Origin of the sequence: Kitasatospora sp. NPDC051705 (assembly GCF_044453265.1) — a bacterium.
Taxonomy (GTDB): domain Bacteria; phylum Actinomycetota; class Actinomycetes; order Streptomycetales; family Streptomycetaceae; genus Kitasatospora.
Window position 1 is genome coordinate 55,758 of the sequence record NZ_JBITCO010000002.1, and the last position, 57,671, is coordinate 113,428.

40 protein-coding genes, 2 pseudogenes and 1 riboswitch (2 of these 43 cut by a window edge) are annotated in these 57,671 nt (G+C 75.8%); of the genes and pseudogenes, 20 read left to right on the forward strand and 22 right to left on the reverse strand.

The annotated features are described in order from the left end of the window. The 3 genes in view from ACIA8Q_RS02940 to ACIA8Q_RS02950 are tightly spaced (each overlapping or abutting the next) and all read left to right on the forward strand, a layout consistent with a single transcriptional unit that may run on beyond the window. Positions 1–3,747, forward strand: the 3' portion of a protein-coding gene (locus ACIA8Q_RS02940) for an amino acid adenylation domain-containing protein (RefSeq protein WP_396316676.1). The gene continues 3,492 nt to the left of window position 1, outside the view; only the last 3,747 of its 7,239 coding nucleotides appear in the window; its start codon lies beyond the left edge, outside the window; its stop codon occupies positions 3,745–3,747. Then, positions 3,740–3,925 carry an MbtH family protein gene (locus tag ACIA8Q_RS02945; protein ID WP_360205147.1) on the forward strand — a complete coding sequence of 62 codons (186 nt, stop codon included), beginning with the start codon at positions 3,740–3,742 and terminating at the stop codon, positions 3,923–3,925. The genes ACIA8Q_RS02940 and ACIA8Q_RS02945 overlap by 8 nt, the downstream gene beginning before the upstream one ends. Next, complete coding sequence (locus tag ACIA8Q_RS02950) at positions 3,922–5,322, forward strand: DHA2 family efflux MFS transporter permease subunit (RefSeq protein WP_396316677.1); 1,401 nt, start codon at positions 3,922–3,924, stop codon at positions 5,320–5,322. The genes ACIA8Q_RS02945 and ACIA8Q_RS02950 overlap by 4 nt, the downstream gene beginning before the upstream one ends. Positions 5,323–5,386: 64 nt before the next feature. Here the strand turns inward: ACIA8Q_RS02950 and ACIA8Q_RS02955 are convergent, their stop codons facing one another. From ACIA8Q_RS02955 to fhuB, 3 genes are all read right to left on the reverse strand, one after another. Beyond that, positions 5,387–6,238 (reverse strand): MBL fold metallo-hydrolase, encoded by an 852-nt coding sequence (locus ACIA8Q_RS02955; protein ID WP_360205152.1) that lies wholly within the window; start codon positions 6,236–6,238, stop codon positions 5,387–5,389. Positions 6,239–6,250: 12 nt separating this feature from the next. Next, positions 6,251–6,318, reverse strand: a riboswitch (guanidine-III (ykkC-III) riboswitch). A 155-nt stretch (positions 6,319–6,473) separates the two neighbouring features. Then, positions 6,474–7,592 carry an enterochelin esterase gene (gene fes / locus ACIA8Q_RS02960; protein WP_396316678.1) on the reverse strand — a complete coding sequence of 373 codons (1,119 nt, stop codon included), beginning with the start codon at positions 7,590–7,592 and terminating at the stop codon, positions 6,474–6,476. Positions 7,593–7,687: 95 nt separating this feature from the next. After that, a complete protein-coding gene (gene fhuB, locus ACIA8Q_RS02965; protein WP_396316679.1) occupies positions 7,688–9,886 on the reverse strand; it encodes a Fe(3+)-hydroxamate ABC transporter permease FhuB in 2,199 nt (732 codons plus the stop codon). 117 nt (positions 9,887–10,003) lie between these two features. On the opposite strand from fhuB, the gene ACIA8Q_RS02970 reads away from it, so the two are divergent. The 9 genes from ACIA8Q_RS02970 (at position 10,004) to ACIA8Q_RS03010 (ending at position 27,067) form a co-directional block, all read left to right on the forward strand. After that, on the forward strand, positions 10,004–11,020 hold the full coding sequence (locus ACIA8Q_RS02970; RefSeq protein WP_396316680.1) for an ABC transporter substrate-binding protein: 1,017 nt from the start codon (positions 10,004–10,006) through the stop codon (positions 11,018–11,020). Positions 11,021–11,182: 162 nt separating this feature from the next. After that, positions 11,183–11,986, forward strand: a complete 804-nt coding sequence (locus ACIA8Q_RS02975) for an ABC transporter ATP-binding protein (protein ID WP_396316681.1) — start codon at positions 11,183–11,185, stop codon at positions 11,984–11,986. A gap of 155 nt (positions 11,987–12,141) precedes the next feature. Then, entirely contained in the window at positions 12,142–13,236 is a 1,095-nt protein-coding gene (locus ACIA8Q_RS02980; protein ID WP_396316682.1) for a PQQ-dependent sugar dehydrogenase, read from the forward strand. A 277-nt stretch (positions 13,237–13,513) separates the two neighbouring features. Next, positions 13,514–14,371 carry a DUF4132 domain-containing protein gene (locus ACIA8Q_RS02985; protein ID WP_396316683.1) on the forward strand — a complete coding sequence of 286 codons (858 nt, stop codon included), beginning with the start codon at positions 13,514–13,516 and terminating at the stop codon, positions 14,369–14,371. Beyond that, entirely contained in the window at positions 14,368–19,461 is a 5,094-nt protein-coding gene (locus ACIA8Q_RS02990) for a hypothetical protein (RefSeq protein WP_396316684.1), read from the forward strand. The genes ACIA8Q_RS02985 and ACIA8Q_RS02990 overlap by 4 nt, the downstream gene beginning before the upstream one ends. Continuing rightward, positions 19,458–20,627, forward strand: a complete 1,170-nt coding sequence (locus ACIA8Q_RS02995) for an AAA family ATPase (protein WP_396316685.1) — start codon at positions 19,458–19,460, stop codon at positions 20,625–20,627. Before ACIA8Q_RS02990 ends, ACIA8Q_RS02995 begins: the two co-directional genes overlap by 4 nt. 4 nt (positions 20,628–20,631) lie before the next feature. Beyond that, on the forward strand, positions 20,632–24,405 hold the full coding sequence (locus ACIA8Q_RS03000) for a DUF5682 family protein (RefSeq protein ID WP_396316686.1): 3,774 nt from the start codon (positions 20,632–20,634) through the stop codon (positions 24,403–24,405). Next, on the forward strand, positions 24,402–26,480 hold the full coding sequence (locus ACIA8Q_RS03005; RefSeq protein WP_396316687.1) for a hypothetical protein: 2,079 nt from the start codon (positions 24,402–24,404) through the stop codon (positions 26,478–26,480). The genes ACIA8Q_RS03000 and ACIA8Q_RS03005 overlap by 4 nt, the downstream gene beginning before the upstream one ends. 98 nt (positions 26,481–26,578) lie before the next feature. Further along, positions 26,579–27,067, forward strand: a complete 489-nt coding sequence (locus ACIA8Q_RS03010; protein WP_360205177.1) for a MarR family transcriptional regulator — start codon at positions 26,579–26,581, stop codon at positions 27,065–27,067. 91 nt (positions 27,068–27,158) lie between these two features. On the opposite strand, the gene ACIA8Q_RS03015 is transcribed toward ACIA8Q_RS03010, so the two are convergent. The 5 genes from ACIA8Q_RS03015 to ACIA8Q_RS03035 form a co-directional block, all read right to left on the reverse strand. Further along, a complete protein-coding gene (locus tag ACIA8Q_RS03015; protein WP_360205180.1) occupies positions 27,159–27,734 on the reverse strand; it encodes an ATP/GTP-binding protein in 576 nt (191 codons plus the stop codon). A 96-nt stretch (positions 27,735–27,830) separates the two neighbouring features. After that, on the reverse strand, positions 27,831–28,211 hold the full coding sequence (locus tag ACIA8Q_RS03020; RefSeq protein WP_396316688.1) for a DUF742 domain-containing protein: 381 nt from the start codon (positions 28,209–28,211) through the stop codon (positions 27,831–27,833). Further along, positions 28,208–28,639, reverse strand: coding sequence for a roadblock/LC7 domain-containing protein (locus ACIA8Q_RS03025; protein WP_360205186.1), 432 nt, complete (start codon positions 28,637–28,639; stop codon positions 28,208–28,210). Before ACIA8Q_RS03025 ends, ACIA8Q_RS03020 begins: the two co-directional genes overlap by 4 nt. Beyond that, complete coding sequence (locus ACIA8Q_RS03030) at positions 28,639–30,855, reverse strand: ATP-binding protein (RefSeq protein WP_396316689.1); 2,217 nt, start codon at positions 30,853–30,855, stop codon at positions 28,639–28,641. The genes ACIA8Q_RS03025 and ACIA8Q_RS03030 overlap by 1 nt, the downstream gene beginning before the upstream one ends. A 451-nt stretch (positions 30,856–31,306) precedes the next feature. Beyond that, positions 31,307–32,575, reverse strand: a complete 1,269-nt coding sequence (locus ACIA8Q_RS03035) for an acyl-CoA dehydrogenase family protein (protein WP_360205457.1) — start codon at positions 32,573–32,575, stop codon at positions 31,307–31,309. Positions 32,576–33,000: 425 nt separating this feature from the next. Here ACIA8Q_RS03035 and ACIA8Q_RS03040 point away from each other — a divergent pair, with 425 nt between their 5' ends. The 3 genes from ACIA8Q_RS03040 to ACIA8Q_RS03050 all read left to right on the forward strand — a co-directional run bounded on the left by ACIA8Q_RS03040 (position 33,001) and on the right by ACIA8Q_RS03050 (position 38,566). Further along, entirely contained in the window at positions 33,001–34,074 is a 1,074-nt protein-coding gene (locus tag ACIA8Q_RS03040; RefSeq protein WP_363362880.1) for a GAF domain-containing protein, read from the forward strand. 420 nt (positions 34,075–34,494) lie between these two features. Beyond that, positions 34,495–36,084 carry a lipase maturation factor family protein gene (locus ACIA8Q_RS03045; protein ID WP_360205460.1) on the forward strand — a complete coding sequence of 530 codons (1,590 nt, stop codon included), beginning with the start codon at positions 34,495–34,497 and terminating at the stop codon, positions 36,082–36,084. 205 nt (positions 36,085–36,289) lie between these two features. Continuing rightward, a complete protein-coding gene (locus ACIA8Q_RS03050; protein WP_360205195.1) occupies positions 36,290–38,566 on the forward strand; it encodes a hypothetical protein in 2,277 nt (758 codons plus the stop codon). 79 nt (positions 38,567–38,645) lie between these two features. On the opposite strand, the gene ACIA8Q_RS03055 is transcribed toward ACIA8Q_RS03050, so the two are convergent. The 3 genes from ACIA8Q_RS03055 to ACIA8Q_RS03065 form a co-directional block, all read right to left on the reverse strand. Next, complete coding sequence (locus ACIA8Q_RS03055) at positions 38,646–39,689, reverse strand: lytic transglycosylase domain-containing protein (protein WP_360205198.1); 1,044 nt, start codon at positions 39,687–39,689, stop codon at positions 38,646–38,648. 49 nt (positions 39,690–39,738) lie between these two features. After that, complete coding sequence (locus ACIA8Q_RS03060; protein ID WP_360205201.1) at positions 39,739–40,548, reverse strand: helical backbone metal receptor; 810 nt, start codon at positions 40,546–40,548, stop codon at positions 39,739–39,741. Positions 40,549–40,718: 170 nt separating this feature from the next. Continuing rightward, positions 40,719–41,282, reverse strand: a complete 564-nt coding sequence (locus tag ACIA8Q_RS03065; RefSeq protein WP_360205203.1) for a sigma-70 family RNA polymerase sigma factor — start codon at positions 41,280–41,282, stop codon at positions 40,719–40,721. Between the two features lie 55 nt (positions 41,283–41,337). Here ACIA8Q_RS03065 and ACIA8Q_RS03070 point away from each other — a divergent pair, with 55 nt between their 5' ends. Next, the gene (locus tag ACIA8Q_RS03070) at positions 41,338–41,607 is read left to right on the forward strand and encodes a zf-HC2 domain-containing protein (RefSeq protein ID WP_360205205.1); all 270 of its coding nucleotides are present in this window, start codon (positions 41,338–41,340) and stop codon (positions 41,605–41,607) included. 264 nt (positions 41,608–41,871) lie between these two features. Here the strand turns inward: ACIA8Q_RS03070 and ACIA8Q_RS03075 are convergent, their stop codons facing one another. After that, entirely contained in the window at positions 41,872–42,744 is an 873-nt protein-coding gene (locus ACIA8Q_RS03075) for a hypothetical protein (protein ID WP_360205208.1), read from the reverse strand. A 354-nt stretch (positions 42,745–43,098) separates the two neighbouring features. Between ACIA8Q_RS03075 and ACIA8Q_RS03080 the strand changes: the two genes are divergently transcribed. Further along, positions 43,099–44,358 carry a cytochrome P450 gene (locus ACIA8Q_RS03080; protein ID WP_360205211.1) on the forward strand — a complete coding sequence of 420 codons (1,260 nt, stop codon included), beginning with the start codon at positions 43,099–43,101 and terminating at the stop codon, positions 44,356–44,358. Between the two features lie 22 nt (positions 44,359–44,380). Here the strand turns inward: ACIA8Q_RS03080 and ACIA8Q_RS03085 are convergent, their stop codons facing one another. Continuing rightward, positions 44,381–44,722, reverse strand: coding sequence for a DUF5713 family protein (locus ACIA8Q_RS03085; RefSeq protein ID WP_360205213.1), 342 nt, complete (start codon positions 44,720–44,722; stop codon positions 44,381–44,383). Positions 44,723–45,036: 314 nt separating this feature from the next. Between ACIA8Q_RS03085 and ACIA8Q_RS03090 the strand changes: the two are divergent. After that, a pseudogene (locus tag ACIA8Q_RS03090) lies at positions 45,037–46,290 on the forward strand (CoA transferase); the annotation flags it as partial. Here ACIA8Q_RS03090 and ACIA8Q_RS03095 read toward each other — a convergent pair. Further along, positions 46,275–46,382: pseudogene (locus ACIA8Q_RS03095) on the reverse strand (hypothetical protein); the annotation flags it as partial. The pseudogenes ACIA8Q_RS03090 and ACIA8Q_RS03095 sit on opposite strands and share 16 nt — an antisense overlap. Before the next feature lie 364 nt (positions 46,383–46,746). Between ACIA8Q_RS03095 and ACIA8Q_RS03100 the strand changes: the two are divergent. After that, positions 46,747–47,382 carry a DUF6461 domain-containing protein gene (locus tag ACIA8Q_RS03100; RefSeq protein WP_360205219.1) on the forward strand — a complete coding sequence of 212 codons (636 nt, stop codon included), beginning with the start codon at positions 46,747–46,749 and terminating at the stop codon, positions 47,380–47,382. Between the two features lie 112 nt (positions 47,383–47,494). Here the strand turns inward: ACIA8Q_RS03100 and ACIA8Q_RS03105 are convergent, their stop codons facing one another. After that, entirely contained in the window at positions 47,495–48,094 is a 600-nt protein-coding gene (locus ACIA8Q_RS03105) for a DUF308 domain-containing protein (protein ID WP_360205222.1), read from the reverse strand. A 187-nt stretch (positions 48,095–48,281) separates the two neighbouring features. Here ACIA8Q_RS03105 and ACIA8Q_RS03110 point away from each other — a divergent pair, with 187 nt between their 5' ends. Next, positions 48,282–50,096 carry an NAD-binding protein gene (locus ACIA8Q_RS03110; protein WP_360205224.1) on the forward strand — a complete coding sequence of 605 codons (1,815 nt, stop codon included), beginning with the start codon at positions 48,282–48,284 and terminating at the stop codon, positions 50,094–50,096. 192 nt (positions 50,097–50,288) lie between these two features. Here ACIA8Q_RS03110 and ACIA8Q_RS03115 read toward each other — a convergent pair whose 3' ends face one another. The 7 genes from ACIA8Q_RS03115 to ACIA8Q_RS03145 form a co-directional block, all read right to left on the reverse strand. After that, positions 50,289–51,068, reverse strand: coding sequence for an enoyl-CoA hydratase (locus tag ACIA8Q_RS03115; protein ID WP_360205227.1), 780 nt, complete (start codon positions 51,066–51,068; stop codon positions 50,289–50,291). A gap of 195 nt (positions 51,069–51,263) precedes the next feature. Next, complete coding sequence (locus ACIA8Q_RS03120) at positions 51,264–52,298, reverse strand: enoyl-CoA hydratase/isomerase family protein (protein ID WP_360205462.1); 1,035 nt, start codon at positions 52,296–52,298, stop codon at positions 51,264–51,266. Positions 52,299–52,580: 282 nt separating this feature from the next. Beyond that, a complete protein-coding gene (fahA, locus tag ACIA8Q_RS03125) occupies positions 52,581–53,801 on the reverse strand; it encodes a fumarylacetoacetase (RefSeq protein WP_360205229.1) in 1,221 nt (406 codons plus the stop codon). Continuing rightward, a complete protein-coding gene (locus tag ACIA8Q_RS03130; RefSeq protein WP_360205232.1) occupies positions 53,798–54,670 on the reverse strand; it encodes a hypothetical protein in 873 nt (290 codons plus the stop codon). The genes fahA and ACIA8Q_RS03130 overlap by 4 nt, the downstream gene beginning before the upstream one ends. Continuing rightward, positions 54,667–55,869, reverse strand: a complete 1,203-nt coding sequence (locus ACIA8Q_RS03135; RefSeq protein WP_360205234.1) for a cupin domain-containing protein — start codon at positions 55,867–55,869, stop codon at positions 54,667–54,669. Before ACIA8Q_RS03135 ends, ACIA8Q_RS03130 begins: the two co-directional genes overlap by 4 nt. A gap of 71 nt (positions 55,870–55,940) precedes the next feature. Next, entirely contained in the window at positions 55,941–57,155 is a 1,215-nt protein-coding gene (gene hppD, locus ACIA8Q_RS03140) for a 4-hydroxyphenylpyruvate dioxygenase (RefSeq protein WP_360205237.1), read from the reverse strand. 208 nt (positions 57,156–57,363) lie between these two features. Continuing rightward, a protein-coding gene (locus ACIA8Q_RS03145; RefSeq protein WP_360205240.1) for a phosphoribosyltransferase family protein crosses the window boundary here: on the reverse strand, positions 57,364–57,671 show its 3' end. It continues 1,036 nt past the right edge of the window; only the last 308 of its 1,344 coding nucleotides appear in the window; its start codon lies beyond the right edge, outside the window; the stop codon is at positions 57,364–57,366.

Consider the following 57,671-nt stretch of genomic DNA (forward strand, 5'->3'; position numbering starts at 1 on the left):
GGCGGCACGCTCGCCGAAGCCGTCGGGCACTGCTTCGACCTCGCCGCCGAACCGCCGCTGCGGGCCACCCTGTTCGCGCACGGCCCGCAGGAGCACACCCTGCTGCTCCTGCTGCACCACATCGCCGGCGACGGCGCCTCCACCACCCCGCTGGCCCGCGACCTGGCCGCCGCCTACACCGCCCGGCTGGCCGGCCGCGCCCCGGACCTCCCGCCGCCGGCCCTGCAGTTCGCCGACCACGCGGCCTGGCAGCGGCAGCTGCTCGGCACCGCCGACCGGCCCAGCCCGCTGGCCGCCCGGCAGGCGCAGTACTGGCGCACCGCCCTGGCCGGCCTGCCCGACCAGCTGGAGCTGCCCGCGGACCGGCCGCGCCCCGCCGTCGCCGGCCACCGGGGCGCCACCGTGCCGTTCGCCCTCGACGCCGGGGCCCACACCGCCCTCGCCGCCCTCGCCCGGGCCTGCGGCGGCACCGTCTTCATGGCCGTCCAGGCCGGGCTCGCCGCCCTGCTCACCCGGCACGGCTGCGGCACCGACGTCCCCGTCGGCACCCCGGTCGCCGGGCGCGACGATCCGGCCACCGCCGACCTGGTCGGCTACTTCGTCAACTCCCTGGTCCTGCGCACCGACACCTCCGGCGACCCGACCTTCCGCGAACTGCTCGACCGGGTCCGCGGCACCGTGCTCGCCGCGCACGAGCACGCCGACCTGCCGTTCGACCGGCTCGTCGAGGAGCTCAATCCGCCCCGCTCGCTGGCCCGCCACCCCCTGTTCCAGGTGATGCTCGCCTGGCAGAGCCGACCGGACGACACCCACCCGATGGGCGGCGGCCTCACCGCCCGGATCGCCGCCGTCCCCAGCGGCACCGCCAAGTTCGACCTCACCCTCAACGCGGGCGAGCTGCCCGGCGGCGGCATCGGCGGCTTCCTGGAGTACCGCACCGACCTGTTCGACGCCGCCACCGCCGAGGCCCTCGCCGCCCGGCTCGCCCGACTGCTCACCGCCGCCGCCGGCGACCCGGACACGGCGATCGGCCGGCTCCCGCTGACCGACGAGCAGGAACGGACGCGCGCGCTGGTCGAGTGGAACGGCACTCCCGCCCCGTCCGCCCCGGACACCACCCTGCCCGAGCTGTTCGAGGCCGCGGCCGCCGCCCACCCGCACGCGGTCGCCGTCAGCCACCGCGACGAGCAGCTCGACTACGCCGAACTCGGCGCCCGCGCCGACCGGCTGGCCCGGCGGCTGATCGCCGACGGCATCGGCCCCGGCGCCATCGTCGCCCTCGCCCTGCCGCGCTCGCTCGACCTCGTCGTCGCCCTCCTCGCGGTGGCCAAGTCCGGCGCCGCCTACCTGCCGCTCGACCCCGACTACCCGGCCGACCGCCTCGCCTACATGCTGGCCGACGCCGCCCCCGCCGCCCTGCTCACCGACCGCGCCACCGAGCCCCGGCTGCCCGCCCAGGACCTGCCCCGGCTGCTCGTCGACGGACCGGACCACGGCGACCACCCGGCCACCCCGCCCGCCCAGCACGAGCGCACCCGCCCGCTGCGCCCCGAGGACACCGCCTACGTCATCTACACCTCCGGCTCCACCGGCCGGCCCAAGGGCGTGCCCGTCACCCACCACAACGTGGTGCGCCTCTTCCGCTCCACCGACCACTGGTTCGGCTTCGGCGCCGACGACGTCTGGACCCTCTTCCACTCCTACGCCTTCGACTTCTCCGTCTGGGAGCTGTGGGGAGCCCTGCTGCACGGCGGCCGGCTGGTCGTCGTCCCGCACCTGGTCAGCCGGGACCCGGCGGCCTTCCTCGACCTGCTCGCCCGCGAACGCGTCACCGTGCTCAACCAGACCCCGTCCGCCTTCTACCAGCTCAGCGCCGCCGACCGGGACCGCCCCGGCAGCGAACTCGCCCTGCGCTACGTGGTGTTCGGCGGCGAGGCGCTCGAACTCGCCCGGCTGGACGACTGGTACGACCGCCACCCCGAGCACGCGCCCACCCTGGTCAACATGTACGGCATCACCGAGACCACCGTGCACGTGTCCCACATCGCCCTCGACCGGGCGAGCGCCGCCGCCGGCAGCAGCAGCACCATCGGGGTCAACATCCCCGACCTGCGGGTCTACGTGCTCGACCAGTACCTGCAGCCCGTCCCGCCCGGCGTCACCGGCGAGATGTACGTGGCCGGGGCCGGTCTGGCCCGCGGCTACCTCGGCCGCCCCGAGCTCACCGCCGGGCGCTTCGTCGCCGACCCGTACGCCGAACTGTTCGGGGAGCGCGGCACCCGGATGTACCGCTCCGGCGACCTCGCCCGCCGCCGCGCCGACGGCGTGCTGGAGTACTTCGGCCGCGCCGACCAGCAGGTGAAGCTGCGCGGCTTCCGGATCGAACTCGGCGAGATCGAGGCCGTACTGGCCGCCCACCCCGGCATCGCCGACGCCGCCGTCGTCGTCCGCGAGGACGCGCCGGGGGACCGCCGACTGGTCGGCTACGCCGTCGCCGCCCGGTCGGCCGACCGGCCCGACCCCGCCCCGGCGGCCGTCACCCCCGAGCAGCTGCGCGCCCACGCCGCCGCCGAACTCCCCGTCCACATGGTGCCCTCCGCCGTCGTCCTGCTCGACCGGCTGCCGCTCACCGCCAACGGCAAGCTCGACCGCCGGGCCCTGCCCGCCCCCGAGGCGCCGGCCGGCGGCGGCGGACGCCCCCCGCGCAACCCGCGCGAACAGCAGCTGTGCGAGCTGTTCGCCGAGGTGCTCGGGGTGCCCTCGGTCGGCGTCGACGACGACTTCTTCGCCCTCGGCGGCCACTCGCTGCTGGTCGTCCGCCTCGCCGGGCGGATCCGCGAGGTGCTCGGACTGGAGGCCGGCATCGGCACCCTGTTCCAGGCACCCACCGTCGCCGCCCTCGACGCGGCCCTGTCCGGCGGCGCCCGGCAGGCCGACGCCCTCGACGTGCTGCTGCCGCTGCGCCCCGCCGCGCCCGGCCGCCGAACCCCGCTGTTCGCCGTCCACCCGGCCGGCGGCCTCAGCTGGTGCTACACCGGCCTGATCCGCCACCTGCCCGCCGACCAGCCGATCTACGGCCTCCAGGCCCAGGGCGTCGGCGCCGCCACCGCCGGCCTGCCGCTGCCGGGCACCCTGGAGGAGCTGGCCGCGCACTACGCCGACCGGCTGCGCGAGGTCCAGCCCGAGGGCCCCTACCGGCTGCTCGGCTGGTCCACCGGCGGGATCATCGCCCACGCCGTCGCCGTCCGGCTGCAGGAACTCGGCCACCGCGTCGACCTGCTGGCCATCCTGGACGCCTACCCCGCCGAGGGCTTCCGCGACCTGCCCGTCCCCGACCAGGCCGAGGCCCTGGAGGCGCTGCTCACCATGGGCGGCTACGGCCCCGCCGACCTGGACGGCCGGCCGCTCGAACTCGGCGCCGTCACCGAACTGCTGCGCCGCGAGGGCAGCCCGCTGGCCGGGCTCGACGACGCCACCGTGGCCGCGCTGAACCGGATCTACCTCAACACCAACGACCTGGTCCGCGGCTACGACCACCGCCGTTTCGACGGGGACGTGCTGTTCTTCCGGGCCACCGTCGACACCATCGACGAGACCCTCGTCCCCGAGCTGTGGACCCCGTACGTGTCCGGCCGGATCGACAACACGGACGTCGCCTGCTCGCACAAGGACATGACCCTGCCCGCCCCGATCGCGCACATCGCCCGCGTGATCTCCGACCACCTGGAGAAGTCCTCCGATGAGTGACGCCCCCACCAACCCCTTCGACGCCGACGGCCGGTTCCTCGCGCTGGTCAACGACCAGGGCCAGCACTCGCTGTGGCCCGCGTTCGCCGCCGTCCCGGCCGGCTGGGACGTCTCCCACGGGCCCTGCGGGCGCGCCGACGCGCTCGCCTGGATCACCGCCCACTGGACCGACCTGTGACCCCTCCCGCCGCCGGGGCCCCGGCGCGCCCCCTCCTCGCGGGGCGCGCCGCGGTGGTCGTCGTCTACACCGCCGCGATGTGCATGAACGGCCTGGACTCGACCATCGTCAACCCCGCGCTGTTCACCATCGCCGAGGACTTCGGCCGGCCGGTCTCGGCGGCCAACGCCGTGGAGACGGCCTTCCTGGTCGGACTCGCCGTCGGCCTGCCGGTCGCCGGCTGGCTCGGCGACCGGTACGGCGTCAAGCGGGTCTTCCTCGGCTCGCTGGCCGCCTTCACCCTCGCCTCCGCACTCTGCGCCGCCGCTCCCGGCCTCGGCGCGCTCGCCGCCGCGCGGGCCGTCCAGGGCGTGGCCGGCGGGCTGCTCACGCCGGTCGGGATGACCCTGCTGTTCCGGGCGTTCGCCCCGCACGAGCGGGCCGGCCTCGGCCGCGTGCTGATCGTGCCCACGGCCCTGATGCCCGCCCTCGGGCCGCCGCTCGGCGGCTTCCTCACCGAACACCTCTCCTGGCACTGGCTGTTCCTGGTCAACGTGCCGATCGGGGTCGCGGCGCTGGTCACCGGCCTGGCCGGCCTGCGGGCCGAGGCCGAGCCGCCCGCCGGCCACTTCGACACCACCGGATTCCTGCTCGCCACCCCCGGCCTCGGGCTGCTCAGTTACGCGCTCGGCTTCGGCCCGGCGCACGGCTGGTCCTCGCCGGGCGTGGCGTTCGGCGGACTGGCCGGACTGCTGCTGCTCGGCGCGGCGGTGCGCCACCAACTCCGGGCCGAGGAACCGCTGGTGGACGTGCGGCTGCTCGCCGACCGGGCCTACGGCGCCGCCACCTGGCTCGCCCTGCTCACCTCGGCCGGCCTGATGGGCGCCCTGTTCGCGCTCCCGCTGCTCTACCAGGCGGCGCTCGGGGCCTCGGCGCTGGACGCCGGCCTGAGCGTCTTCCCGGAGGCGCTCGGCCTGATGGCCGCCTCCCAGGTCGTCGACCGCCTGCTGCCGCGGTTCGGTCCGCGCCGCCTCGCCCGGCCCGCCCTGCTGCTGGCCGCGCTCGTGCTGGCCGCCCTGGGCTTCGCCGAGAACCCGTGGGCGGTGCGGGCGCTGATGTTCGCGGTCGGGCTGGTCCTCGGCACCGCCGTGCTCACCGTCCAGATCGCCGGCTTCGCCGACGTCCCGCCGCCCGCGATGGGCCGGGCGATGGGCCTGTTCACCATCGTCCGCACGCTGGGCGGGGCTCTGGGGATCGCCGCCGCGGCCGCCGTGATCGGGGCCCTCGGTGACGACGCCGGCTCGGCGGGCCCCTACCGGGTCGCCCTTCTGGGCACCGCCGGCCTGGTCGCGGTCGGCGTCCTCGTCGCGCAGCGCCTCCCGGTGGAGCCGCCGGCCCCGCCGCCCCCGGAGGACTGACCGGGGCCCGGGGGCGGCGCTGACCGGCGCCGCCCCCGTCTGCCCGCCCGCCCGAGGGGCGGGTTCAGTCGCTGGGCCAGAGGATCAGGTCGGCGAGCGCGTGGCGGGTGGGGCGGCCGCCGAGTTCGGTGAGGGCGGCGCGGATCCGGTGCAGGTGGTCGACGGTCAGTTCGAGCGGCGGCTCGTCGGGCTGGTGGGTGTAGCGGATCGGGTAGTCGACGCCGGGGGTGCGGGTCATCTCGATGTGGCAGCCGAGCACGTGCGTCACCGGTCGCCGTTCGGCGAAGGCGATCAGCCGGTCGATGGTCCTGGTGAAGGCCGGCCAGTCGTCGATGTAGAGCCGGCCGGGGTAGACCGTGTCCCCGGTGAGCAGGAAGCCGGTGTGCGGGTCGTGGAAGGTGACGGCCGCCGGGTGGTGTCCCGGGGTGGCCAGGCACTCCAGGACCCGGCCGCCGAGGTCGACGAGGGCCACCGCCTCCGGGTCGCGGTCGAAGCCGAAGTGGGCCCAGGCGGTGGCCGGGTCCGCCGCGACCACGGTGGTGAGGGGCCGCCCGGTGAACTGTCCGTCGCCGGCGACGTGGTCGCCGTGCGGGTGGGTGTGCAGCACGAGCAGCCGGTAGCCGTCGCGGGGGTTGCGGGCGAGCCATGCGTCGATCAGCCCGTCGACGACCGTGCGCAGCGGGAAGAACGCGGGTTCCGGGGTCGCCCCGGTGTCGATGAGCACCGCCCGCTCGTCCCCGAAGAGCAGGAACAGGAACGGCGCCTCGTAGTTGACCGCCATGTTCTGCCGCAGGATGACGGTGTGCTCGTCGTACTCGTAGACCTGGATCTCCGGGTCCGTGTCGTGCTTCGCCGACGGGGACCCGTGGATCCACCGCACGTCCAGCGGACGGGCGACCGGGGTACCGGCAGCCATGACGCCTCCCAGCGTGCGTCGTCTTGGCGGGCCGGGTACGGCGCACATCTCGTCCGGGGCCGGCGCCGACGCGCCGCCACGGGGACGCTAGCACGCGCCCGCGGCGGCGGTCCGGCCCCGCGGGGGCCGGTGCGGTGAGGGGCCGGTGTCGAGGGGCCGGAGTCGTGAGCGGCCGGTGTCATGAGCCGGTGTCGTGAGGGCCCGGTGCCGCGAGGGGGCGCCTCCCGCCGGGCCCTCAGCCGGTCGGGCCGCCGAGCAGGTGCGCCAGCCCGTCGGCCAGGCCGCCGCGCCAGCAGGCGTAGTCGTGGCCGCCGTTGAACTCCCGGTACTCGAGGTCGTACCCGCGCGCCACGAGGACGTCGCGCAGGTGCCGGTTCTGGGTGAGCAGCATCCACTCCTGGAGGCCGACCTCCAGGTAGAAGCGGGCCGGGCGCCGCTCGTCGGCGGCGAAGCGGCGGGTGAGCCACTCGCTCCCCTCGTCGAAGTCGGTGCCGTCCGGCCACCAGAAGGAGCCGGACTGGGAGAGCGCGTTGCCGAACCGGTCCGGGCGGCGGTAGGCGGCGAACGCGGCGGTGAGTCCGCCCGCGCTCTGGCCGGCGATGACGGTGGCGGCCGGGTCGGTGGTGGCGCCGAACCGCTCGGCGGCCCAGGGCAGCAGCCGGTCGGCGAGGAGGTCGACGAACTCCGGGTTGCAGCTGAGGTCCTCGGGCCGGCCGGGGCCCATGGTGTGGACGAGCAGCGCGACGGTGGGCGGGATCGCCCCGTCGGCCGTGAGGTTGTCGAGGGTGTCGCCGACGGACAGCACCTCGCCCCACATCTCCCCGTCGAGCAGCACCGCCACCGGATGCGGGCCGGCCCCGTGCCCCGCGGGCAGGTGGACGTCGACCCGCCGGCCGGCGTGCTCGGCGGCGACGGTGCGGCCGCGCGGCACGCCGTCGCGGCGCCGGACGTACGGCTGGGCGGGGGCGCCGGGGAGGCTGAGCACGGAGGAGGGGTGGCGCCCGTCGCGGGCGGGCAGCCGGGGCTGCTCGTCGAGCGGGTCCGGCCGGGCGTGGTCGAGGACGTGCAGCCAGTCGGCCCGGGCGGTGCCGGGGGCGGCGCCGCGGTAGGGGTGGAGCTGGTAGGAGGCGCGGTGGTCGGCGCGCAGCCGGTAGGTGATGGTCCAGCGGCCGTCGGCCGTACGGTCCATCAGGTGCGGGGTGAGGTCGCCGGCGTGGCGGTCCTTGTCGGTGACGGTGTGCAGGAGGGCGAGCACGCCGTCGCAGGGCTGGTCCGGCTCGGGCTCGTGGACGAAGGTGACCAGCCGGTACGCGGGGTCGTGCGGGTCGGGTTCGACCAGGGGGTGGGGTTCCACGGGCAGCACTCCGGGACTCGGTGGCGGGAAGGGCGGGGCCGGCAAGAGAAAGGTGGGGCAGGGGCAGGGGACGGGGACGGGCGACGGGACGGGGGCTACGCCGGGTCGCCGCGGCGGCCGAGCAGCACCCACAGCAGGAAGGGCCCGCCCAGGACGGTGGTGACGATGCCGACCGGGATCTCGACCCCGCCGATCAGCACCCGGCCGAGGGTGTCGGCGAGGACGACGAGCAGGGCGCCGGTGAGCGCCGAGCCGAGCACGGGCACCCGGGCGGGCCCGGCGAGGCGCCCGGCGAGGACGGGCGCGGCGAGGGCGACGAAGCCGACCGGTCCGCAGACGCCGACGGCCAGCCCGGCCAGGGCGACGGCCAGCAGCAGGCAGGCGAGCCGGACCCGCCCCGGGTCGACGCCGAGCGAGGCGGCGACGCTGTCGTCGAACCGCAGCACGGCGAGCCGCCGGGCCACCACGAGGGCGAGCGGCACCAGGACGGCCAGCCCGAGCAGGACGGGCGTGGCGACGGCGTAGTCCCGGCCGTTGAGGCTGCCGGAGGTCCAGACGTACAGCGATCCGGCCGAGTTGAGCGAGCGCCGGGCGAGGGCGACCTGGATGACGGCGGAGGCCAGGGCGGACATCGCGAGGCCGACGACCAGCACCCGGTAGCCGCGGGCGCCGAGGCCGCCGGAGACCAGGGCGACGACGAGGACGGCGACGAGGGCGCCCAGCGGCCCGGCCCACCAGGCGCCGAAGGTGCCGGAGGCGGTGGCGGAGATGAGCACGGCGGCGGTGGCGCCGTCGTTGACGCCGAGCAGTTCGGGGGTGGCGAGCCGGTTGCGGGCGAGGGTCTGGGTGAGGCACCCGGCGAGGCCGAGGGCGGCGCCGGCGGCGAGTCCGGCGACGATCCGGCCGAGCCGGAACCTCTGGACCAGCAGCACGTCGAGCCGCTCGCCGTAGCCGAAGACGGCCTGGAAGGTGCGGCCGAGGCCGAGTTCGCTCTGCCCGGCGTGGGCGGAGACGACGACGGCGGTCAGCAGGGCGGCTGCCAGGCCGAGCGCGGCGAGCAGCGACCGGCGGGGGAGCAGCAGGGACCACGCCCCGCGGCGCAGCACCAGGTCGGGTGCGGGCGCGGGCGGTTCGGCCTGCCGGGGGCGGGCGGCCTCGGCCGGGTCGGTGAGGTCGAGGGCGGCCGTGCGGCGGGAGCGGACGATGGCGATCAGCGCCGGGGCGCCGACCAGGGCGACGATGACCGACACCGGCGCCTCGAAGGGCCTGGCCACCACGCGGGCCAGCACGTCCGCCCCGGTGAGCGCGGCGGCGCCGAACAGCGCGGCGAACAGGGTGAGCCGTCCGACCCGGGGCCCGGCGACGGCGCGGGCGAGGAAGCCGGCGAGCAGGCCGAGGAAGGAGATCGGCCCGGCCAGCGCGACGGCCGAGGCGGTGAGCAGGGTGACGGCGATGGCGACGGTGGCACGGGTGGCGCCGGGCCGGTGGCCGAGGCCGCGGGCGAGGTCGTCGCCGAGGGCGAGCGCGGTGAGCGGGCGGGTGGCGAGCAGGGCGAGGAGGAAGCCGGCGGCGAGGACGGGCGCGAGCTGGCGCAGGGTCGCCCAGCCCTCCACGCCGGCGAGTGAGCCGAGCACCCAGACCCGGTACCGGTCGTACGTCTCGGGGGAGTTGACGATCAGCACGCCGGTGAGTCCACCGAAGGTGGCGCCGACCGCGGACCCGCCGAGGACCAGCCGCATCGGTGATCCGCCGCCCCGGGCGCCGGCGATGAGCAGCACCAGCGTGCTGGCTAGGACGGCGCCGCCGAAGGCGCAGGCCAGGTAGCCGTAGGAGGTCTGGACGCCGAGGGCGGCGATGCCGAGCACGACGCCGAGGGAGGCACCGGCGTTGACGCCGAGCAGTCCGGTCTCGGCGAGCGGGTTGCGGGTGACGGACTGCAGTTGGGCCCCGGCGACGCCGAGGGCGGCGCCGACCAGCAGCGCGGTGGCGGTGCGGGGGAGTCGCAGGTCGCCGACGACGAGGGCGAGCCGGCCGTCGCCGCGGGCGCCGCCGCGGTCGAGCAGGTAGTCCAGCACCCGCCCGGCGCCGACCTCGCCGGCGCCGACCGACAGCGAGAGCGCGGCCAGCGCGAGCAGGGCGGCCACCGCGCCGAGGGCGATCGGCCAGACGGGCCGGCGGCGGTCGTCCGCCTGCTCCGGCGCAGGCGCCGGCTCAGGCTCCGGCGGCCGGGGTGGCGGCGGGGCGTCGGGTGCGGTGCGGGACGCCGTGGGTTCGCCCACTTGCGACGATGTCATAAGGTAAGGCTAACCTAATGGTCGTACCGTCCTGTGGGGCGCCGCCGGGGCACCGTCACCGCGCCGATCCGTCCGGACGCCGTTCAACTCCCGCAACACCGCTGCCCGGAGGCACCCATGCCGTTTGCCCAGAGCCCGCTCCCCGCCGTCCGCCGCCGTGCGGTCCAGGTGCTGGCCGTCACCGGGGCCGCCGCCCTCCTGCTCGCCGGGTGCGGTTCCTCCGGCTCCTCCGCCCCCGCCGCGGGCGGGTCGTCCGCCGCCGGCAGTGCCGCCCCGGACCAGGCCGGCGGCAAGCGGACCGTCAAGGACGCCACCGGCAAGGCCGTCGAGATCCCCGCCTCGCCCCAGCGGATCGTCACCCTCACCCAGGAGGACCTCGACGCGGTGCTCGCCCTCGGCGTCAAGCCGGCCGGCATCACCAACGGCCAGGGGCTCAACGAGCCGCCGGCGTACCTCAAGGACAAGGTCCAGGGCGTGCCGGTGGTCGGCAACCTGCTCCAGCCCGTCATGGACAAGGTCATCGCGGCCAAGCCCGACCTCATCCTGGCCGGCGACATGCAGGACGAGCAGGTGCTCAAGCAGCTGCGCGAGATCACCCCCGCCACGCTCGTCACCATGGCGCCCACCGACGACTGGAAGCTCGCCTTCCGCGGGATCGGGAACGCCGTCAACAAGCTGGACCAGGCCAACAAGGTGATCGCCGACTACGAGGCCAAGGCGGCCAAGGCCGGCGGTGAGCTCGGCAAGAACAAGGGCGCGGCGGTCTCCATCGTCCGCTGGAACCCGACCGGGCCCAGCTGGATGGAGCGCAGGCAGTTCGCCGGCGGCGTCGCCCTCGACATGGGCCTCACCCGCCCCAAGGCGCAGGACAAGGACGGCAACGCCCACAGCCCCGCGCTCAGCCTGGAGAAGCTCGCCGAGATCGACGGCGACTGGCTGTTCCTCTCCACCCTCACCGACGACGGCAAGGCCGCGCTCAAGGACGTCCAGTCCAAGCCCGCCTACCAGGAGCTGAACGCCGTGAAGAACAACCACGCCGTCACCGTGGACGGTTCGGTCTGGTCCACCCGCGGCGGCCCGCTCGCGGCCGACGTCGTCATCGGCGACATCTCCAAGGCGCTCGCCTCGTCCTGACCCGCCTCGTCCTGACCCGCCTCGTCCTGACCCGCCTCGTCCCGACCCGGCCGTCCTGGCCCGGCCGTCCCGATGGGCTCCGTCCCGACGGGCCCGCCCCGACGAGGCCCGTGCCGGGAGCCCCGCGGCTCCCGGCACCCTCCCCGACCGAAGGAACCCGCGATGGAGTTGACGATCCAGGGCCTCACCGCCGGTTACGGCCCGGGCCGCCCGGTGCTCGACGGCGTCGACCTCACGATCCCGGCCGGCCGGGTGGTCGCCGTGGTCGGCCCGAACGGCTGCGGGAAGTCCACCCTGCTGAGGGCCGCCGCCCGGCTGCACCGGCCCGACGGCGGGCGGGTCCTGGTCGGCGGGGAGGACCTCTGGCGGCTGCGGCCCCGGCAGGCCGCGCACCGGGTCGCGCTGCTCCCGCAGAGCCCGCAGGCCCCCGAGGCGGTCACCGTCACCGGGCTGGTCCGCTACGGCCGGCACCCGCACCAGGGGCTGTTCCGCCAGTGGTCGGCCGAGGACGAGCGGCTCACCGCGCGGGCGCTGCGCGCCACCGGCGTCGAGGAGCTCGCCGACCGCCGGCTCGACCGCCTCTCCGGTGGCCAGCGGCAGCGCTGCTGGCTCGCCATGGTGCTGGCCCAGGACGCGCCCGTGGTGCTGCTCGACGAGCCCACCAGCGCGCTCGACCTCGGCCACGCCGTCGAGGTGCTGGAGCTGGTGCGCGAGGTCGCGGCCGGCGGGCGGACCGTCGTCATGGTGCTGCACGACCTGGCGGCGGCCGCCCGCTACGCCGACCTGGTGGTCGCCCTGCGGGGCGGCTCGGTGGTGGCCTGCGGCCCGCCCCGCGAGGTGGTCGACGCGTCGCTGGTGCGGGCGCTGTACGACATCGACAGCGACGTACTGGCCGCGCCGGGCGACGGCGCGCCGGTGATCGTCCCGCGGGCGCTGGCGACCGCCCTGCGGGTCGCGGCGGACTGACGGCTGACGGGCGGTCGGCGCCGCACCGGCCCGCCCGTTGCCGGCCGCCGTCCACCACCGGCTGCCTGCGGCGGGTTGCGGGGGCGGGCCCGGGCCGGTGTGGTGTGCTGGGGCACCCCCGCGCCGAAGCGCCCGACGTCCACGGAGGCCTCCCCGTGCACCCCCGCCGACTCGCCGCCGTCCTGCTGGCCCTGCTGCTGCCGACCGCCTGCTCCTCCACCGCGCCGGCCCCCGCCGGCTCCGGCTCGCCCACCGCGGGCGGTCCGGTGGTGCGGGCCACCGTCGCCGACGGCCTGCCGGTGCCCTGGGGCCTGGCCCTGCTGCCCGACGGCGACCTGCTCGTCTCCGAACGGGACGCCGGGCGGATCGTCCTGGTCGCCGCGGCCGGCGGCGCCACGACCGAGGCCGGCACCGTGCCCGGGGTGACCGCCGGGGGAGAGGGCGGACTGCTCGGCATCGCGACGTCCCCCGACTTCGCCGCCGACCACCTCCTCTACGCCTACCACAGCACCGCCACCGACAACCGGATCGTCCGGCTGCGCTACGACCCGGAGCAGCCCGCAGGCGCCCGGCTCGGCGCCCCCGACGTCCTGCTGGCCGGCATCCCGCGCGGCCCGCGGCACAACGGCGGCCGGATCGCCTTCGGCCCGGACGGGTTGCTCTACGCCACCACCGGCGACAGCGGCACTCCCGCGCTGGCCCAGGACAAGGGCTCGCTCGGCGGCAAGATCCTGCGGCTCACCCCCGACGGCGCACCCGCCCCGGGCAACCCGTTCCCCGACTCGCCCGTCTACTCCTACGGCCACCGCAACGTCGAGGGCATCGCCTGGGACGACGGCGGCCGGCTCTGGGCCACCGAGTTCGGCGAGGACACCTGGGACGAGCTCAACCTGATCCGCCCCGGCGGTGACTACGGCTGGCCCGCCGTCGAGGGCGTCGGCCACGACCCCGCCTACCTCGACCCGGTCGTCGAGTGGCACCCGGCCGACGCCTCCCCGAGCGGCCTCGCCTACGCCGACGGCGCGCTGTGGGTGGCCGCCCTGCGCGGCAACCGGCTGTGGCGCGTCCCGATCACCGGCGACCGGCTCGCCGGGCCGCCGCAGGGCTTCCTCGACGGGGACTACGGGCGGCTGCGCACCGTCGTCGCCGACCGGGACGGCAGCCTCCTGCTGGCCACCGACAACACCGACGGCCGCGGCGAGCCCCGCCCGGGCGACGACCGGGTCCTGCGGCTGTCGCCGTCGCCGTAGCGGGTGCTGACGCCGCTGTCGCTGTCGCGTCGCCGCCGCCGCTGTCGCCGCTGTCGCCGCCGTCGCCGCCGTGGCGGCCGGGGGACGCCGGGCGGCCGGGGCCGGCAACCGGTCGCTCCCGCGGGGCCAGTGACCCCGGGTCCCCGGCCGCCCGTTCACTCGTTCGACGGGTTTGGGGGTCGTGGGCCGCCGTACGGGCACCCCCTCCGCGGTGGTGTGTCAGTGGGCCTCGCTACGTTCCTCGCATCGCTGACCAGCAGGTGGGAGGAGAACGGCCGTGGCATGGGTGGAAACGGGCGCGGGGGGCTACCGCGTGACGCTCGACGGGGAGGGGCGGGTGGTCTGCCGCAACGCGGCGGGCCGCGAGCTGAAGTCCCTGCCGCCGAAGCTCGGTGACGACCCGGTGGTCGCCCAGCTGAAGCAGCTCGCCGAGTGGCTGGCCGCGCACGAGCGGAGCTGCCTGGACGACGTCGAGCGGTGGATGGTGCGCTCCCTGCCGGTGCCCGCCGCCGTGCTCACCGAAGTCTGGGCGGACGAGGCCTGGCGGGCCGTCCTGCGCGACCTCGTGGTCACCGGCCCGGACGGCACCGTCGCCGGCTTCCTGCGCGGGGCGGACGCCGAGCGCGGCCTCGGCCTGGTCGACCTCGACGGCGACACCGTGCGCCTCACCGACGGCGAGGTCCTGATACCCCACCCGGTCCTGCTCCAGGACCTCGACGAGCTGCGCGAGTTCGCCGTCGAGCTCGGCGTCTCGCAGCGGGTCCAGCAGCTCTACCGGGAGGTCTGGCACCGCCCGGCCGAGCCACCGGCCGGCACCGAGGTCACCACCTACGCCGGCGGGCGCTACCGCGAGCTGCGCGAACTGGTCGGGCGCTGCGCCCGGCTCGGCCACCGGGTGCGCGGCGGCCACGCCGTCCAGACCGTGGTGGAGGCGGGCCGCAGCGTCGAGGCGCGCGTCTGGGTCGGCGACTACTACGAGTACGACGCCTGCGAGACGGGCGCACTCAGCTGGGCCGGGCCGGACGGCCGGGCCCTGCCGCTCGCCGAGGTCGGGCCGGTCGCCTGGTCCGAGGGCATGAGGATGGCCGCCGCGCTGCACGCCGGCCGCACGATCGAGGGGGAGGAAGCCGCATGACCGCCACCGCGTCCCACCAGCAGGCCGCCCGGGGCACCGCCGCGCACGAGCGCCTGCTCGACGCCGGGGCCGTGCTGCCGCCCGGCACCGTGCCCGGCGCCGGCCGCCCCGACAGCGCCGCCGACGTCCTCACCGCCCGCACCTACACCCACCCCGCGCTCGACGGCCGGCGGATCGTCCGGCTGGTCCCCGGCGCCCTCGGAGCGGCCGAGGACCTCGCCGTCGACTTCCTCGGGCTGGCCCCCGACGGCGCTCCCGCCGAGGTCGGCCAGGTCCGCCAGGAGGCGCTCGGCTTCCCCGCCTGGGCGCTGGTCCACGACCCGGCCAACGGACACCACGCGCTCGCCCTGGTCAAGGAGATGGAGCGGCTCGGCCGCCAGGCCAGGTCCAAGCCCGGCGCCGCCAAGGACGGCTTCGAGGAGCTCGCCACCCGGCTGGGCCGGGCCGTCCCGCACTTCCTGCCCACCTTCTGCGAGGAGGTCGGCCGGATCTTCCTCGCCCACGGCAACCAGACCTACGCCGCCGGGTACTTCGGCAAGGCCCGCGAGGCCGAGCGCACCCACGGCCTGGCCGTCGACGAGGAGCGGCTGCGCGCCGTCTTCCTGGAGTTCGCCCTCGCCGGCGCCCTCACCGTCAAGTCCCTGCGCCAGTACGTCAAGGAGCTCGCCGGCCGGCTCGACCCGGTCACCGCCTGGGAGCGCTTCCGCCAGCTCTGCACCGAGCGCTCCGCGGCCGGCATGGCGCCCTACGCCGGGATCGCCGAGGACGCCCGCGCCCTCCTCCGGGCCGCCGGGCTCGACCGCACCGAACACGAACAGGCCCTGCTCGCCGAACTGCTGGCCGCCCCCGGCGCCAACCGGGCGCCCGCCGCGTTCTGGAAGTCCTGGCACGGGGCGCTGCTCGAACTCGGCACCCGCGACCGGGCCACCCGGGCCCGCCTGCTGGAGCTCACCCCCGACCCGGGCGGCAACGACCCGGCCGCGCAGGACGCCGGCTGGCTCGCCGTCCTCGCCGGGACGGGCGCCGAACAGCTGCTCACCGGTCCGCGCCCGGAGGGTGCCGAGCCCGCCGCGGCCTGGCTCCAGCGCTGGACCAACCACCTCGGCCGCGGCTGGCGCAGCCGGCCCGGCTGCGCCGCCACCGTCGCACTGGCCGGCCGGATGGCCGAGCGGCTGCGGGCCGACGGCGTCCCGGTGGACCTCCACACCGGCGTCCGCCGCAGCCACACCCAACTCGACCTGCTCGACCGGCTGCTCGCCGACGGCGTCCCGGTCGCCGACCCGGCCCCCGAGCACCGCTTCGAGCTCAAGGGCTGGGTCGAGCAGTGCGGCCCCGCCGGCGCGACCCTCGCCGCCGTCGCCGCCGACCCGCGCTTCCGGCCCGCCCTGCGCGCCGCCACCCCGGCCGCCTGGGACGCCGCCGTCACGCACCAGGTACCGGCCCTGCCGCTGCTGCGCGAGCTGCTCGCCGAGTGGGCCGAGCAGCGCGCCGAGGAGCTCTCCGCCGTCCGCGGCCTGGCCGCCGCCACGGATCTGGTCCGCGCGCTGACCCCGCACCGCACCGCGATCCGGGACGTCGCCCCGGCCGCCGCCGAACGGATCGCCGCCCTCGACGTCGCAGGCCTCCTCGCCGCGGCCCTCGGCGCCGGCATCCTCGACGAACTCGGCTGGCCCGCCCTCGAAGAGGCCCTGGCCGCCCTCGCCGACCCGGTGGACGGTGCCGACCCGGACGCCCGGCCCACCGACACCCCCGGCCACACCGCCGGCGGCCTCCTCGGCCTGAGCGTCGAGGACTCCTGGCCGCAGCTGATCCTCACCCGCCACGACAAGGCCGTCGTGGTCGGTCCGCAGGGCGTCGTCCTGGAACACACCCTGCGGGTGCCCAAGCTGGAGAGCTGGAACCGGCCCCGGCTGCGCCACGTCGACGGCGAACTCCTCGTCGTCTGGCAGCAGGACGGCAAGCAGCGGGGCTACTGGTCCAGCCGGCCCGACGAGACGCTCGAACTCGGCGGCGAGCACATCGCCGGCTACCACTACGGCGACCGCACCCCGGAGACGCCCTCCCTGCCACTGCCCGGCGGCGGCCGCACCACCGGCGAGCGCCCGCTGCACCCCGGCGACACCCGGCTGCCCGCCGAACACCGCGTCCTCGGCGACGGCACCGGCCACTGGACGCTGCGCCACGGCCAGGGCGGCCCCGCCCTGCGCGAACTCGACCCGCACACCGGTGCGCTCGGCCGCACGGCCGAACCGCCGATCGTCGCCGCCACCTCGGCGGCCGGCCGGCTGGACACCGCACGCACCCGGCTGCTGCCGCTCCAGCCGGGCCTGGAGGGGACGCCGCTCGGCACCGACGGCACCGTGCTCGGCAGCTGGGTCCGGATCGACCCCGGGCGCGCCGTCACCACCGGCACCGCCGCCGGCGAGGCCATCGTCCTGCCGTTCACCGGCCGCCACCCGGGCGCCGTCCCGGTCGGCCGCCTCACCCTCCCCGGCCGGGCCCGACCGGTCGTCACCGAGAACGGCGGCGACGCCCTCGCCCTGACCCTGCCCGACCTGACCGCCGACACCGACCGCACCGCGGACCTGCGCCCCTGCCGGGCCGGTGACCTCGCGGCCGCCGGCACCGCACTCGTCCCGCCGCTCGAGCACTGGCACGCCCTGCGGCCCCGCGACGAGGCCGGCTCGCGCGTCCTGCGCACCGTCGACGCCGAGCGGGCCGCCCGACTGATCGACGCCGCCTGGCCCGTCGACACCGAGCCGGTGCCCGAGGAGGACCAGCGCTGGATCACCACCCAGGGCGTGCGGCGGCCGGTCGCCCAGCGCGGCGACGCCCGTCGCACCCTGCCGGTCCGGGCGGTCGGCGACGTCCTGCCCGGCATCGGCCACCCGCTGCTGCTCGCCGGGGTCGCCGGCCTCGCCCGCGCCGCCGCCGACCTGCTCTACCGGACGGCCCGCTTCGTCCCGCAGCCCGAGGCGGAGAAGCCCTCCCGGGCGGAGGCGGCCGAACTCCGGCCCGACCACGGGCGTGACCACGACCTGCGCGACGCCGTCGCCACCCTGCTGCCCGACGTCGGCGGCTTCGGCGGCTGGGGCACCGCGCGCTGGCGGGTGGTGAACAACCTGCGCACCGTCACCGCCGTCCTCGCCGACCCGCCGGCCGCCGCGGGCGACGGCTGGAGCACCCCGGCCACCGTCACCCTGCAGGGCGGCGACGACAGCCACGCCTGGCTGCACCTGCTCGGCCGCCTCGACGTCCTCGCCTACGCGGCGGCCGCCCCGCTCACCACGCCGGAGCACCGCTCCAGCCTGCTCCTGCTGCTCGGCGAGCTGACCGGCGGCGTGCTCGCCGACCGCGGCGCCACCCTGCGCGAGACGGTGCTCGCCGAACCCGAGGACACCGGCACCGCCCGCCGGGCCGGGGACCACCGCCAGGGCCAGGTGCTGCGCCGCGGCGCACGCACCGTCGTCATCCTCGGCCGGCAGCACACCCACGACGGCACCTCGCACTGGCTCGCCGCCGACCACGACCCGAGCGGCGAGTTCGGCCCGGTGGCCCACTTCACCACGGTCCGGGAACGCGGCACCGAGGAGCGGATCGACGCCGCCTGGGCCACCGCCTTCCGGCGGGCCGTCACCGAGTACGGGGGCGTCCCCCGGCAGCCCGCCCGCGGCACCGCCTTCGGCGAGCTCACCGGGATGGGCGCCGCCCGCGCCGGCCTGCTGCTCAGCCCGCCGCCCGCGCTCTTCCACTGGAACAGCTCCGTCCTGCCCGCCGAGCGCCTCGCCGAGTACGGCCTCAAGGCCACCGAGGCCAAGGCCGCCCGCAACTGGCTGCGCGGGCACCCCCGGGACGGCCTCGCCGCCGTGTGGGGCGCCCTGCTGCCCGCCGACCCGCAGGCCCTCTGGACGGAGGGCCCCGACCTCCAGGCGGGGGCCGCCGCCTGGGTGCGGCACTTCGGACGCCTCGTCACCCTGCCCGAGGCCGACCAGGCCAACGTCAAGGGCGCGCGGATCGAGCACGTCGAGACGGTGCTCAACCCCGCGCGGAGCCCGTGGCTCACCCGCACCACCGCCTTCCGGCCCACCGACTCCGGCCTGGCCGCCGAGGACCCGAGCGCCGCACCCGACGCCGGGGACATCGGCCACACCCTCGCCGCGCTGCGCTGGCTCGCCTACCACCTGCCCGCCGACAGCCCGCTGCGTCCGCTGCTGCCCACCGCTGCCGAGGCCCTGCGCACCCGCCTCGCCGACCCGGAGCTGCTGCTCGACTTCCACCTCGTCCACACCGACAAGGGCGGGTCGCTGGCGGCCGTGCTGCGCCCCCACTTCGGCCTCCCGGCCGAGGGCGGAGCCGATCCGGACGGGCTGGTCCGCTGCGGTCCGGCCCTCGTCCTGACGCCCTACCACAACGAGTACGAGCGGGTCTGGCTGCGCCCAGCCGGGCTCACCGGGCCCGACGACCCGGTGCTCGACCTGCTCGCCGGGCTCGGCCAGGGCTACTACTTCGGCACCGAGCGGGTTGCCATCGCGGCCGTCCTGCGCGGCGACGCGGAGCGCCTCGCCGGATCCGGTGCCGCCGCCGTCCCCGCCCCGGCCGACACCGTCCCCGCCCCGGCCGACACCGAGGGCCCCGCGTGGCTGCAGAACCCGCAGTTCACCGTGCCCGCGCTGGTCACCGAGGCGGCCCGCACCCACGGCCTCGGCGAGGACGCGGCCGCGCTCTACCTCCAGCTGCTCGCCCTTCCCGACCCCACCGACCGCAACGTCGCCCGCTGGACGGGCTGGAAGCCCGCCCGGCTCAAGCGGGCCCGCGCCGAACTCGCCGGCACCGGGCTGGTCCTGGAGGCCAAGCGGGCCCGGGCCGGGCGCTCGCTCTTCCTGCCCGGCGGCTGGCAGGAGGCCAGGTCACCCGCCCTGCCCGTCGAGACCTGGAAGGCCGCCCTGTACGGGCCGACCACCCACGACGCCGCGCTGCCGCTGCAGCCCGTCCCGGAGCTGTTCGCCCGGGCCTGGCAGCGGACGGTCGAGGGCGACACCCCCGGCTACGAAGAGCTCCGGACCAGCAAGCGCAGGAAGGCCCGCCGATGAGCACCACCACCGCCACCACCGCCCCGGGCGGGGCCGACGGCACCGTCGCGGTCCGCCAGACCGTCCCGCCCGAGGAGCGGTACGCCGCCGAACTGGAGTTCCTGGCCGCGCACGACACCGGCCCGCGCCCGCCCGGCTGGCGGCTCACCCCGCGCGCCGTCGTCACCTTCGTGATGGGCAGCGACGGCGAGAAGCTCAAGGCCGGCCGCCGCGGTCTGGTCGTGGAGCAGAAGTTCGTCGGCGAGCGGGCCCTCGTCGAGCGCTGCGTCGTCACCCTCGCCGGGGAGCGCGGCCTGCTGCTCGTCGGCGAGCCGGGCACCGCCAAGTCCATGCTCTCCGAACTGCTCGCCGCCGCCGTCTGCGGCACCAGCGCGCTCACCGTCCAGGGCACCGCCGGCACCACCGAGGACCAGCTGAAGTACGGCTGGAACTACGCCCTGCTGCTCGCCAAGGGGCCCAGCCGGGAGGCCCTCGTCCCCTCCCCGGTGCTCACCGCGATGACCACCGGGGCGGTCGCCCGCGTCGAGGAGGTGACCCGCTGCCTGCCCGAGGTGCAGGATGCCCTGGTCTCCCTGCTCTCCGAACGGCGCATCGCCGTGCCCGAGCTGGCCGGGAGCCCGGACGGGCAGCTGCACGCCGCCGCCGGCTTCACCCTGATCGCCACCGCCAACCTGCGGGACAAGGGCGTCAGCGAGATGTCCGCGGCGCTCAAGCGGCGGTTCAACTTCGAGACGGTCGGCCCGATCGGCAGCCTCGCCGCCGAGGTCGAGCTCGTCCGCCGGCAGTCCACCGCCGCCGTCGCCCGCGCCGGAGCGCCCTACGCGGTGGACGACGCCGTCCTGGAGGCCCTGGTCACCGCCTTCCGCGACCTGCGCACCGGGCGCTCCACCGAGGGCTGGGACGTCGAACGCCCCTCCACCGTGATGAGCACCGCCGAGGCGGTCTCCGTCGCCACCGCCCTCGGCGTCACCGCCGCCTACCTCCCCGACGGCGGCGACCTGCTCGGCCGCCTCCCCGGCCAGCTCATCGGCGTCGTCCGCAAGGACGACCCGGCCGACGCCGCCCGGCTGCTCGGCTACTGGGACGGCCCGGTCCGCCGCCGCGCAGAACAGGGCGCCGCCACCTGGCGCACCCTGTGGGACCTCCGCCCGGCACTGGAGGCCTGATCCGATGAGCAGCGCGGTGACGCCCGCCCCGGCAGTCCCCCTCGGCCCGGCACGACCGGACGGCCCAGCACGACCGGACGGCCCGGCGCCCGCAGGCGGTGCCGGCCCGGACGACCCGCACCGGGCCGTCCGGGCGGAGGCCGACCGGCTGGCCGCCTCCGGCACCGACCGGCCCGGGCCCTACCTGATCGGCGTGCGTCACCACGCGCCGTCGCTCAGCGCGGTCGTCCCCGCGCTGCTCGACGCGGCCCGACCGGAGGTGCTGCTGGTCGAACTCCCCGCCGAGTTCCAGCCCTGGCTCGGCTGGCTGGCGGACGAGGCCACCGAGGCACCGGTCGCCCTCGCGGCCGCGCCCTCCGGCCCCGAGGAGGCCGGGGGCGCCGACGGCCCCGCCTTCTACCCGTTCGCGGACTTCTCCCCGGAGCTGGCCGCCCTGCGCTGGGCGCGCCGCAACGGCGTCGAGGCGGTCGCCTGCGACCTCCCGCTGGCACACCGCGGCACCGCCGGCGGCGATGCTCCGGCCACCCCCGGAGGGCGGGGAGCCGGCGCACCCGCCCCCGGGGAGCCCGGCGTCGCCGACGCGCTGCGCCGGCGGCTCTCCGGACGCGACACCGACGACGACCTGTGGGACCGCCTGGTCGAGACGGCCGCCCCCGGCTCCACCCCCGAGGCGGTCCGGCGCGCCGCCCTGCTGGTCGGCTGGGCGCTGCGCCGCGACGCCGCGGCCGGCCCCGGGGTCGACGGGTACGACCTGCGGCGCGAGGTCTGGATGCGGTCCCGGATCCGGGCCGCCGCGGCGGGCGGCCGCCGGGTCGCCGCCGTGGTCGGCGCCTTCCACGCCCCCGCGCTGCTCGACGATCCCGAGCTCCCGGGCGCTCCCGACCTCCGCGACGCTCCCGGCCGGCCGGCCGTTCGCACCGCCGAGGCGGAGCTGTCCGGCCCGGGCCACGTCCTCTCGCTGATCCCCTACACCTACCCGCTGCTGGACGCCCGCTCCGGCTACCCGGCCGGCATCCGCGACCCGGAGTGGCAGCACACCGTGCTGGACGCCGCGGGAGACCCGGAGCGCCTCGCCCGGGCCCTCACCACCACCGCGGTCCGGATCTGCGCCGCCCTGCGCGACCAGGACCACCCCTCCGGGCCGGCCGACGCCCGCGAGATCGTCCGCCTCGCCGGGGACCTCGCCCGCCTGCGCGGTCACGCCGCCCCCGGCCGCGGCGAACTCGTCGAAGCCGTCCAGACGGTCCTGGCCCAGGGCGAGCCCCTCGGCCGCGGCCGTGCCGTCGCCCGGGCGTTGGAACGCGTCCTGGTCGGCACCCGCACCGGCCGCGCCACCCCGGCGGCCCCGCGCAGCGGCCTCGCCCCCGCCGTCGAGCGCCTCCTCGACGACCTCGGCCTGCCCGGCCCCGCCGACCCGGGCCCCCGGGAGGTACGCCTCGACCCGCTGCGCACCCCGCTGGACCGCCGCCGCGAGATCCTGCTCCGGCGCCTCGCCGCCTGCGGCGTCAGCTACGCCGACCCGGTCCCGACCGCCGGCGCGGGCGGCACGGAGGCCATCGGCACCCGCTGGCGCCTCCACTGGACCCCGGCCACCGCCGCCGTGCTCACCGTCGCCGGCACCCGTGGTGTCACCCCGGCGCAGGCCGCCGAGGGTGCCCTGCGCGAACGCCTGCGCGAGGAGCCGACCGCCCGCGAGGTCGTCCAGGGCCTCGCCGACGCGGCCGCCTGCGGTCTGCCGGTGCTCGCCGACACCCGCCTCGGCCAACTCGCCGCCGTCCTGCCCGCCTCCGGGACCCTCCCCGACCTCCTCGACGCCCTCGCGCTCCTCGACCGCCTGCTGGCCGGCCACGTCGCCGGCTACCCCGTGCCCGGCGGGCCGCCGGCGGGCGCCCCGGTCGGCGCGGACGGTGTCGAGGCTGCGGACGACGCCGGGGGCGGCGCCCCCGCCCCGCCCGGTGCGGGCACGGCCGCACGGCTCGGCGCGGTGCGCGAGCTGCTGACGGTCGCGGCCGTGCGGCAGTTGGAGGGCCTCGGCGGGTCCGACGATCCGGCGGACGCCCGCGCGCTGGTGGAGCTGGCGCGGCGGGCGGACCGCGACGGCGGCCTGCGGCTGGGGAAGGTGCTGGCCGACCTCGCCGACCACGGCAGCCCGATGGTGCGCGGTGCGGCCGGCGCGGTCCGGGTGCTGCTGGGCCAGGAGCCCGCGGCGGCCCTGGGCGGCCGGGCGGCCTCCTGGGTGGACGGCGCGACCGGTCCGCAGGCCCGCCACGTGCTCGGGCGCGGACTGACCGGCCTGCTGACGGCGGCCGAGGGTCTGTTCGACTCCGCACCCGAGGCCCTCGAACCGCTGCTGGAGCGGGTCACCGCGCTGCCGGACGCAGCTTTCCTGGACCGGCTGCCGGCCCTGCGCGGCGGCTTCGACACCCTCAGCCCGGCCGCCCGGGAGCGCCTGCTGACGCTGGTGGAGGAGCGCCTGGGCGCCCGGCTGACGGGCCTGCCCGAGGACGTCGACCCCGCCGTGGTCGCCGGCTGGGTCCGCGCGGACCTCGCCGCCCGCGCGGCCCTGGCCCGCCGCGGCCTGCTGCCGACGCCGCCCGCTGAGCCCCCGGGCCCGGCGCCATCACCGGCCCCGGCACCATCTCCGGCCCCGGCACCCGGCCCGGCCCACACCCTCGCCCCCGCCGAGCGCTGGCGGCTGCTGCTCGGCCGCCCGGGCCGCGGAGGCCTGAGCGGTCGGGGATCCCGACTCGCCACCGCCCTCGACGAGCTGTACGGCACCGGCCACGGCGAGGGGTCCGGCCCGGGTCTGGACAGTCGCGCCGGCCGGGGCGGCCGCGAGGCGCCCTACCCGGGGGTGCGGGAGTGGGCCGAGGAGCTCTCGGCGCTGTTCGGGCCGGGCATCCGGGAGGAGGTGCTGGCGGCCGCGGTCGCCCAAGGGCGCACCGACGCCCTGGAGGCGATCGAGCCGGGTGCCGTCCGCCCCTCGGTCGACCTGCTGCGCACGGTGCTGGAGCACGCGGGCGGGCTGCCGGAGGCGCGGATCGCCCGGCTGCGCCCGCTCGTGCGCCGCCTGGTGGACGAACTGACCCGCGCGTTGGCGACCAGGCTGCGCCCGGCCCTGACCGGCATCAGCGTGCCGCGTCCGACCCGCCGCCCGGGCGGTCGGCTGGACCTGGACCGGACCATCCGGGCCAATCTCGCCACCGCCCGCCCGTCGGACGGCGGCGGCACCCTGATCGTGCCCGAGCGCCCGGTGTTCCGGACCAGGGCCCGGCAGGCGGCCGACTGGCGGCTGGTCCTGGTGGTGGACGTCTCCGGGTCGATGGAGGCGTCCACGGTCTGGGCCGCGCTGACGGCCTCGATCCTGGCCGGGGTACCGGCGCTGAGCACCCACTTCGTGGCCTTCTCCACCGAGGTCGTCGACCTGACCGAGCGGGTGGAGGATCCGCTGAGCCTGCTGCTGGAGGTGCGGATCGGAGGCGGCACCAGCATCGCGACCGGCCTGCGCTACGCGCGGAAGCTGGTGTCGGTGCCCTCCCGGACACTGGTCGTGGTGGTCAGCGACTTCGAGGAGGGCGGCCCGCTGGGCGCGCTGCTGGCCGAGACCCGGGCGCTGGTGGACTCGGGCGTGCAGCTGCTGGGCTGCGCCGCGCTGGACGACTCCGGCACGGCCCGCTACTCGAAGGCGGTCGCGGGCCGGCTGGTCGCGGCCGGCATGCCCGTGGCGGCGCTGAGTCCGCTGGAACTGGCCCGTTGGGTGGGGGAGAAGGTGCGATGAGCGTGTCCGAACAGGCGGTCGGCTGGCCGGCGGTCCGGCCGGAGGTGGTCGCCGAGGTGGTGGCCGGGTTGAGCGTCCGGCTGCAGAAGCGGCTGGACGCCGCGGCGGCGAAGCTGGCGGAGCGCCCGGTGCTGCGCACCGGCGACGAGTGGCGGGTGGAGGTGGACGAGGAGGCGGCGCTGGTCCTGCACGCCGCGGGTGCGGTGGTGGCCGACCAGGCCGACGTCCGCTGCGGTTGTCTGCTCGCGCCCTCCTGCGTGCACCGGGCGGCGGCCGTCATGCTCTGCCCGCTGGCCGAGGAACCCGTCGAGGAACCCGCCGGGGAGTCCGCCGCACCGGCCCCGGCCGGCCCCGAACGGACCGGAGCCGAGCCCGTCGACCCCGAACCGACCGGCACCGAGTCGGCCGACCCCGAACCGACCGGCACCGAACCGACCGGCACCGCCCTGACCGGCACCGAGTCGGCCGCCGCCCGCCACCTCCACCGCGCCGGGTGCGCGATCCTGGCGGCGGGGGTGAGCGGCGCGGGCGCCGTCGCCCAGGCCGAGCTGTTGCGGGCGGCCCACCGGGCCCGGCTGGCCGGTCTGTACCGCCCGGCCGCGGCCGCGGTCACCGTGGTGACCAGGGTCCGCGCGGCCCGGTCCGGGGCACCGGAGTACCGCCTGGCGGACCTGGTGGCCGGTCTGCGCGAGCTGCTCGCCCTCACCACGGCGCTGACCTGCGGCGTCGGCCCGGTGGCCGGGCTGCGCGGCACCGCCCGTCAGGTGTACGAGGAGGAGGGCGGGCTGCGGCTGCACGGGCTGTTCGCCGAGCCGGTGCTGACGGCCACCCACGCGGGCGCGCTGAGCTGGGCGGTGGACGCCGCGGGCCGGCTGAGCACGATCGCCGAGGTGGTGCCGCACGGGGACGCGGCGGCGGCCGCCGCGCAGGCGGTCGGGGCGGGCAACCGGGCGGTCCGGCTGGGTGAGGCACAGCTCAGCCACCGGGAGTTCAGCCGGGCGGGGCTGCTCGTCCAGGGCGCGACCAGGTCCGCCGCCGGGCGCCTGGGCGCGGGTGCCGCCGTCCGGGCCGTGCGGGCGTCGGGCGCGGCGTGGACGGCGGAGCCGGTGGCGGCGCTCTGGGCCGAGCCGGCCGCCGTCCAGGTGGCACGGGCGCTGGAGGCGGAGGAGGAGCCGCACGACACCCGGCGGGCCGGGAGCGACCTGCTGTTCCTGGACGTGACGCTGCTGGGCGCCGTGCCGGACGGCCCGGGCGGCGCACCGCAGCTGCTGGCCCGTTGCACGGACGGCGCGGAGGATGGGCACGGTGCGGACGCCGGTCCCGGCGCGGACGGGCCGGGCCTGCTGCTCGCGCTGCGGCCGGGGCACGAGCACCCGGGGCTGGCCTTCCGGGCGAACCTCGCCCTGCTGGCCACCGCGCCCGGCCTGCGGCTGCGCGTGATCGGGCGCCTGGAGCGCGCGGAGCGCCCGGCGTTGCGCCTGCTGGCGATCGGCACGCCCCCGGCGCCGCCCCGGGCCCCCGGCGACCACGACCCGCAGGGTGCCCCGGCCCTCGCCCTCCCCGTGGACCGGGCCGACCGGGTCAACCTCGGCCTCGAACGCCTCCAGACCGCCGACCTGGCCGGCGCGGACCGGACGGCTGCCGCCCCCACCGGCCCCGCCCCCACCGGCGCCGCTCCTCGTGACCTCCCCGCCGCGGCGCCCTACGGCCCGCCGGTGCACGTGCTGGGCCGCCGGGTCGACCAGACGGTCACCACCGGGCGGCACGCGACGGCCCCGAGTGCGGCCACGGCGGCGGCCGACCGCGAGCTGCTGCGCGCCGCCGGGCTCGGCACGGCCGCCGAGCTGCTCGACGTCCTGCGGTCGGCGGCGGCCGACCAGCGGCGCGACGTGTTCGGCCGGGTGGTCGCGGACGACCACGAGGCCTTCGCCGGAGCATGGTTGGCGGCGGCCTGCTACACCGAGGCGGTGACCACCGCGCTCTGCGCCGCCGGCTGGTCGGGGGAGGCGGACCGGGTTCCGGCCGCGGAGGGGAGACCGGAGGGGAGGCCGGAGGAGATGCCCGCGGGGAGCTAATTGCACGGACAGGTAATCGGCGTCGGCTGGCATACTGGTCGCAGCCGGAGCGTTGTGGGAAGCACGGCGGCACCGGAGGACGGAAGGGACGGCGGGCGATGGGGATCCGTGACGACGCGGCCGAGGTCCGGGCCCGTGGCTGGCGGACGCTCGCCGCGCTGCACGGCCTGATCGAGACCGCCCTGGAGAAGGCGCTCCAGTCGGAGCACCGGCTCTCGGTGGTCGAGTACACCGTGCTGGACGCGCTCTCGCGCCAGGACGGGTGGCACATGCGGATGCAGCAGCTGGCCCGCGCCGCGGCGCTGAGCAGCAGCGCGACCACGCGGCTGGTCACCCGGCTCGAGGACCGCGGGCTGCTCGCCCGCTACCTCTGCGCCGACGACCGGCGCGGCATCTACACCGAGCTGACTCCCGAGGGCCGCACCCTGCTGGAGGCCGCCCGTCCGGTGCACGACGCGGCCCTGGAGGCGACCCTGGCGCAGGCCGCCGAACTCCCCGAACTGGCCCCGCTGGTGCGCGGCCTGGCCGAGCTCGACGACGAGGCCACCGCGGAGGCCGGCCCCGGGCTGGCCGCCGCCCGGGCCTGACCGCCGCCCGGGCCGACCGAGGCCGGGCCGCGAGGGTCTGCCGGGTCTGCCGGTCGCGGTGGCCCCGGTGGCCCCGACGGTCGGCGGGTGCTCAGCGTCGACCGGCGGCCAGGGCGTCCTGGCGGACCCGGTCGAGCAGGGCGAGCAGCAGTTCCTTGCTGGACGAGCGCTCCCGGACGTCGCAGAGCACGATCGGGACTTCGGGGCCGAGGTCGAGGGCGCGGCGGACGTCCTCGGGGCTGGCGTCGCGCCGGCCGTGGAAGCAGTTGACGCCGATCGCGAACGGGATGCCGCGCTGCTCGAAGAAGTCCACGGCGGCGAAGCTGGACTCGAGCCGCCGGGTGTCGGCGAGGATGATCGCCCCGAGCGCGCCGAGGGCGAGGTCATCCCACATGAACCAGAACCGGAACTGGCCGGGGGTGCCGAACAGGTAGAGCACCAGGTCCTCGCGGACGGTGATCCGCCCGAAGTCCATCGCCACGGTGGTGGTGGACTTTCCCTGGACACCGTCGAGGTTGTCGATCCCGATGCTGGCGCGGGTCATCCGCTCCTCGGTCTGGAGCGGTTCGATCTCGCTGACCGATCCGACCATGGTGGTCTTGCCGACGCCGAAGCCACCGGCGACGAGGATCTTGACCGCGCCCGGCACCAGGCTCTGGGTCGTCAATTCGGGTCTCCTGGAGTGCTGCTGGAGTGTGCGGAGAGCTGGGGAGGACTGGGCGGAGCTGGGGAGAGCTGCGGGGAACGGTCGGCAGCCGCCCGGTCAGAGCCGGCGGACGCCTTCGATCACGGCCTGGATCAGCGCGATGTCCGGTGCCTCGGCGAGCGCCACCGGGGCACGGGTGAGGATCAGCCGGGCCTCGGCGAGGTCGTCCAGCAGCACCTTGACCACGCTCACCGGCAGGTCGAGCGTGGCCGCGATCTCGGCCACGGCCAGCGGGCGTTCGCGGCACAGGTCGATGATCGCGGCCGGCTCGGGGGTGAGCTGGCTGGTGTCGGTGCGCGGGTCCGCGGTGACCACCAGGGTGATCAGCGCGAAGCCGTCACGGACCGGACCGGTACGCCCGTTGGTGATGGCGTAGGGGCGGACCAGATGGCCTGCGTCCTTGTCGTAGAACCAGGCCTCGTCGGCGTCGGCGGTCACGCACCGCCACCCGCGCCGGCCTGGCCGGCGTCGCTGCGCGGCGCCGCGGTGAGGTACTGGCCGACCTGCTTGACCAGCATGTTGATCTCGTAGGCCATCAGCCCGGCGTCCACCTGCTCGCTGGTGAGGACGGCGAGCCGGGCGCCCTGGCCGGCGGTGGTGACGAAGAGGAACAGCTGGTCCATCTCGACCACGGTCTGCCGGACCCGGCCCCCGTTGAACCGGTGCCCGGCGCCGCGGGCGAGGCTCTGTAGGCCGGAGGCGACGGCCGACAGGTGCTCGGCGTCGGCCCGGTCGAGGCCCTGCGACATGCCGACCAGCAGGCCGTCCTCGGAGAGGACGATGGCGTGGCGGGTCTCGGGGACCCGCGCCACCAGCTGGTCCAGCAGCCAGTTGAGGTCGCGCTGGGTGTCGGTGTGCTGCGTCATCACTGCTGATCCTTGGCTTCCTGAACGGCGGAGGCTTCCTGGGCGGCGGCGGGTGCGGCCGGGGCGTGCGGCGCGGCCGGCGCCTGGGGGGCGGCGGGCGTGGCGGGCCCGTCCGGTTCGTGGTCGGCCGCGCGGGCGGTCCGGGTGCCGCGCTGGATGGCGGCCATGGTGGCGCGCGAGCGCTGCGGTGACGGGTCGTCGATCTCGGCGCCGAGGTGCCGGGGGCCGGTCCGCGGGGCGTTCGCCGGGCCCGTCTGGGCCGGGAGACCGGCCGCCGGGGGCATCATGGCGCCGGGCGCGTTGGCCTCGCGGAGCTGCTCGGCGAGGCTGGCGTTGCGGACCCGCTGCGGCAGGATCCGCGGGGTGCGCAGCTCGCCGTCGGGCCCGTGCTCCAGGGGGGCCTCCTCGGCTCGCTCGTGGGTGGGCGTGCCACGGTCGGAGCCGACGCCGTCGAAGGGCGGCCCGGCGGGTTCGACCGCGGTGTCCGGTCCGGTGGCCGGCTCGCCGCCCGGGAGGTCGTACGGCCTCGGCATGGCGGGCCGGGGGACGACCACCGCACCGGGCAGGCCGGGGATCTCGGCGCCGACCGGCAGCCCGCCGTTGGCCGGGGCCTGGGCGGTGCCGTCCTCGGGCCCGGGGTCCACGGGGTACTGGGCGAGCAATTCACCGATGATCACACCGCTGTTGCCCTCGCCGAGGATCCCGGGGCCGCCCGGCAGGCCGGGCAGACCCGGCACACCCGGCCCGTCGGGACCGCCCGGCGCACCCGGCAGACCCGGCAGACGGGGAACCCCCGGCGCATCCGGCGCTCCGGTGACCACCGCGGCGTCGGGACCCCCAGGGAGCCCGGGCGCACCGGCCGACCCAGCCGGACCGGCCGGGTCGGACCCGCCGTCCCGGCCCGGAGCGCCCGTGCCCCCGGGAGCCGCGCCGGGCTCCCCGCCCAGCAGCCCGCCGAGCACCCCGGCCAGCGCGCCCGACAGCTCCGCGGCTGCGGCGTCGTCCGCCGTCGCCGTCGCCGTCGCCTCGGGCACCGGGGTCCGGGTGACCCGGGCGCCGGAGGGCAGCCCGGGCACCGAGGCCGGCTGCTCGGCCTGCTCCAGCAGCACCGACGGCACCAGCACCACGGCCCGGGTGCCGCCGTACGGCGAGGGCCGCAGGGTCACCTGGATGTCGTGCCGGGCGGCGAGCCGCGCGACGACGAACAGGCCCAGGCGCAGGTCGTCGCCGAGGGCGGAGACGTCCAGCTCGGGCGGGTTGGCCAGGTAGTCGTTGAGCCGCTCGTACTCCTCCTCGCCCATGCCGAGGCCGCGGTCCTCGACCTCGACGGCGAGGCCCTTGGTGACCTCCTGCGCGGAGACCTGCACCTGGGTGTACGGCGGGGAGAAGGTGGTGCCGTTCTCGATCAGCTCGGCGATGAGGTGGATGACGTCGGCGACGGCCTGCCCGCTGAGCGAGGCGCGCGGCACGCCCTGGACGACGACGCGGGCGTAGTTCTCGGTCTCGGAGACGGCGCTGCGCAGCACGTTGACCATCGGCACGGCGTTGCGCCAGCGCCGCGCGGGCAGGGCGCCGCCGAGGATGACGAGGTTCTCGGCGTTGCGCCGCATCCGGGTGGCGAGGTGGTCGACGGCGAACAGTTCGCGCAGCAGCTCGGGTTCCTCGTGCTCGCGCTCCAGGGCGTCGAGCATGCTGATCTGGCGGTGGATCAGGATCTGGGTGCGCCGGGCGATGTTGAGGAAGACCTTCTTGGTGCCCTCGCGGCCCTGGGCCTGGTGCACGATGGCGGCGACGGCGGCCTGGCGCACGGCGGCGAGGCCGTCGGTGGTCTGCTGGACCTCGTCGCCGGCGCGGCGGGAGGGCGACCAGGCGGGCGGGGTGGGCACCGGCTCACCGGCGCGCAGCCGGTCGACGACCTCGGGGATCTCCTGCTGGGCGAGCGCGAGGGTGTCGGAGCGCAGTCCGGACAGGCGGGCGGACAGCGCCCGGGCGGCCCGGACGCCGCGGACCAGGCTGACCAGCAGGACCAGCGCGACGACGGCGCTGCCGACGACCAGCGCGGTGCGGTGCTCGGCGTCGCGCAGCAGGTAGGCGGCGTAGCCCCAGGCGGCGGCGAGGCCCAGGCTGGGGACCAGCACGAGGGCGAGGAGGGAGCTGCGGAGCGAGCCGGACCGGCCGGCGCGGTGGCCCGTGCGGGGGGCCGATATGCCTGGCATCTGATTCCTTGTTGCAGGGCCGGGTCGCTGGGCCGAACGGCGGGTCGGCCCGTGCGCGGTTCGGCCGGGGCTTCAGGGCGCCACGGCCGGGGTGGCCGGACGGGTTGACGCGGTGTCATCGTCCGGACGGGGTGCAGCACGGCCGCCGACGGCAGGAACGCTACCAGCCCCAGGTGCCCTCATCGCAACATCAACTGACGATATGTGAACGGCTTCTGGCGTCGCCGCACAATTCCGGTCGAAGCGTTCGCCGACGCATCATCGCAGCTCAACTCGGTTCCGGGGGAACGAGTACGGCTCTCCGGGGGGCCAGGGGAGCCTCCCGGAGAGCCGTCAGGAACAGGTCAATCCGTCGCTATGCTGAACGTTCGCGGTCCTCCGCTGCCGCCGCACACGAACACCCGCTGCCGCACGCGGGCGCACCGCGGCCCGGCCGGACGGCGGCCGCCGGTCAGCCCGCCAGCGGTATCGGCACGATCTGCGCGCCGCGGAAGGCCTGCTCCTCCACCGCGGCCTCGTGCTGGGACAGTTCGGTCCACGCCCAGCTCGCCAGGCCGGACAGCTCCGCCGACCACTGCTTGCCGTAGGTGCCGCAGGCGACCTGGCCGAGCCGCAGCCGCTGGACGTCCGAGGTACCGGCCGGCGGGTAGACGTGAGTGGCGTCGCGCAGGTAGCGCTCGATGCCGAACTCCGTCTGCAGGCCCCGGGCCGCGTGGATCTCCATGGCGTTGCGCGCGGAGTCCAGCGCGTACTCGGTGTTGATGAGCTTGGCGTTCATCAGCTCGGCGTCGCAGGCCTTGCCGTGGTCGAGCAGGTGCGAGGCGTGGTACGCGGCCAACTTGGCGGTCATCAGCCGGGACTGCATCTCGCCGAGCTTGAGCGCGATGTTGGGCAGCTGGTTGAGCGGCTTGCCGTACAGCACCCGCTCCTCGGCGAAGCGCGCGGTGTCCTCGACGATCGCGACGTGGATGCCGAGGGCGACGGCGGCGAGGTTGAGCCGTCCGTACAGGGTCGAGGAGGAGTAGGCGACGTCCAGGCCCTGCCCCTCGCGGCCCAGCCGGTTGCCGACCGGGATGCGGCAGTCCTCGAAGACGATCTCGCCGAAGCTGAAGCCGTGCAGGCCGCTCTGCGAGCCGAGTTCCCCGGTGCGGAAGCCGGGGCGGTCGCTCTCCACCAGGAACGCGGACAGGCCCCGGCTGCCCTCGTCGGTGCGCAGGACCACGCCGTGCACGTCGCCGATGTGGGAGTTGCCGACGAACCACTTGCGGCCGTTGAGCACGTACTCGTCGCCCTCGCGGCGGGCGGTGCCGGCCATGCCCAGCACGTGGCCGCCGGACTCCGGTTCGGTGACGGCGATGGTCGGCAGGGACCGGCCGGAGGCGAACCGCGGCAGCCAGGCGCGCCGCTGGGCGGGCGAGCCGAAGTGGATGACCTTGGCGACGCCGAGCTGGGAGGCCTGGGCCATCGCGCCCATGGCGCCGCTGACCCGGGCCAGCTCCTCCACGATCACGGTCTTGGCGAGGTGCCCGAGCCCGAGTCCGCCGTACTCGCGCGGAATCGTCACACCGATCCAGCCCCGGCGGGCGATCTCCCGTGCGAGCTCGAACTCGACCGTTCGATCGGCCTCCATTCTGGCCACGTGCGGGCGTATCTCCTTCTCCGCGAACTCCCGGACCTCGACCCGGAGACTCTCGTGTCGCTCGTCGGTGAAGTAGTCCATCGCCATGCTGGGTCCTCTCGTTCAGCGGGTGTGTCGTGCCTCCGTCCGTGCCGTCGAAGCCGCTCCGGCCGCCCCCGGGAACAGGTGGGGTGTGTGGAGGTGGTGGCGGCCGACTGCCCCTTGCCATCGGGTGCGTGCGGAACTCGGGGCGGCCTTCCCAGGGTTGGGAATACCGTCCGTGTCTTCGGCAGGGCTCATTGTCATATGGGCCTCCTGTGCCGACCCAGAGTCGATCTTGGATTGGCGGGATTCGGTTCATCCTTACTCTGGGGTGTTTTGTCGTGACGCCAAGTGGGAAGTGATCTTCCCCCACTGTCGCCGCCTACTGAGCGTCCGTTCACGTGCAGCTTTGACTGTTCATCAGCAGGGGTGGTGAACCGGACCGGGAGCACCGCAGCGCCCGGATGTCTGATTACATGTGCGCCATGACTGATGTGATGAGCACTCAAGGCCAGTTCCCGGGTGCCCCCGGGGAGTCCGAGCGGACCCGCAGGCTGCGCAGCCTCGGTCTCAACGAACCGTCCGCGGACGAGGCCTTCGACCGCTTCGCCCACCTGGCCGCCAGCATCACCCGCGCTCCCATCGCGATGGTCAACTTCATCAACGACGAGCGCCAGATGTTCCGGGGGCTCTACATTCCGCCAAACTCCAACGACGCCGCCGTCGAAGAAGGCGCCTCGTGGGCCGATCGGGGCATCGCCTTCGACCTTCCCACCCGTCAGATGCCGCTGAGTCACGGCTTCTGCCCGCACGTCGTCGCCCAGCGCTCCCCCCTCGCGCTCGACGACATCCTCGCCTACCCCCGGTTCTCCGGAAACCCGGTCGTCGACGAACTGGGCGTGCGCGCCTACCTCGGCGCACCGCTCGTCGACGACACCAACACCGTCATCGGCACCGTCTGCGTCCTCGACCGGGAACCCCGGCAGTGGGGACGCGAACGGCTGCGCGACATCCAGCACCTCGCCGAGGCCCTGCTCTCCGAGATCCGGCTGCGCGACAACCTGCTCGCCCAGCAGCAGGAGATGTTCGCCGCCTTCGACGGCTCCCCGTTCCCCATCATGCTCACCGACGGCCCCGGCCAGGAGATCCGCTACGCCAACGCCCAGCACGCCGACACCTTCGGCGCGCCGGTGGCCTACGGCGCGATCGGCGTCGCCTACCCGCAGCTCGGCGCGGCCGGTCTCCAGCAGGCCGTCGCCGAGGCCTACCACACCGGGCGCAGCACCGTCCTCAACGACGTCCGGATCCAGTCGAGCCGGCCCGACGCCCAGCGCGGCCAGCAGATCTTCAGCTTCACCTGCACCCCGCTGCGGGTCGCGCGCACCGGCCAGGTCAACGGCGTCCTCACCGTCGGCATGGACGTCACCGCGCAGTCCCGCACCGAGGAGGAGCTCGGCACGCTGGCCGCCCTGCTCGTCGACCGGCTCCAGCAGAACGGCGCCACCCCCGCCGGCCGCCCGGGCATCGCCGGGGAGTCCGGCCTCGTCCTGCCGGGCTGAGCCGCCGATCCGACCCGTCGACCCGGAATCCGGCGGCGACGCAGCCGCCCGCATCCGCACCGTCACCACCACAGACCGCCCGGCGCACAGCGCACCGCGCCGGCGGGCACCGTCCACCACCGTGGCGGGGCGCCTCTCACCCCCGAGGAGAGGCTCCCCGCCACGGTGCCGTTGCGGACACCCCGCCCCCGGCGCGCCGGAGTTCGCGCACCACCGGACGGCCGGACGGGCTCCGGCCGCCGAGCCGGGGCCGCCCGCCTCGGGCCACCTGCCTCCGGCCACCCGCCGTGGGCCGACTGTCCCGGCACCCGCGCCGGCCCCGGCCCCGGCCCCCGACGCCGGGCCCGAGCGGGTGAACCGCCCACCGCCCGCCCCCGGCCGGCGCCCGCCCGACGGCCGCCGGTGGTAGGCATGGGCCGCATGGACTGGTTCGCCGCCCCCGACTACTGGCTCAGCCGGCTGCTCGTCCAGCGACTGATCGCCGCCCTCTACCTGACCGGGTTCCTCGCCGCCGCCGCCCAGTTCCGCCCCCTCATCGGCACCGACGGCATGCTGCCGGTGCCCCGGTTCACCGCCCGCGTCCCCTTCCGCCACGCGCCCGGGATCTTCCACCTCCACTACAGCGACCGCTTCTTCGCCGCCGTCGCCCTCGGCGGAGCCGCACTCGCCGCCGCCGTCACCGCCGGACTCGGTGACGCCGTCCCGCTCTGGGCCTCCGTCCTGCTGTGGGCGGTGCTGTGGTCCCTCTACCTCTCCATCGTCAACGTCGGACAGACCTGGTACTCCTTCGGCTGGGAATCGCTGCTGCTCGAGGCCGGCTTCCTCGCCGCCTTCCTCGGCAACGCCGACACCGCCCCGCCCGCCCTGGTGCTCTGGCTGATGCGCTGGCTGGTCCTCCGCGTCGAGTTCGGCGCCGGACTGATCAAACTGCGCGGCGACAGCTGCTGGCGCGACCTCACCTGCCTGCGCTACCACCACGAGACCCAGCCCATGCCCGGACCGCTCAGCTGGTTCTTCCACCACCTGCCCGACCCGCTGCACCGGATCGAGGCGGGCGCCAACCACGTCGTCCAACTCCTCGTCCCGCTCTGCCTCCTCCTCCCGCAACCGGTCGCGACCTACGCCGCCTGCGCCGTCGTCGCCACCCAGCTGTGGCTGATCGCCTCCGGCAACTTCGCCTGGCTCAACTGGCTGACCATCGCGCTCGCCCTCGCCGCCGTCGAGCCCTCCCGACTCGGCCTGCCCGCCGGGACCCACCCCCGCCCCGCCGCCCCGCTCTGGTTCGAGGCCCTGGTGGTCGCGCTGACCGTCGCCGTCGCCGTCCTCAGCTACTGGCCGGTCCGCAACCTGATCTCCCGCCGCCAGGTCATGAACCGCTCCTTCAACCGCCTGCACCTCGTCAACTCCTACGGCGCCTTCGGCAGCATCAACCGGATCCGCCAGGAGATCGTCATCGAGGGCACCGACGAGCCGCACCCCACCCCCCGCACGGTGTGGCGCGAGTACGGCTTCAAGGGCAAACCCGGTGACGTGCACCGCCTCCCGCGCCAGTACGCCCCCTACCACCTGCGGCTCGACTGGCTGATGTGGTTCGCCGCCATCTCGCCCGCCTACGCCCGCCCCTGGTTCCTGCCCTTCGTCGCCCGCCTGCTCGCCGGCGACCCGGCCACCCTGCGCCTGCTGCGCCACAACCCCTTCCCCGACGCCCCGCCGACCCACGTCCGGGCGACCCTCCACCTCTACCGGTTCACCGATTGGCGCGAACTGCGGCGCACCGGCGCCTGGTGGCACCGGACCGCCCTCCACGAGTACCTCGCGCCGGTCGACCTCGCCGCCCTCAGCCGCGCCGGCCACCGCCCGCCACTCGGCCGACGTACCCGAACCGTCCCCCTGGACCGGCTGCGCCGCCCGGCCCGGCGGGCCGCCGACCCCTCCGGCGGCACCGCACACCCGGGCCCCGACCACCCGTCCGGCCCCACGCCCCGCCACCCGGGCGGCCCTCCCCGGTAGCGGCCAGGTGGGCGGTGCGGCATACGACACCGACCCGTCGGGCGGTGGGTGCGTGCAAGGCTCGAACGGGCACCCGTATTCTGGGCGTCCACAACCGGCGGCCCGCACGCGCGCCCCCCCGCCCCCGCCCCGGGGCACCCCGCGCAACCGGTCCGCCGCCCCCTCGCTGCCAGCCCCGCCGCCGCCGCCCAGAACCGGACCTCACATGACAGTGCTTCACTCGCGCAACGCCGACGCAGCCGACCCGGCGGACGTCGCCGCCGCAGACGTCAAGGACCCCCAGGACGCCAAGGCCACCACGGCGGAGCCCGACCTCCGCGAGGACCTCGGCCGCTACGCCGAACTCGGCGCCTTCACCCTCACCGCCGACACCCACGCCTGGTACGCGGCCGTCGACACCGTCGCCACGCCCGAGGACGCCCGCGCCGGCTCCACGGCCCTCGCCGAGCTGCGCGGCCACGACCTCCAGCAGACCTGGGACGACGTCACCGCCCTCGCCTCCGAGGCCAAGCTCGACGAGCCCGACACCGTCGCCAAGACCGTGCTGCTCGTCGAACTCCTCCAGCGCGTGCACCGGACCGCCGCCACCCTCCACCGGGCCGCCTACGACGCCGACCTCGGCGCCCTCGCCGCCGCCACCGCCGACGGTGCCTGGCGCCGCGAGAACGGCGTCAAGCTGTCGTGGCTGCGCGCCCGCTCCCTGCGCAAGCAGGCCACCGCGCTCGCCACCGACCGCCGCGTCCGCCGCGAGGACCTGCACGAGGCGCTCACCTCCGCCGAGATCGAGCGCCGCGCCTGGGCCGCCCTCGCCCCCTCCGGCACCCTTCCGGCCGCACCCGCCGACGGCGCGCTCGTCGAGCGGACCGCCCAGACCTTCGAGTCCATCAACACCGGCCTGCGCGAGCTCGCCCGGCTGCTGCCCGGCCACGACCTCGACGGGCTGGCCTTCGCCGGGCTGATCGACCTCGTCGACCGCCTCGCCGCCGACGAGGGCACGCTCTACCGTCTGCCCACCATCCGCGGGCTGCGCGCCACCCTCGAGGACGCCGGTCTCGCCGACCTCCTCTCCGAGCTCGCCGCCACCCGCGCCGACCGCTACGCCGCCGAGGCCGCCTACGCAGCCCGCCAGGCCCTGGCCGGCGGCCAGCGCGACGGCCTCGCGGGGGGCACCGCCGCGGGGACCGTCGAGTCGGACACCGCCGGGTCGGAGGTCGCCGGGTCGGAGGTTGTCGAGTCGGTCGAGTCCGCTGAGCCGGAGACCGCTGAGTCCTCCACGGCTCCGGTGACGGTCGAGGAGCCCTCGACCGACGTCGTCTCCGAGGTTGCGACCGAAGCCGACGCCGAGGCCGAGATCGAGACTGAGGCCGAGGCCGAGGTGGCTGCGGAGACGGTGGCCGTCGAGGCCGAGCCCTCCGAGGAGACGGACGTCCACGAGGCGGTCGCCGAGGAGGAGGTGACGGTGGAGGCCCAGCCCGTCGTGGTCACTCTTCCGGCGCCGTCCCCGGCTGCCGACGACCTGGTGGCCGCCGCGACCGCCGCGCTCGCGGAGGCCCCCGACGTCCCGGAGACGCTGGAGGAGTCGGAGACCGCGGAGCCGGTGGCGACGGACGAGCCCGTGGAGGAAGCGGTCGAGGAGGCTTCGGAGGTCGAGGCCGTCGCCGAGGCTCCCGCCGTCGAGGAGCCGGTCGTCGTCGCGAGCGAGCCGGTCGTCGAGGCCGAGGCGGTTGCGGAGCCGGAGGCGGTCGAGGAGACCGTCGATCCGGTCGAGGAAGCCGAGCCGGTTGCCGAAGCCGAGGCGGAGGTTGCCGAGGCGCCTGCGGCCGAGGCGGAGGTGACCGAGCAGCCCGTCGTCGTCGAGACCGTCGAGGCCGAGGTCGTCACCGAGGTTGCCACTGAGGCCGAGGTTGCCACTGAGACCGAGGTCGTCGACGAGACCGTCGAGCCGGTCGCTGTGGAGGAGGCCGAGGCCGAGGTCGCCGCGGAGCCCGTCGTCGTTGAGACCGTCGAGGCCGAGGTCGTCACCGAGGTTGCCACTGAGGCCGAGGTTGCCGCGGAGGTCGAGGTCGTCGACGAGACCGTCGAGCCGGTCGCTGTGGAGGAGCCCGAGGTCGAGGTTGTCGAGGTCGAGACCGAGACCCCCGCTGCCGTGGTCGAGGAGGCCGCCGAGCCCGTCGCCCTGGAGGAGCCGGCGGTCCGGGAGCAGGCCGCTGAGCCGGTGAAGGAGCCGGAGCCTGAGCTGGAGCCGGAGCCCGCGCCCGGCGCCGCCGGCCGTCCCGCGAAGCCCGACTTCACGCCCGGTCGGCCCGTGACCGCCTACTCGGCCGACGAGCTGCTCGCCGTGGTCCGGTGGGTGGACGGCGACGGCGAGACGCGGTCGGAGGAGGAACTGCTGCGCGCGGCGATGAAGGAGCTGGGCTTCGCCCGCCTCGGTCCGCGGATCAAGGAGGCGCTGGGCGCCGCCGTCACCGCCGCTCGGGGCTGACCCCGGAGAGCGGACGGTGCGTGACGAAGGGCCCGGGACGCGGATGTCGCGTCCCGGGCCCTTCCGTCGTCCGTGGGGGTCAGCCCGCCTTGTTCCACGGCTGCCCGGACATCAGTGCCTTGACGTTGGACACGTAGCTCGGGTTGGGGATGGCCAGACTGCCGACCACCTGGTTGGTGGTCGGGTCGGTGACGGTGTTGTAGTGCACGTTGCCCGCACCGGCGTTGTACGCGGAGATGACCAGGTCGAGCAGCGGCGTCTTGCCGGTGGCCGGGTCGGGGGACAGGTCGTACTTGCCGCCGAAGGACGAGTCGCCGTAGTAGGCGACCAGCCAGTCGAGCAGCTGGGTGCCGAGCTGGACGTTCCCGGCGAGGGTCTTCGGGTCGGACGTGGTGCCGAACTTGCTGTTCATCCAGCTGACGGTGTTCGGCATGATCTGCATGGTGCCGATCCCGCCGTCGCAGGCGAGGATGCCGGACTGCCAGCCGCTCTCCTGCCAGGCGATCGCCTTGACCAGCGCGACGGGCAGCGGCGGGAGCTTGTCGGTGCCTCCGCTGCTGAGGTTGAGCGTGCGGCTCTGCCCGGCCGCGGCGACCAGGGCGGCGCCCACGGCGTCCTTGGGCTCGTCCGGCTGGGGCTTGGAGGGCTGGCAGCCGCTCTGCAGCGGCGGGACGTGCGGCGTGGCCAGCGCGGGCGGCGGCGGGGGTGCGACCGGGCCCGGCTTGGCGGTCGGTACGGGGGCGGCGACGACGGGCTTGGCGACCGGGGGCTGCGTGGTGGGCGCGGCGGCCGCGGCGGACTGGCCGGGGGCGGCGCTGCTCGGGGCCGCGCTGGTGGTGCCGGGCTTGGCCGACCTGCTCGCGGACGGGCTCGCGCTGCGCGAGGCGCTGGGGCTCGCCGTGGGCGACGCGGTCGGCGTCGCGCTCGCGCTCGTGGTGGCGGTCGCGGACGGACTGGTGCTCGGCGTCTCGGCCGGCGTGGTCGTCGCCGCCACGGCCGTGGTGCCGGCCGCGGCGTTCTGGTGGTCGTCGGCATGCTTGCTGCCGCAGCCGGCCAGCACGGCGGTGGAGACGGCCGCGGCCGACACCATCACCAGCGCGCGCCGGGACGTGCTGACTGTCATCTGAGGTTCCCCCACTTGTCACCGGCGGTCCCGGCGAGTGGCGGTCATCCTACGATGGGCCGTCCGTGCCCCGGACGAACGGGTGGTCCAATGCCCGCGCGAGGACGGCAGGTGCCGTCACCAGGGACGGTCCGTACCAGGTCAGGTGACGCCCGCTGACCAGTGCCGCCGGGACGCCGGGGAACGCCTCCGGGCCGTCGTCCGCCGTGAAGCGGTACGGCTCGTCCGGCAGGACGACCAAGTCGGGCCTGCAGGCGAGGAGTTCCGGCAGCGGTACGGCCGGGTAGCGCTCGGGGTGCTCGGCGTGGACGAGCCGGACGCCGAGGCGGTGCAGCAGGTCCCCGGCGAAGGTGTCGCGGCCGAGCACCATCCACGGGCGGCGCCAGATCGGTACGACCGCCCGCGGGCCGCCGGGCGCACGCCGCAGCGGGGCGGCCCAGGCCGCTTCGGCCTCGTCCAGCCAGGCCGGGCGGGGGAGCCCGCAGGCGGTGGTGAGCATCCGGTCGAGCGAGCGGAAGGCGTCGTCCAGGGTACGGACGTCGGTGACCCACACCGGGACCCCGGCGGCCCGCAGCGCGTCCAGGTCGGCGCGCCGGTTCTCCTCGTCGTTGGCCAGCACGAGGTCCGGGGCGAGGCCGAGGACGCCCGGGACGTCCGGGTTCTTGGTGCCGCCGATCCGGGTGACGGCCAGGTCGGCCGGGTGGCTGCACCAGTCGGTGGCGCCGACCAGCAGCCCGGGGGCGGTGGCGGCGACCGCCTCGGTGAGCGACGGCACCAGGGACACCACCCGGCGCGGCGGGCGGGGGCCGAGCGGGACGGGCAGGTCGAGGTCGTCCCGCGGGACGGTGGGGTCGGCCATCCCGTCACCCTATGCCCGGGGGCGGCGACTCGGATGACAGATGACAGATAACAGATGACAGCTTTCGAAATCTGTTATCTGTCATCTGTCTGCTGTCATCTGTTACCCGTCGCCCGTGCGTCGGTGCGCGGCCGCCCACACGTCCCCGCCCCCGCCCCCGCCGCCCTGCCTCAGCAGGCAGCCGCGAGCTCCCCGCTCTCGGCGGCCCGGAGCCGGGCTACCAGCTCCTCCCGGGCGCGGGCGACCCGGGAGCGGACGGTACCGATCGGGCACCCGGCGACCTCCGCCGCCTCGGCGTAGCTCAGGCCGACCACCTGGGTGAGCACGAACGCCTCCCTTCGCTGGGCGGGCACCCGGTCGAGCAGGTCGCCGAGCGCCACGCCGTCCTCGAACCCGCCCGCCGGGTCGACTCCCTGTCGTTCCGCGGCCTCCTGCCAGTCCGGCAGGGCGGCGCAGCGCGGCCGGGCCGCGGCCGTCCGGTACCGGTCGATGACCGTGCGCCGGGCGATGGACAGCAACCAGGTGCGGGCCGAGGAGCGGCCGGCGAACCCGGGCAGGCTGCGCAGCGCGCGCAGGAAGGTCTCCTGGGCGAGGTCGTCGGCGGACTGCACGTCGGTGAGGTGGGCGACGAACCGCCAGACGTCCCGCTGGGTGGCGCGGACGAAGGCCTCGACGTCGGGTGCCCGGCCCGCGCGCGCGGTCAGGGCGAGGGCGGTGAGCTGTTCGTCATCCACGGCGTCCTCCGACCCGGTCGGCCGCGCCGTCCCCGCCGTGCGGGACGATGGTCGTATGAGATGCGCGCAGTTCCGTACCGCTCTGTCGGCCCGGCTCGACGGCGAGCCGACCGGCCTGCCGGGCGGCCGACTGGACAAGCACGTCGCGCGCTGCGCCGGGTGCCGGCAGTGGCTGGAGCAGGCCGAGCGGCTGCACGGGCTGGTGCGCACGGGCGCCGCCGACGGTCCGTCGCAGGAGTGGACGGCCCGGCTGCTGGGCGGGCTCGGGCCGGTGGAGGCGGTGGGCGGTCAGGCTCCGGACGGGCCGGAGGCCGCGGAGCGCTAGGACGGTGGCGCCGGGGCAGGCCGGTGCGCCGTCGTGGTCGGGCATGGAGAGGTCCTGAGGGGAGGGCTGGGAACGGCGGCCGCCCCTGGGCGGTGCCGTCGGTGTCCGTGGGCGACCGCGCGGCGCGCCGTACCCCGGTCGGGGTGGCGGCACGACGGGCGCGGGCCCGGGCCCTGGCGCTGCGGCGGCCAACGGCGCGACCGGACGGCAGGGCGACCTGCCCGTCGCGGAGACCTCGTAGCGGAGAGGAGTGCGGCGGGCGCGTCAGCAGGCGAGGGCGGTGGCCGGCGGGCCGCGCCGCACCACGGCGTGCGTGAGGAGCACCGACCTCGGCGGGCGGGCCCGGTCGTGAGAAGGCCGGGGCGCGGCCGGCGGCCGGTAGCCGAAGGGCCGCGCGAAGAGCGCCGGCAGTGCGAACAGCAGGACGCCCGCGACGACCGACCCGAGCGCGCCGAGCAGGTCGAAGAGCCGCACCAGCGCGGCGTCTCCGCGCCACAGCAGCAGGGCGCAGGCCAGGGCGGCGAGGGCGTGGGCGGCGATCATCCCGAGGGACATCCCGTGGGCCATGCCGTGCGCCATCCCGTGCGCCGGGGAGACCCCGGACGGGCCCGGCATGCCCGCCATCCCGGCCATGTCCATCGCCATGCCGTCGGTCGCGGCGGGAGCCGCCGCCGACGCCGGGAGCGAACCGGCCGCGTGGTGCATGCCGGTCATCGGGTGCAGTCCGGCGGCGGGCGGCGCGTCCGGATCGAGGCCCGCCATCCGGGCCAGCTCGGCGGGGGAGAGCCCGGCGGGGATCCGTTCCGGGTTGCAGAGCAGCAGGGCGGCCCAGTCCGTCGAGGCGAGCCGGCCGAGACCGGCGTTCCCGCCGCCGAGCGCCCCGGCCTGCTCGAACACCAGGTGCAGCGCGCTCTGTGCCGCGACCATCCACGCGCTGATCGCCCCGAGCCCGCGCCGCCCGCCGGCGAGCAGCCAGGTCAGGCCGAGGACGGCCGCGAACGCGCCGGCCAGCACCGGGGGCGAGACTCCGGCCCCGGCCATGGCGACGTGTGCCGCTGCGGCCAGCGCCACGCAGAGCGCGGCGAAGACCGCGGCGCGCAGCAGGCGGATCCGGTCGGTCATCACGATGGCACTCATCGTCGCATTCGCCGGGCCCGGTCCGTACCGCACCCTCCGGTATTGGCCGGTTCCGCCCCGTGAGACCATGCCCGGCCGTCGACCCCGTCGACCCCGTCGGAGCCATCGGCCCCGTCCCCCGCCCCGTCGGCCCCACCCCCCCGCCCCGTCGGCCCCACCCCCCCGCCTCGTCCGCCCTGTCGGTACACCGAGGCCCCGCCCCGGACCGGCGGCGCCGGTACGACTACCAGCGCGGTTTGACATCTCCCCCCGGTTGCTCACTAAATGTGCACACGCAGGCGCAGAGGGTGTCCGCCGGGCGGGTGCCCGGGCGACGCAAGGACACCCGACACCACACGAGCAGGAGGCCCGGCCATGGCGACCTCGACCGGCTCGGCGGCCCCGGCCGTCGACCTCGCCGACCCCCGCTTCTGGCAGCTGCCGGCCCCCGCCCGCTCGGCCGCCTTCGCCGAACTGCGCCGACGCCCGGCCCCCGTCCGCTTCGCCGATCCGGCCACCGGTCGGGGCTTCCACGCGCTGGTCCGCCACGCCGACGTCGTCGAGGCCAGCCGCACCCCCGCCGTCTTCCTCAGCGGTCCGGGCGTCACCATCCCCGAGCCGGTCCGCTGGGTACGGGTGCTGTTCGGCGACTCGATGGTCAACCTCGACGACCCCCGGCACGCCCAGCTGCGCCGGATCATCTCGCGGGCCTTCACCCCCCGGCTGCTCGGCCAGGTCGAGGAGGACATCCGCCGGGTCGCCGCCCGACTGGTCGACGACCTGGAGCGGCGGCGCCCCGAGGAACCGGGCGACTTCGTCACCTCGGTGGCGGCCGAACTCCCCTTCCAGGTGATCTGCACCATGATGGGCATCCCGGAGCGGCCGCGCCGGGCGATCCTCGACCAGGTCAACCACGCGTCCGAGCACGCGGGGGTGGCCCGCCCGCTGCGCCGCCGGATCCGGGTGCCGGGGCGCGGGCTGATGGCGCTCGCCCGGATGCAGGGCATGGTCGCCGGCATCGGCCGCGAGCGCCGCCGCCGGCCCACCGAGGACCTCATCTCGGCGCTGGTCACCGCGGACGTGGACGGCCGCCGGCTCTCCGGCCGCGAACTCGGGGCCTTCTTCTCCCTGCTGCTGGTCGCCGGGGTGGAGACCACCCGCAACGCCCTCGCACACGGCCTGCACCTGCTGACCGTCCATCCGGAGCAGCGCGCCCTGCTCCTCGCCGACCTGGACGGGCGGCTGGGCGGCGCGGTCGACGAGATGGTCCGGTACGCGACGCCGATCGTCCAGTTCCGCCGGACGCTCGCCGTCGACCACGAGCTCGGCGGCCCCGGCGGGCCGCTGCTGCGGGCGGGGGAGAAGGTCGCGCTGTTCTTCGGCTCGGCCAACCGGGACGAGACGGTCTTCCCCGACCCGGAGGTCTTCGACATCACCCGCACGCCCAACCCGCACCTGGGGTTCGGCGGCGGCGGGCCGCACTACTGCCTCGGCGCGCACCTGGCCCGGCAGGAGATGAAGGCACTGTTCCGCGAGCTGTTCACCCGCCTGCCCGAGCTGCGCTCGGTGGGCGAACCGGAGCTCGTCCCGTCCAGCTTCGACCACCGCGTCCGGTCGCTTCGCTTCACCTACTGACGTCGGCCGCCCGGGCCGCCGCTCACCACTCCCGGGTGGCGATCAGCTCCTCCACGTCCGCGTCCGCGAAGCCGTAGGACGAGGCGACGAACCAGAAGTCCTCGGCGATCTCCTCCCGGGCGACCGTCTCGATCTCGCTCCCGGCCGCCTCGAACTCCGCCTCCAGCCGGTTGAACTCCTCGGTCGCGGCCTGCGTCAGCACGTACAGCTCCGCAAGGCCGGACGGCCGTTCGGCCTCGATCCGCTCGCAGAGCCGCAGCAGGACCGCCCTGCCCCGGTCGAGGACGTGGTCGGGGTAGTAGTCGTCCGCGTACAGCTGTCGAAGGAACCCATGCTCCGCCACCTGCGGGTGCGTGATCGCCACGGCGCCTCCCCTTCCCGTAAGGGCCCGGTCGGGTGCGGGCCGTCGGGCCGATCGTGCACCACGCCACCGACAATCCGGTCCGGCACTGTCGTTCCGGCGCGTCGGTGGTGTGGCCGCCGCGCCGGGCGGTGGCCGGCTCGGCGGCCTGCACCAGCACCCGGGTCCCGGCCGGCAGCGGGTTGCCGCCGCAGTGGTCGACGTCCGGGTGGCCCCACCAGCCGGTCGGCGCAGGCCCGGTGGGGTGCCGATGACGGTGCCGACGGCGGTGGCGGGCGTCACGGCGCGGAGCGCGGGAGGGGAGCACAATGCGGGACATGACAGAGCGTCCGACCTCCCCAGGAAACGGGGCCGCCGCGCGGCCCGACGCGCAGCCCGCCGAACCCGTCCGGGCCGCGGCTGCACCCCGTCCGGCCCCGGCCGGGTCCGCGGACCGGCCCACCGCCGACGCCTGGGCCGCCCTCGGCGGTGCGGCCGACCTGCTGGAGAGGGTCTCCTTCCACGGCCCAGACGACCTGCTGCCCTCCGGCCTGCCGGTGCGCCGGCTCGCCCGGGCCACCGTGGCCGCCTGCTCGCTGGCCGCCGCCGAACTCGCCGCCCACCGAAGCGGCGGCCCCGTCCCGGCCGTCCGGGTGGACGAGGGCGCCGTCGCCACCGCCTTCGTCAGCGAGCGCCACCTGACGGTCGACGGCCGTACGCCCGTCAGCTTCGCCCCGCACTCCGGTTTCTGGCGCACCACCGACGGCTGGGTCCGCACCCACGCCAACTACCCGCACCACCGCGCCCGGCTGCTCGCCGCGCTCGACCTGCCCGCCGACGCGGGGCCCGAGCAGCTCGCCGCCGTGCTGGGCGGGCTGCCGACCGAGCGGATCCAGGAGCGGGCCTATGCGGCGGGGGCGCTCGCCGTGGCCGTCGCGCCGGTCCGGGACGCCAAGCTCCCCCTGGTGGAGCACCGGGTGGTCGGCTCCGCACCGCCCCGACCGCTGGGAGGCGCCGACGTGTCCCGGCCCGCCGCAGGGCTCCGCGTCCTCGACCTCACCCGGGTCATCGCCGGACCGGTCGCGACCCGCACGCTCGCCCTGCTCGGCGCCGACGTCCTGCGGGTCGACCCGCCCGGGATCCCCGAGGCCGACGACGCCCACGCCGACACCGGCTTCGGCAAGCGCTCGACCCGTCTCGACCTCGCGGACCGTGCCGACCGCGCGGTCTTCGACGGCCTGCTCGCGGACGCGGACGTCCTGGTCACCGCCTACCGGCCGGGCGCCCTGGACGCACACGGCCTCGCCGCCGAAGCCGTGGCGCAGCGCCACCCCGGCCTGGTCCTCGCCCAGCTCTGCGCCTGGGGCTGGACCGGCCCGTGGTCCGGCCGCCGGGGCTTCGACAGCCTCGTCCAGGCCGGTGTCGGCATCGCCGCCCACGAGGCCGGCCCCGGCGGGCACCCCGGTGTCCTGCCGGCCCAGGCCCTCGACCACGGCACCGGGTACCTCATCGCCGCCGGCGTCCTGCGCGCCCTCACCGACCAGCGCACCGGCCGGCCCGGCGGCCGCCACCTGCGCTACTCCCTCGCCGGCACCGCCTCCTGGCTGCTCCACAGCATCGCACCCGAGGCGGACGGCGCCGCGGCCGGGCCGGTGGCCGGAGCCGCGGTCGGTCCGGCGGTCGGAACCGCGGTCGGTCCGGCGGTCGGAACCGCGGTCGGAGCCGCTGCCGGAAGTGCCGCCCCGCCGCCGTACGACCCGGCGCGCTGGCTGGCCGAGACGGACTCCGCCTACGGACGGCTGCGCCACGCCCTGCCGCCGGTCGCCTACGAGGGCGCGCCCACCGACTGGGCCCGCCCGCCGGGGCGCTGGGGGACGGACGAGCCGGTCTGGCTCTGACGTCACCGGGTGGCCCCGGGTGCGCCGCGCCCTTCCCGGCCACCCGGGCGCGCCCGTTGCCCGGCCGGGGTGGCCCCGGCCTGGCCCCGACCGGGCCCACGACCGGGTCGGGTGTCCCGGCTGTCACCGCCGTCTGGCAGCATGCCGGGCATGACCGCACACGCCACCGACTACACCTGGTTCGACCAGCGCTACCCCGTCCTCGGTGAGGCCTACTGCCTGACCCAGGTCGAGGGGATCACCGCCGACGAACTGCTGCGCCGCTTCGACGCCCTGCCCGGCCGGGAGGTCACCGGGCTGGACGCGGTGGTCGCCGCCTGGGAGGCCTTCGACGACGGGGAGGACGAGGAGGCCGGCGCCCTGTTCGACGAGGACGAGGACCGGCTGCTCGTCGCCGTCACCGACCTCGACGGCTGGGCCCTCGCGGTCGAGGTCTACGGGTACCTGGGCAGCCTGCACGAGGTCATCCCCCGGCTCGCGGACGGCACCCGGCTGGTCTCGCACTTCCGCAACGTCAACGCGGTGGACCACTTCAACTGGTGGGAGCGCGGCGGCTGCCGCCTCCAGTTCGAACCGCTGTTCCCGACCCAGCGGCACGGCTCGGACGCGGAGGCCCCCGGCATCCCCGACTTGCTGACCGCCTGCGGCTTCCAGCTCGACGGGGAGCGGTACGACCTGCACACCGAGGCCGCCTTCGCGCTGGCCGAACGGCTGACGGACGTCCGGCTCGGCCCGGAGCGGCTGGAGGCCGCGACGTTCCGGATCGGCTACGCCCCGCGGCCTTAGCCGTAGCGGTAGCGTCGGCCGCCAACCCGGGGCCCGGGGCCCCCGACGGTGCGCGGGGCACCCGACGGTGCGCGGGGCACCCCGGGGCCCCGCGGCCGGGCCGGTGAGCCCGTCAGACCCCGGCGGGGATCTGCTTGGCCTGACCGCGCACCCGCACGGCCGTCACGATCTCGATCAGCCCCAGGATCAGCAGCCAGCAACCCGCCAGCACGGTCAGCGCGGTGATCGAGCCCACCGGCCAGACCATCAGCAGCACGCCGGCCACGGTGTTGGCCACGCCCGCGAAGGCCTGCCAGCCACGGGCCGGCATCAGCGGGTCGGAGATCGCCGCGAACAGCTGGGTGATGCCCCGGAACAGCCAGCCGATGCCGATCCAAAGCGCCAGCAGCAGCAGCGACTCCGCCGCGCTGCGGAAGCAGAGCAACCCCAGCAGGACGCAGATCGCCCCGCTGATGAAGGCCAGCACCCGCATCGCGGTGGTCGCGTGGGTGCCGAACGCGGCGACCAGCTGCACGATGCCGATGACCAGCAGGTAGAGGCCGAACAGCACGCCCACCACCCGCAGGGTCTGTTCCGGCCAGGCGAAGACGATGACCCCGAGGCCGAGCGAGACGAGCCCGGCGACCAGCAGGACCTGCCAGGCGGCCTTGGCGAGCAGGCCGAGCGGTCCCTGGACCGGGGAACCTTCGGGGGTGATGATCGGGGGGACCACGGTGGCGACTCCTCGGGCCGGGAACGGGCAGGGGACGAAGCCCAGCGTGGCCCGGTCGCCGGAGCACGGCGCGCCGGGTGCGGCCGTCCGGGCGACGACCCCGGGTCGGTACGGATGTTCGACTGATGGTCCTCCGGTCGCCGGAACGACACCCTCCGGACACCCGCCGTCGATATCGTCCTGCGGTATGACTTCTGAAGGGTGGGGGACCCCTCCGGTCGAGCCGATCAACCAGCACTACATCGTCTGCGGGGGCAATGCGCTGGCGCACCGGCTGGTCCTGGAGCTCGTGGAGCACTACGAGGTCCCGGTCGTGGTGCTGGTCGCCGACCGGACCCGTGACCACGCACCGCAGATCGAGGAGGTGCCCGGCGTCGCGGCCGTCGTCGAGTTCGCCGGCATCACCGACGAGGCGCTGCGCGCGGTGTCCGTCGAGACGGCCCGCGGCCTCGCCCTCGTCGAGGGCAGCGACCAGGACAACATCCACGCCGCGCTCAGCGCCCAGGGCCACAACCCGGACATCCGGATCGTCCTGCGGATGTTCAACCAGCGCCTCGGCGAGAACATCGAACGGCTGCTCAGGAACGGCGCCGCGCTCTCCGGCTCCGCCACCGCCGCACCCGCCTTCGCCGCGGCGGCGCTCGGCCGGCCCCACTCGGTCGAGGTCGGCGGACGCTTCCTGCACATCGCCTTCGACGACGCCGTCACCTCCGACCGGATCTGCGTGGTGGCCGACCACATCGACCGCCAGGACCTCGGCAGGATCCGGCTGCTGCCCGAACAGCGCGGTGACTCCGCCGACTTCGTCCGCCTCGCCACGGAGTTCGGCGACGACGGTCCCGTCCGCCCCGGCGGCGTCCGCCGCGAACCTGAGTCGGGGAACGGAGCGGAGGAGGAACCGGGCGGCGTGGCCGCCCTCCAGGCGCTGCGCATCGAACCCCGGGAGCCGATCGGCTGGGCACGGCGGCTGCGCTGGCGGCTCCTCGACACGATGCGCTTCTTCACCAGTGCCCGGATGCGGCTGGTGCTGCTCACCGCCCTCGCCGCGGTGCTGATGGCCTTCGGGGTCCTCTGGTACCTCAACCGGGACTTCGGCTGGACGGTCTACGTCTCGCTGCTCGACCTCGCGGGCGCCGCCCAGCCCGACCAGCCCGCCGACCTCGCCGCCGGGACGGGGACGGGAGGCCTCTGGCAGCGGGTCGCCCAGGTGGTGATCACCATCTGCGGGATCACCTTCGCGCCGGTCGCCACCGCCATCGCGGTCGAGGTGCTCGGCTCCGGGCGCCGCGGGCAGCCCCGCAACCCCGGCGCAGGCACCCGGGACCACGTGATCGTCGTCGGTCTCGGCAACGTCGGCACCCGCGTCGCGGCGCAACTCCACGAGCTGGGCGTACCGGTGGTCTGCATGGAGCGCGACCCGCAGGCGCGCGGGATCGCCGCCGTCCGGGCCCTCGGGATCCCGGTGGTGCTGGGCGACGGGCCGTTCGAGGAGCAGCTGCGCCGGGCCCGGCTGAAGCACAGCCGGGCGCTGGTCGCGGTCAGCGGCGACGACGCCACCAACCTGGAGGCGGCCCTGGAGGCGCGCCACGGGAACCCCGAAGTCCGGGTGGTGGTGCGGCTGTTCGACGACGACTTCGCCGGGCACTTCTACGCCACGCTGGACAACGCGGCCTCGCGGTCGGTCTCCTACCTGGCCGCGCCCGCCTTCGCGGCGGCCCTGATGGGGCGCGAGGTGCGCGGGATGCTGTCGGTGTTCCGGCACGTGCTGCTGATCGCCGAGCTGACGGTCGAGGACGGCAGCGGGCTGATCGGGATGAACCGGCACGACCTGGAGGACCCGGGGGGCGTCCGGGTGATCGCCGTCCGGCTCGCCCGGAGCGCGCAGCTCCAGTGGAACTTCCCGGACCGTACCCGCCGCCTCGCCCCGGGCGACCGGATCGTCGTCGCCGCTACCCGCAGCGGGCTCGCCCGCCTCAACACCGCACTGGTGGAGGAGGGGTGAGGGGCGGCGCCGCCCGGGCGGGTGCCCGGGCGGCGTCCGGGGCGGCGTCCGGGGCGGTCCGAGCGGGCCGGCGTCAGACGACCGGCGGATGGCACCTGACGGGTGACACCCGACAGATGACGAGTGACAGATGTCAGCTGACAGATTTCAGATGACGAAATCTGTCAGCTGTGATCTGTTCGCCGTCGGCGGTCAGCGGTTGGTGAAGGACGGCGGGCGCTTCTCGGCGAAGGCGGCCATGCCCTCCTTCTGGTCGGCGGTGGCGAACGCCGCGTGGAACATCCGGCGCTCGAAGCGCACGCCCTCCGCCAGGGTGGTCTCGAAGGCGCGGTTGACGCTCTCCTTCATCATGACCGCCGCGGGGGCGGACATCGCGGCGACGGTCTCGGCGGTGGCGAGGGCCTCGGCCAGCAGCTGGTCCGCGGGGACGATCCGGGAGACCAGGCCGGCCCGCTCGGCCTCCTCGGCGCCCATCATCCGGCCGGTCAGGCACAGCTCCATCGCCTTGGCCTTGCCGACGGCCCGGGTGAGCCGCTGCGAGCCGCCGATGCCCGGGATCACCCCGAGCTTGATCTCCGGCTGCCCGAACTTCGCGGTGTCGGCCGCCAGCAGGATGTCGCAGAGCATCGCCAGCTCGCAGCCGCCGCCCAGCGCGAACCCGGCCACCGCCGCCACGACCGGCTTGCGCAGCGCGCCGAGGCGGTCCCACGGGCCCAGCCAGTCGTCCAGGTAGACGTCCGGGAACCGGTTGCCCTGCATCTCCTTGATGTCGGCGCCGGCCGCGAAGGCCTTCTCCGAGCCGGTGATCACCAGACAGCCGATCTCCGGGTCCCGGTCGAAGGCGGTGGCGGCCGCGACCACCTCGTTCATCAGCTGGGTGTTCAGCGCGTTGAGCGCCTTCGGCCGGTTGAGCGTGATCAGCCCGACCCGGCCCTTGCGCTCGACCAGGATCGTCTCGTAGGTCTCGGTCATCGCCGTTGACTCCCATTCCGCTGCTCGGCGCCGCTGGGGCGCGCCCTGACCACCCAACGATCTACGACGCGCCCGGGCTCGCGCCAGTCTTGGCATGCGAGACGGTCGTCACGGGCACGGGCACGGGCACGGCCGCGGGCACCGGCGTGGACACGGGCCCTGGCGCCGGTGCGGCGCGCGCGTGCGCGGGTGCGCTCAGGCCAGGCCCAACTCGTCCCCCTCGCGCACGGCGAGGAAGCGCTCGACGTCCGCGTCCGTCACCCCGGCGAGGGCGGCCGGGGACCAGCGCGGGGTGCGGTCCTTGTCGATCACCTGCGCCCGGATGCCCTCGACCAGGTCGTGCCCCGCCAGCGCGGCGCAGGAGACGCGGTACTCCTGGTCGAGCACGGCCTCCAGGGAGGGCAGGGTGCGGGCCCGCCGCAGCGCGGCCAGCGTCACCTTGACGGCCGTGGGGGAGTTGCCGAGGATCAGTCCGGCGGCCTCCTTCGCCTCCGGCACACCGGAGTTCACCAGCCGGTCGACGATCTCCTCGACGGTGTCGGCCGCGTAGCAGGCGTCGATCCACTCGCGCTGCCGGGCGAGCGGGGCGGGCGGCGCGGGCTCGGCGTGCGCGGCGACGGCGTCGGCCGGGTCGGTGCCGCCGGCCAGCGCGTCGAGCAGCGCCGGGACGGCCGCGGACGGGACGAAGTGGTCCGCGAAGCCGCACAGCAGGGCGTCACCGGGGCCCATCGAGGCCGACGTGAGCCCCAGATGGGTACCGGTCTCGCCGGGGGCGAGGGCGAGCAGGCGGCTGCCGCCGACGTCCGGGACGAGTCCGATCCGGGTCTCGGGCATCGCGACGGTGGAGCGCTCGGTGACGATCCGGATCGCGCCGTGGGCGGACAGGCCGACGCCGCCGCCCATGGTGATGCCGTCCATCACCGCGACGTAGGGCTTCGGGTAGCGGGCGATCAGGGCGTTCAGCCGGTACTCGTCGCGGAAGAAGGCCCGTGCGCCGGCCCCGCCGGCCTTGGCGTCGTCGTGCAGCGCGCGGATGTCGGCCCCCGCGCAGAGGCCGCGTTCGCCGGCGCCGGTCAGCACGACGGCGCGTACCCGGTCGTCGGCGGCCCAGTCGGACAGCGTCGCGTGGACGGTGCGGATCATGCCGTGGGTCAGCGAGTTGAGGGCGCGCGGCCGGTTGAGCACGATCCGTCCGACCCCGCCGTCCAGGAGGACCTGGACCTCCGCCACCTCTGCGCTCATCGGGCCCGCTCCCGTCCTCGGTCGTTCCTCGGTGTCGACGACTCCTGCCGTCCACCGTACCGGGGCGGTCCGGCGCGGTGATCACGAGGCGGGGCCCGCCCGGGGCGCCGCCCCGGATTCCCGCTGCTGTCGGTACGTCAGCGGTGCCGGGCCGCGGCCGCGGCCGCGGCCAGCGGTAACGACAGATGACAGCCGACAGATTTCAGACGACGAAATCTGTCATCTGAAATCTGTCAGCTGTCATCTGTCAGCCGTCCTTCGTCCGGCGCGTTACGGCTGCACCCGCCCCGCGACCTCGCCGAACCCGACGACGGTGCCGTCCGGCCCCGGGGCGGTGGCGGTGATGACCACCTCGTCGCCGTCCTCCAGGAAGGTCCGGGTGGTGCCGTCCGGGAGCTTCAGCGGCTCCTCGCCGTTCCAGGTCAGCTCGATCAGCGCGCCGCGGGTGTCCGGCTCCGGCCCGCTGACGGTGCCCGAGGCGAACAGGTCGCCGGTCCGCAGCGAGGCGCCGTTGACCGTCATGTGGGTGAGCTGCTGCTGCGCCGTCCAGTACATCGACGCGAACGGCGGGCGGGACACCAGGTGCCCGTTCAGCCGGACCTCCATCGCGAGGTCCAGGCCCCACGGCTCGCCGCCGCGGTCGTCCAGGTAGGCCAGCGGCTCGACGTCGCGCGCCGGCGGCGTGACCCGGGCGTCCTGCAGGGCGTCCAGCGGCACGATCCACGGCGAGATCGAGGTCGCGAAGGACTTGCCGAGGAACGGGCCGAGCGGCACGTACTCCCAGGCCTGGATGTCGCGCGCGGACCAGTCGTTGAGCAGGCAGACGCCGAACACGTGCTCGCGGAAGTCCGCCAGGGCCACCGGCCGGCCGAGCTGCGAGGGGGTGCCGACGACGAAGCCGACCTCGGCCTCGATGTCCAGCCGGCGGGTCGCCCCGAAGGTCGGCGCGGGGTCGGCGGGCGCCTTGCGCTGCCCGTGCGGCCGTACCACCGGGGTGCCGGAGACGACGACCGTGCCGGCCCGACCGTGGTAACCGATCGGCAGGTGCTTCCAGTTGGGGGTGAGCGGCTCCGAGCCCGGGCGGAAGATCCGGCCCAGGTTGGTGGCGTGGTGCTCGGAGGCGTAGAAGTCGACGTAGTCGGCGACCTCGAACGGCAGGTGGAGCTCGACCTCGCCGGCCGGCAGCAGCGCCGGCGACAGCGCCTCGCGGTGCGACTCGTCGGTCAGCCACCGGGTGAGGTCGGCGCGGACCTGCGTCCACACCGGCCGGCCGGCCGCCATCAGCGGGTTGAGCGAGTCGGCGTCCAGCAGCGCGGACGGCGCCCCGACCGCGCGGGCGGCCGCCCCGGCGTCCAGCACGAAGTCCCCGACCCGCACACCGATCCGGCGCCGTCCGGGCCGGTCGGCGGCGGTGAAGACGCCGTACGGCAGGTTGTGCACGCCGTACGGCGAGTCCTGGGCGCTGGCGAGCCAGCTGCGGGGGGTGCTCAACGGTCCTCCTGGGGCAGTGGACTGGGCGACAGCAGGCCGAGCGCGGCCAGGTCGTCCAGGGGTTCGGCGATGCTGCAGGTGCCGAACGCGGTGAACGAGTTGCGGATCACCGTAACCTGACGATCGGTCAGTTCGCGCACGGTCTTCGCCAGCACCGCGCCGTCGCGTTCCGCCAGCACCGCCGCGGCGGCCGCCGGGTCGGTCTCCTGGGCGGCCAGCAGCACGTTCAGGAAGCCGTGGTGCTCGAACCCGGTGGCCGGGTCGGTGTGCCGGACGGCGTGGTGGAGTCCGGCGGTGCACTTGTACGGCAGCCCGCGCCGGGCGCAGCCGGTGAGGAAGGCGGCCAGCTCGGCCTCGTCCGGGAAGGCCTCCGGGACGACCCCGCCGGTGCGGAACTTCGCCCGGTAGGGGCTGTCGACCAGCACGTCCAGGACCTCGTCCAGGCCGTCGCCGCGCAGGAGTTCGCGCGGCAGCTCGACGGCGGCCGGGACGTCCGGGGGCAGCAGCCGGTCGAGTTCGGCGACGGCCTCGGCGGCGTCCCGGGTGGCCAGCTCGACGCCGGCCACCCGGAAGGGAGCGGCGGCGGCGAGCGCCGGGCCGAGTTCGGCACTGCCCCCCGGCAGTACGAGCCCGACCCCGAGCGGCGGGTCTCCGGCCGTCGCCGCGCCGCCCGCCACCGCGGCGGCCAGCTCGCCCAGCCGGCCGGCCCCGCACAGCAGCGGACCGACGGCCTCGGCGTACCAGGCCGCGCGGTGGGCCCGGTGGGCGGGCACCGCCTCGGCGACCGGCAGGTTCCCGGGCGGGAACACCGCCGCGTCGTCGAAGAGCCCGTGGAACAGTTCGGGGATCGGGCCGGTGGCGCTGCTCATCGCCCGGGCCCCCGACCGGCCCAGGTCCAGGCGTAGTTGCCGTCCTCGCTGGCCCGGCCGCCCTCGCCCAGTTCGAGCGGGCGGAAGGTGTCCACCATGACGGCGAGCTCGTCGAAGAACTCCGCGCCGATGCTTCGCTCGTAGGCGCCCGGCTGCGGCCCGTGGGTGTGTCCGCCGGGGTGCAGCGAGATCGAGCCCTGGCCGATGCCCGAGCCCTTGCGGGCCGCGTAGTCGCCGCCGCAGTAGAACATGACCTCGTCGCTGTCCACGTTGGCGTGGTAGTACGGCACCGGGATCGACAGCGGGTGGTAGTCCACCTTGCGCGGCACGAAGTTGCAGATCACGAAGTTGTTGCCCTCGAAGACCTGGTGGGCCGGCGGCGGCTGGTGGATCCGGCCGGTGATCGGCTCGAAGTCGGCGATGTTGAAGGCGTACGGGTACAGGCAGCCGTCCCAGCCGACCACGTCGAACGGGTGGTGCGGCACGGTGTAGCGGGTGCCCGCGACCCCGTTCGGGCCGCGGTGCTTGACCAGCACGTCGACGTCCCCGGGGGCGTCGACCACGAGCGGGCCGACCGGTCCGCGGAAGTCGCGCTCGCAGTACGGCGCGTGCTCCAGCAGCTGCCCGTACTTGGACAGGTAGCGCTTGACCGGGGTGATGTGGCTGTTCGCCTCGATGCAGTAGGCGCGCAGCGGTTCGTCCCCGGACGGCACCCAGCGGTGGGTGGTGGCGCGGGGGATGATCACGTAGTCGCCTTGGCCGACCTCGATCGAGCCGAAGACCGTCTCGACCGTGCCGGAGCCGGACTCCACGTACACGCACTCGTCGCCGAGCCCGTTGCGGTAGAGCTCGCTCGGGGCCCCGGCGGCGACGTAGGAGATCCGCACGTCGGCGTTGCCGAGGACGAGCCGGCGGCTGCCCACGACGTCCGCCGACTTCCACTCCTGGCCGGCGAAGAGCTCGTGCAGCTTGAGGTGGCGGGGGAGCAGGGGATGGTTGGGCACCGTGGACTGGTCGGGCAGCTCCCACGGCACCGCGTTCACCACGGCGGAGGGGATGCCCCGGTGGTAGAGCAGCGAGGAGTCCGAGGAGAACCCCTCCTCGCCCATCAACTCCTCGTAGTACAGCCCGCCTTCGGGTGTGCGGTGCTGCGTGTGCCGCTTGGGCGGGATGCTGCCCAGCTGCCGGTAGTACGCCATCTCCCTGCTCCTCCTCGACCGTGCTCAGCCGGTCGCGCGTCGGTCGACCGTGCTCGGGTTGCCCCGACCGCTCACAGGTTGCCGCGCGCGTCCTGCTCGCGCTCGATCGCCTCGAACAGCGCCTTGAAGTTGCCCTTGCCGAAGCCCAGCGAACCGTGGCGCTCGATGAACTCGTAGAAGACGGTCGGGCGGTCGCCGATCGGCTTGGTGAAGATCTGCAGCAGGTAGCCGTCCTCGTCGCGGTCGACGAGGATGCCGCGGGACTTCAGCTCGTCGATGTCCACCCGGACGTTGCCGATCCGGGCGCGCAGCTCCGGGTCGTCGTAGTACGAGTCCGGGGTGTTGAGGAACTCGACGCCGCGCGAGCGCAGCACGTCGACGGTGGTGAGGATGTCGTTGGTGGCGAGCGCCATGTGCTGGCAGCCGGGGCCGGTGTAGAACTCGAGGTACTCGTCGATCTGCGAGCGCTTCTTGGCGACGGCCGGCTCGTTGAGCGGGAACTTCACCCGGTGGTTGCCGCTGGCGACGACCTTGGACATCAGCGCGGAGTAGTCGGTGGCGATGTCGTCGCCGACGAACTCGGCCATGTTCACGAAGCCCATGACCCGGTTGTAGAACGAGACCCACTCGTCCATCTTGCCGAGCTCGACGTTGCCGACGGCGTGGTCCAGGGCCTGGAACAGGCGCTTGGGCGAGCCCTCCGGGTGGCGGACCTTGCTCTCGGCGGCGATGTAGCCGGGCAGGTAGGGGCCCTTGTAGCGGGAGCGGTCGATCAGGGTGTGGCGGGTCTCGCCGTAGGTGGCGATGGCCGCGCGGCGCACGGTGCCGTTCTCGTCCGAGACGTCGTTCGGCTCCTCCAGGACGGTGGCGCCGGACGCGCGGGCGTGCTCGATGCACTTGTCGACGTCCGGGACCTCGAGGGCCAGGTCGACGACGCCGTCGCCGTGGCGGCGGTGGTGGTCCAGCAGCGGGCTGTCCGGCAGCACGCCGCCCTTGATCACGAAGCGGCAGGAGCCGGAGCGGAGCACGAAGGCCTTGCGGTCGCGGCGGCCGGTCTCGGGGCCGGAGTAGGCGACCAGCTCCATGCCGAACACGGCCTGGTAGAACTGGGCCGTCTGGGTGGCGTTGCCGACCACGAAGACGACCGCGTCCTGGGCCGTGACGGGGAACGGGTCGGTGGCCGGGTCGTGCTCGACGAGGCCGACGAGGCGGCGCAGCTGCTCGGCGTCGAGGCCGGCCTCGCGCTCCTCGGGGGTCAGCTCAAGGGCGTGGGACTGCGGGGTCATCGGTCGTTCCTCCACTTTGGGCCTCGGCTCTGAGGCTTCCGCTTGGATCGCGGCCGCGCCGTGAACGGGTGGGCGGTGCGGTTGGCGGAGAGCTTGCTCCTGTCCGGGTGGCTGGGCAACAGGTGGGGATTTCACTGTTCAATGTGTACAAGCTGATCAGGAATTCCGGTCTCCGGCTGCGCAATATGTGCTGTCGATCGGGGGTGATTCACGGGGTCTGCCGCACCGGCCCCGTAGCGGCGTCCGAGGCCGTCAGGTGGCGCAGGAACCAGTCCCCGGCGAGCTCGGCGACCAGGTCCAGCGTGCCCGGCTCCTCGAACAGGTGGCCCGCGCCAGGCACCACCGTCAGTTCACTCTCGCAGTGCAGCCCGGCCCTGGCCCGTCGGTTCAGGTCGATCACCATCCCGTCCAGGGCGCCGACCAGGAGCAGCGTCGGGGCGCTCACCCGGCCCAGGACGACCGGCCCGGCCAGGTCCGGGCGCCCGCCGCGCGAGACCACCGCGCCCACGGCCGGCC

Bases quoted from the DNA above. Each gene is read 5' to 3' on its own strand.
- ACIA8Q_RS02945 (WP_360205147.1), top strand. From the start codon at position 3,740: ATGAGTGACGCCCCCACCAACCCCTTCGACGCCGACGGCCGGTTCCTC.
- ACIA8Q_RS02955 (WP_360205152.1), bottom strand. From the start codon at position 6,238: ATGGCTGCCGGTACCCCGGTCGCCCGTCCGCTGGACGTGCGGTGGATC.
- fhuB (WP_396316679.1), bottom strand. From the start codon at position 9,886: ATGACATCGTCGCAAGTGGGCGAACCCACGGCGTCCCGCACCGCACCC.
- ACIA8Q_RS02970 (WP_396316680.1), top strand. From the start codon at position 10,004: ATGCCGTTTGCCCAGAGCCCGCTCCCCGCCGTCCGCCGCCGTGCGGTC.
- ACIA8Q_RS02975 (WP_396316681.1), top strand. From the start codon at position 11,183: ATGGAGTTGACGATCCAGGGCCTCACCGCCGGTTACGGCCCGGGCCGC.
- ACIA8Q_RS02990 (WP_396316684.1), top strand. From the start codon at position 14,368: ATGACCGCCACCGCGTCCCACCAGCAGGCCGCCCGGGGCACCGCCGCG.
- ACIA8Q_RS02995 (WP_396316685.1), top strand. From the start codon at position 19,458: ATGAGCACCACCACCGCCACCACCGCCCCGGGCGGGGCCGACGGCACC.
- ACIA8Q_RS03000 (WP_396316686.1), top strand. From the start codon at position 20,632: ATGAGCAGCGCGGTGACGCCCGCCCCGGCAGTCCCCCTCGGCCCGGCA.
- ACIA8Q_RS03005 (WP_396316687.1), top strand. From the start codon at position 24,402: ATGAGCGTGTCCGAACAGGCGGTCGGCTGGCCGGCGGTCCGGCCGGAG.
- ACIA8Q_RS03010 (WP_360205177.1), top strand. From the start codon at position 26,579: ATGGGGATCCGTGACGACGCGGCCGAGGTCCGGGCCCGTGGCTGGCGG.
- ACIA8Q_RS03025 (WP_360205186.1), bottom strand. From the start codon at position 28,639: ATGACGCAGCACACCGACACCCAGCGCGACCTCAACTGGCTGCTGGAC.
- ACIA8Q_RS03030 (WP_396316689.1), bottom strand. From the start codon at position 30,855: ATGCCAGGCATATCGGCCCCCCGCACGGGCCACCGCGCCGGCCGGTCC.
- ACIA8Q_RS03035 (WP_360205457.1), bottom strand. From the start codon at position 32,575: ATGGACTACTTCACCGACGAGCGACACGAGAGTCTCCGGGTCGAGGTC.
- ACIA8Q_RS03040 (WP_363362880.1), top strand. From the start codon at position 33,001: ATGACTGATGTGATGAGCACTCAAGGCCAGTTCCCGGGTGCCCCCGGG.
- ACIA8Q_RS03045 (WP_360205460.1), top strand. From the start codon at position 34,495: ATGGACTGGTTCGCCGCCCCCGACTACTGGCTCAGCCGGCTGCTCGTC.
- ACIA8Q_RS03050 (WP_360205195.1), top strand. From the start codon at position 36,290: ATGACAGTGCTTCACTCGCGCAACGCCGACGCAGCCGACCCGGCGGAC.
- ACIA8Q_RS03055 (WP_360205198.1), bottom strand. From the start codon at position 39,689: ATGACAGTCAGCACGTCCCGGCGCGCGCTGGTGATGGTGTCGGCCGCG.
- ACIA8Q_RS03060 (WP_360205201.1), bottom strand. From the start codon at position 40,548: ATGGCCGACCCCACCGTCCCGCGGGACGACCTCGACCTGCCCGTCCCG.
- ACIA8Q_RS03070 (WP_360205205.1), top strand. From the start codon at position 41,338: ATGAGATGCGCGCAGTTCCGTACCGCTCTGTCGGCCCGGCTCGACGGC.
- ACIA8Q_RS03075 (WP_360205208.1), bottom strand. From the start codon at position 42,744: ATGAGTGCCATCGTGATGACCGACCGGATCCGCCTGCTGCGCGCCGCG.
- ACIA8Q_RS03080 (WP_360205211.1), top strand. From the start codon at position 43,099: ATGGCGACCTCGACCGGCTCGGCGGCCCCGGCCGTCGACCTCGCCGAC.
- ACIA8Q_RS03100 (WP_360205219.1), top strand. From the start codon at position 46,747: ATGACCGCACACGCCACCGACTACACCTGGTTCGACCAGCGCTACCCC.
- ACIA8Q_RS03110 (WP_360205224.1), top strand. From the start codon at position 48,282: ATGACTTCTGAAGGGTGGGGGACCCCTCCGGTCGAGCCGATCAACCAG.
- ACIA8Q_RS03115 (WP_360205227.1), bottom strand. From the start codon at position 51,068: ATGACCGAGACCTACGAGACGATCCTGGTCGAGCGCAAGGGCCGGGTC.
- ACIA8Q_RS03130 (WP_360205232.1), bottom strand. From the start codon at position 54,670: ATGAGCAGCGCCACCGGCCCGATCCCCGAACTGTTCCACGGGCTCTTC.
- ACIA8Q_RS03135 (WP_360205234.1), bottom strand. From the start codon at position 55,869: ATGGCGTACTACCGGCAGCTGGGCAGCATCCCGCCCAAGCGGCACACG.
- hppD (WP_360205237.1), bottom strand. From the start codon at position 57,155: ATGACCCCGCAGTCCCACGCCCTTGAGCTGACCCCCGAGGAGCGCGAG.